At 38.2% G+C, this 57,671-nt stretch carries 44 protein-coding genes, 8 tRNA genes and 1 other RNA gene (2 of these 53 only partly in view); 42 read left to right on the top strand and 11 right to left on the bottom strand.

From position 1 onward, the window contains the following. From J4Q03_RS01890 to J4Q03_RS01860, 7 genes are all read left to right on the top strand, one after another. Positions 1-769: the 3' portion of a TlpA family protein disulfide reductase gene (locus tag J4Q03_RS01890; protein WP_426046531.1), read on the top strand. The gene continues 752 nt to the left of window position 1, outside the view; only the last 769 of its 1,521 coding nucleotides appear in the window; its start codon lies beyond the left edge, outside the window; the stop codon is at positions 767-769. Positions 770-933: 164 nt separating this feature from the next. Continuing rightward, positions 934-2,340 carry a 23S rRNA (uracil(1939)-C(5))-methyltransferase RlmD gene (gene rlmD / locus J4Q03_RS01885; protein ID WP_426046530.1) on the top strand — a complete coding sequence of 469 codons (1,407 nt, stop codon included), beginning with the start codon at positions 934-936 and terminating at the stop codon, positions 2,338-2,340. A gap of 31 nt (positions 2,341-2,371) precedes the next feature. Then, on the top strand, positions 2,372-2,848 hold the full coding sequence (locus J4Q03_RS01880) for a DUF6452 family protein (protein ID WP_426046529.1): 477 nt from the start codon (positions 2,372-2,374) through the stop codon (positions 2,846-2,848). Then, on the top strand, positions 2,814-3,482 hold the full coding sequence (locus J4Q03_RS01875; RefSeq protein WP_426046528.1) for a DUF6048 family protein: 669 nt from the start codon (positions 2,814-2,816) through the stop codon (positions 3,480-3,482). The genes J4Q03_RS01880 and J4Q03_RS01875 overlap by 35 nt, the downstream gene beginning before the upstream one ends. A 173-nt stretch (positions 3,483-3,655) precedes the next feature. Next, entirely contained in the window at positions 3,656-6,583 is a 2,928-nt protein-coding gene (locus J4Q03_RS01870; protein ID WP_426046527.1) for a reprolysin-like metallopeptidase, read from the top strand. 165 nt (positions 6,584-6,748) lie between these two features. Further along, positions 6,749-11,176, top strand: coding sequence for a GEVED domain-containing protein (locus J4Q03_RS01865; RefSeq protein WP_426046526.1), 4,428 nt, complete (start codon positions 6,749-6,751; stop codon positions 11,174-11,176). Positions 11,177-11,586: 410 nt separating this feature from the next. Beyond that, positions 11,587-14,004: a fibronectin type III domain-containing protein gene (locus J4Q03_RS01860; protein WP_426046525.1), complete on the top strand. Its 2,418-nt coding sequence runs from the start codon at positions 11,587-11,589 to the stop codon at positions 14,002-14,004. A 129-nt stretch (positions 14,005-14,133) separates the two neighbouring features. Here J4Q03_RS01860 and coaE read toward each other — a convergent pair whose 3' ends face one another. Genes coaE through ruvB form a run of 4 tightly spaced genes read right to left on the bottom strand, consistent with a single transcriptional unit; the run spans position 14,134 to position 17,294 of the window. Then, complete coding sequence (gene coaE / locus J4Q03_RS01855; RefSeq protein WP_426046524.1) at positions 14,134-14,763, bottom strand: dephospho-CoA kinase; 630 nt, start codon at positions 14,761-14,763, stop codon at positions 14,134-14,136. Positions 14,764-14,771: 8 nt separating this feature from the next. Next, positions 14,772-15,638 (bottom strand): MBL fold metallo-hydrolase, encoded by an 867-nt coding sequence (locus tag J4Q03_RS01850; RefSeq protein ID WP_223560327.1) that lies wholly within the window; start codon positions 15,636-15,638, stop codon positions 14,772-14,774. A 15-nt stretch (positions 15,639-15,653) separates the two neighbouring features. Continuing rightward, positions 15,654-16,265, bottom strand: a complete 612-nt coding sequence (locus J4Q03_RS01845; protein ID WP_426046523.1) for an FMN-binding negative transcriptional regulator — start codon at positions 16,263-16,265, stop codon at positions 15,654-15,656. Between the two features lie 6 nt (positions 16,266-16,271). Next, entirely contained in the window at positions 16,272-17,294 is a 1,023-nt protein-coding gene (gene ruvB, locus J4Q03_RS01840) for a Holliday junction branch migration DNA helicase RuvB (protein ID WP_426046522.1), read from the bottom strand. A 215-nt stretch (positions 17,295-17,509) separates the two neighbouring features. Between ruvB and hutI the strand changes: the two genes are divergently transcribed. The 5 genes from hutI to J4Q03_RS01815 all read left to right on the top strand — a co-directional run bounded on the left by hutI (position 17,510) and on the right by J4Q03_RS01815 (position 24,831). Beyond that, on the top strand, positions 17,510-18,736 hold the full coding sequence (hutI, locus tag J4Q03_RS01835; protein WP_426046521.1) for an imidazolonepropionase: 1,227 nt from the start codon (positions 17,510-17,512) through the stop codon (positions 18,734-18,736). 3 nt (positions 18,737-18,739) lie between these two features. Then, on the top strand, positions 18,740-19,837 hold the full coding sequence (locus tag J4Q03_RS01830; RefSeq protein ID WP_426046520.1) for a DUF695 domain-containing protein: 1,098 nt from the start codon (positions 18,740-18,742) through the stop codon (positions 19,835-19,837). A 237-nt stretch (positions 19,838-20,074) separates the two neighbouring features. Then, a complete protein-coding gene (locus J4Q03_RS01825; protein ID WP_426046519.1) occupies positions 20,075-22,087 on the top strand; it encodes a BCCT family transporter in 2,013 nt (670 codons plus the stop codon). 137 nt (positions 22,088-22,224) lie between these two features. Then, positions 22,225-23,148 carry a formimidoylglutamase gene (hutG, locus tag J4Q03_RS01820; RefSeq protein ID WP_426046518.1) on the top strand — a complete coding sequence of 308 codons (924 nt, stop codon included), beginning with the start codon at positions 22,225-22,227 and terminating at the stop codon, positions 23,146-23,148. A 390-nt stretch (positions 23,149-23,538) separates the two neighbouring features. After that, positions 23,539-24,831: an aldehyde dehydrogenase family protein gene (locus J4Q03_RS01815; protein ID WP_426046517.1), complete on the top strand. Its 1,293-nt coding sequence runs from the start codon at positions 23,539-23,541 to the stop codon at positions 24,829-24,831. Between the two features lie 152 nt (positions 24,832-24,983). On the opposite strand, the gene pyk is transcribed toward J4Q03_RS01815, so the two are convergent. Genes pyk through J4Q03_RS01790 form a run of 5 tightly spaced genes read right to left on the bottom strand, consistent with a single transcriptional unit; the run spans position 24,984 to position 29,162 of the window. Next, positions 24,984-26,429, bottom strand: coding sequence for a pyruvate kinase (gene pyk / locus J4Q03_RS01810; RefSeq protein ID WP_426046516.1), 1,446 nt, complete (start codon positions 26,427-26,429; stop codon positions 24,984-24,986). Continuing rightward, the gene (locus J4Q03_RS01805; RefSeq protein ID WP_426046515.1) at positions 26,422-26,895 is read right to left on the bottom strand and encodes an IPExxxVDY family protein; all 474 of its coding nucleotides are present in this window, start codon (positions 26,893-26,895) and stop codon (positions 26,422-26,424) included. Before J4Q03_RS01805 ends, pyk begins: the two co-directional genes overlap by 8 nt. Next, positions 26,873-27,634, bottom strand: coding sequence for a ribonuclease III (gene rnc, locus J4Q03_RS01800; protein ID WP_426046514.1), 762 nt, complete (start codon positions 27,632-27,634; stop codon positions 26,873-26,875). The genes J4Q03_RS01805 and rnc overlap by 23 nt, the downstream gene beginning before the upstream one ends. Before the next feature lie 9 nt (positions 27,635-27,643). Next, positions 27,644-28,888, bottom strand: coding sequence for a beta-ketoacyl-ACP synthase II (gene fabF / locus J4Q03_RS01795; protein ID WP_116012296.1), 1,245 nt, complete (start codon positions 28,886-28,888; stop codon positions 27,644-27,646). 34 nt (positions 28,889-28,922) lie between these two features. Continuing rightward, positions 28,923-29,162: an acyl carrier protein gene (locus tag J4Q03_RS01790; RefSeq protein WP_002976354.1), complete on the bottom strand. Its 240-nt coding sequence runs from the start codon at positions 29,160-29,162 to the stop codon at positions 28,923-28,925. Between the two features lie 436 nt (positions 29,163-29,598). On the opposite strand from J4Q03_RS01790, the gene J4Q03_RS01785 reads away from it, so the two are divergent. The 3 genes from J4Q03_RS01785 (at position 29,599) to J4Q03_RS01775 (ending at position 31,481) form a co-directional block, all read left to right on the top strand. Beyond that, on the top strand, positions 29,599-29,781 hold the full coding sequence (locus J4Q03_RS01785; protein ID WP_426046649.1) for a helix-turn-helix domain-containing protein: 183 nt from the start codon (positions 29,599-29,601) through the stop codon (positions 29,779-29,781). Between the two features lie 155 nt (positions 29,782-29,936). Continuing rightward, positions 29,937-30,896, top strand: coding sequence for a collagen-like triple helix repeat-containing protein (locus tag J4Q03_RS01780; protein ID WP_426046513.1), 960 nt, complete (start codon positions 29,937-29,939; stop codon positions 30,894-30,896). Between the two features lie 393 nt (positions 30,897-31,289). Further along, positions 31,290-31,481, top strand: a complete 192-nt coding sequence (locus J4Q03_RS01775) for a cold-shock protein (RefSeq protein ID WP_048502705.1) — start codon at positions 31,290-31,292, stop codon at positions 31,479-31,481. Positions 31,482-31,641: 160 nt separating this feature from the next. Here J4Q03_RS01775 and ssrA read toward each other — a convergent pair. Next, positions 31,642-32,040: a transfer-messenger RNA gene (ssrA, locus tag J4Q03_RS01770) on the bottom strand. A gap of 241 nt (positions 32,041-32,281) precedes the next feature. Here ssrA and rpsU point away from each other — a divergent pair. The 15 genes from rpsU to J4Q03_RS01695 all read left to right on the top strand — a co-directional run bounded on the left by rpsU (position 32,282) and on the right by J4Q03_RS01695 (position 43,366). Then, a complete protein-coding gene (gene rpsU, locus J4Q03_RS01765) occupies positions 32,282-32,479 on the top strand; it encodes a 30S ribosomal protein S21 (protein ID WP_034702010.1) in 198 nt (65 codons plus the stop codon). A gap of 80 nt (positions 32,480-32,559) precedes the next feature. Next, on the top strand, positions 32,560-33,447 hold the full coding sequence (locus J4Q03_RS01760) for a tyrosine-type recombinase/integrase (protein WP_426046512.1): 888 nt from the start codon (positions 32,560-32,562) through the stop codon (positions 33,445-33,447). After that, positions 33,444-33,734 (top strand): HPF/RaiA family ribosome-associated protein, encoded by a 291-nt coding sequence (locus J4Q03_RS01755; RefSeq protein WP_111955378.1) that lies wholly within the window; start codon positions 33,444-33,446, stop codon positions 33,732-33,734. The genes J4Q03_RS01760 and J4Q03_RS01755 overlap by 4 nt, the downstream gene beginning before the upstream one ends. Before the next feature lie 109 nt (positions 33,735-33,843). Beyond that, positions 33,844-33,917 (top strand) — tRNA-Thr (locus J4Q03_RS01750). A gap of 19 nt (positions 33,918-33,936) precedes the next feature. After that, positions 33,937-34,017: transfer RNA gene (locus tag J4Q03_RS01745), tRNA-Tyr, on the top strand. A gap of 85 nt (positions 34,018-34,102) precedes the next feature. Continuing rightward, positions 34,103-34,175: transfer RNA gene (locus tag J4Q03_RS01740), tRNA-Gly, on the top strand. Positions 34,176-34,272: 97 nt separating this feature from the next. Next, positions 34,273-34,346 (top strand) — tRNA-Thr (locus J4Q03_RS01735). Between the two features lie 19 nt (positions 34,347-34,365). Continuing rightward, positions 34,366-34,446: transfer RNA gene (locus tag J4Q03_RS01730), tRNA-Tyr, on the top strand. An 86-nt stretch (positions 34,447-34,532) separates the two neighbouring features. Then, positions 34,533-34,605 (top strand) — tRNA-Gly (locus tag J4Q03_RS01725). Between the two features lie 42 nt (positions 34,606-34,647). Further along, positions 34,648-34,719 (top strand) — tRNA-Thr (locus J4Q03_RS01720). A gap of 221 nt (positions 34,720-34,940) precedes the next feature. Beyond that, positions 34,941-35,621, top strand: a complete 681-nt coding sequence (locus J4Q03_RS01715) for a response regulator transcription factor (RefSeq protein ID WP_426046511.1) — start codon at positions 34,941-34,943, stop codon at positions 35,619-35,621. Next, complete coding sequence (locus J4Q03_RS01710; protein ID WP_426046510.1) at positions 35,622-36,992, top strand: ATP-binding protein; 1,371 nt, start codon at positions 35,622-35,624, stop codon at positions 36,990-36,992. Positions 36,993-37,771: 779 nt separating this feature from the next. Then, positions 37,772-39,013: a TolC family protein gene (locus J4Q03_RS01705; RefSeq protein WP_426046509.1), complete on the top strand. Its 1,242-nt coding sequence runs from the start codon at positions 37,772-37,774 to the stop codon at positions 39,011-39,013. A gap of 2 nt (positions 39,014-39,015) precedes the next feature. Continuing rightward, positions 39,016-40,101 (top strand): efflux RND transporter periplasmic adaptor subunit, encoded by a 1,086-nt coding sequence (locus J4Q03_RS01700; protein ID WP_426046508.1) that lies wholly within the window; start codon positions 39,016-39,018, stop codon positions 40,099-40,101. A gap of 166 nt (positions 40,102-40,267) precedes the next feature. Beyond that, positions 40,268-43,366 (top strand): efflux RND transporter permease subunit, encoded by a 3,099-nt coding sequence (locus tag J4Q03_RS01695; RefSeq protein WP_426046507.1) that lies wholly within the window; start codon positions 40,268-40,270, stop codon positions 43,364-43,366. Positions 43,367-43,452: 86 nt separating this feature from the next. Here the strand turns inward: J4Q03_RS01695 and J4Q03_RS01690 are convergent, their stop codons facing one another. Continuing rightward, positions 43,453-44,952, bottom strand: a complete 1,500-nt coding sequence (locus J4Q03_RS01690; protein WP_426046506.1) for a DUF4394 domain-containing protein — start codon at positions 44,950-44,952, stop codon at positions 43,453-43,455. 332 nt (positions 44,953-45,284) lie between these two features. Between J4Q03_RS01690 and tuf the strand changes: the two genes are divergently transcribed. From tuf to rpoB, 12 genes are all read left to right on the top strand, one after another. Continuing rightward, positions 45,285-46,496 (top strand): elongation factor Tu, encoded by a 1,212-nt coding sequence (gene tuf, locus J4Q03_RS01685; protein ID WP_034749673.1) that lies wholly within the window; start codon positions 45,285-45,287, stop codon positions 46,494-46,496. Between the two features lie 54 nt (positions 46,497-46,550). After that, positions 46,551-46,621: transfer RNA gene (locus J4Q03_RS01680), tRNA-Trp, on the top strand. A gap of 12 nt (positions 46,622-46,633) precedes the next feature. Continuing rightward, positions 46,634-46,840, top strand: a complete 207-nt coding sequence (gene secE / locus J4Q03_RS01675) for a preprotein translocase subunit SecE (RefSeq protein ID WP_034702507.1) — start codon at positions 46,634-46,636, stop codon at positions 46,838-46,840. 17 nt (positions 46,841-46,857) lie between these two features. Further along, positions 46,858-47,400 carry a transcription termination/antitermination protein NusG gene (nusG, locus tag J4Q03_RS01670; protein ID WP_426046505.1) on the top strand — a complete coding sequence of 181 codons (543 nt, stop codon included), beginning with the start codon at positions 46,858-46,860 and terminating at the stop codon, positions 47,398-47,400. A 446-nt stretch (positions 47,401-47,846) separates the two neighbouring features. After that, the gene (rplK, locus tag J4Q03_RS01665) at positions 47,847-48,293 is read left to right on the top strand and encodes a 50S ribosomal protein L11 (protein WP_062650142.1); all 447 of its coding nucleotides are present in this window, start codon (positions 47,847-47,849) and stop codon (positions 48,291-48,293) included. 11 nt (positions 48,294-48,304) lie between these two features. Next, positions 48,305-48,997, top strand: coding sequence for a 50S ribosomal protein L1 (gene rplA, locus J4Q03_RS01660; RefSeq protein ID WP_111955369.1), 693 nt, complete (start codon positions 48,305-48,307; stop codon positions 48,995-48,997). A 17-nt stretch (positions 48,998-49,014) separates the two neighbouring features. After that, a complete protein-coding gene (rplJ, locus tag J4Q03_RS01655; RefSeq protein ID WP_116012308.1) occupies positions 49,015-49,611 on the top strand; it encodes a 50S ribosomal protein L10 in 597 nt (198 codons plus the stop codon). Between the two features lie 46 nt (positions 49,612-49,657). Next, complete coding sequence (rplL, locus tag J4Q03_RS01650) at positions 49,658-50,026, top strand: 50S ribosomal protein L7/L12 (protein ID WP_034723387.1); 369 nt, start codon at positions 49,658-49,660, stop codon at positions 50,024-50,026. A gap of 229 nt (positions 50,027-50,255) precedes the next feature. Then, the gene (locus tag J4Q03_RS01645) at positions 50,256-50,657 is read left to right on the top strand and encodes a hypothetical protein (RefSeq protein ID WP_426046504.1); all 402 of its coding nucleotides are present in this window, start codon (positions 50,256-50,258) and stop codon (positions 50,655-50,657) included. 187 nt (positions 50,658-50,844) lie between these two features. Then, positions 50,845-52,023, top strand: a complete 1,179-nt coding sequence (locus J4Q03_RS01640) for a hypothetical protein (RefSeq protein ID WP_426046503.1) — start codon at positions 50,845-50,847, stop codon at positions 52,021-52,023. Positions 52,024-52,070: 47 nt separating this feature from the next. After that, entirely contained in the window at positions 52,071-54,671 is a 2,601-nt protein-coding gene (locus J4Q03_RS01635; protein ID WP_426046502.1) for a T9SS type A sorting domain-containing protein, read from the top strand. Positions 54,672-55,116: 445 nt separating this feature from the next. Further along, positions 55,117-57,671, top strand: the 5' portion of a protein-coding gene (rpoB, locus tag J4Q03_RS01630; RefSeq protein ID WP_426046501.1) for a DNA-directed RNA polymerase subunit beta. Its footprint extends 1,267 nt past the window's final position; 2,555 of the gene's 3,822 nt are visible here — the first part of the coding sequence; its start codon is at positions 55,117-55,119; its stop codon lies off the right edge, out of view.

The following is a 57,671-nucleotide window of genomic DNA, read 5'->3' as shown; positions in this document are numbered from 1 at the left end:
GAAAGGTAAAACAGATGTTATCACTTCTGAAATTTTTGCACAGTTCCTGAAAGACAGAAAAGAAATTTCACAGACTGCCAAGGATTATCTGTTGGCATTTGTAGTAGCTCAGGATATTCATCCGGGTGCCCCTGCAAAAAATACGGAGAAAGTTAAAAAAATCATCGATACAGATATTACGGATGCTGGCATCAAAGCAGATCTGGTTAAAATGCAGGTAGCAATCAATGGAGTTAAAGTAGGTGAAGCTGCGCCGGAAGCAGCATTAGTGAAAGCAGACGGTAAATCTTATCAGCTTTCTGAAAATAAAGGAAAACCATACATGCTGTTCTTTTACGCATCCTGGAATCCTTACATAAGTGAAGCTACAGTTCCGGTACTAAAAGAAGTAGTAAATTTCTATAAGTCTAAAATGAACTTTGTTTTTGTAAACGTAGATGATACTAAAGATCAGTTTGTAAAAACCAGCAGTGCATTACTGAAGGGAATTCCGGGAACAAATGTTTACGGAGAAAAAGGTTTAGAATCAGAGATCGCTAAAAAATACGGAGTTTACGGATTTAAACTGCCTTGCTTTGTGATTGTGGACAAAGATGGCAAAATTGCAAGCAGATCTTTTGTAAATCTTGGCGAACAGGAAGTCGTAACGGTTTTGGATAAACTTACAGGTCTTTCTGCGCCGAAAGTACAGCCAAATATTCAAATGCAGCCGGGAGCGATGGATCCTTCAGCACAGCCTGTGAATCCTCAGCCTGCCCCAACAAAATAATAAACTTTAACATAGATGGAAACCTTATCTTCGGATAAGGTTTTTTTTATTGTATTTTTGCGGAATCAAACCGGAAGATTCTTTCGGCTGTGTTAGAAAATAGAAATAGAGTTTAGGATGAGCTGGAGAGCTCCTCCGACCATTAAAAGAAATTGAGTTTAGGGATGAGAAAGAAGAAAGATATAATTCTTGAAAACATTAAACTGTTTGGTGCCGGTGCAAAAGGCGTTGCAATAGGAAAAACCGAAGAAGGAAAGACCGTACTTATTTCCGGAGCCGTTCCCGGGGATATAGTCAATGCCAGAGTGAAAAAATCCAAATCTAAATACTATGAGGCAGAAACCACAGAAATTGTGGAGAAGTCGCCATTCAGAGTAGATCCCAAATGTATTCATTTCGGAACATGCGGTGGATGCAAGTGGCAGAACATGAGCTACGAAAAACAGCTTGATTTCAAACAGGAAGAAGTATATAATAATATTAAAAGAATCGGCGGAATTGACAATTTTGAAACCGTTCCCATCTTAGGTGCCGAAGAACAGTATTTCTACAGAAATAAGATGGAGTTTTCCTTTTCCAATGCGAGATGGCTTACCCAATACGAAATAAGCTCTGAAGAGAATTTCGGAAGCAAAGATGCTTTAGGTTTCCATATTCCCGGAATGTGGAGTAAGATCCTGGACCTGAAAGAATGTTTCCTGCAGGAAGAGCCCTCCAATGCTATACGTTTAGCGGTAAAAAACTATGGTGTAAACAATGGGTTGGATTTCTTTGATGTCAGAAATCAGGAAGGTTTTTTGAGAACCTTAATGATGAGGCAGAACTCTAAAGGCGAATGGATGGTTTTATTCCAGCTTTACAGAGAAGAAAAAGAAAACAGAGAAAAGCTTTTCCAGTTCTTGCTGGAGAAATTTCCACAGATTAAAACACTGGTTTACGCCATCAATCCGAAGCAGAACGATTCTATTTACGATCTGGATATCAATATCTATTTTGGAGAAGGTTTCCTGATGGAAGAAATGGATGGACTGAAGTTTAAGATTGGACCAAAATCATTCTTTCAGACCAATTACAAACAGGCTTTGGAGCTTTACAGAAAAACATTAGAGTTTGCTGATTTGAAAGGTCATGAAGTAGTATATGATCTGTATACAGGAACAGGAACTATTGCCCAGTATGTTGCCAGAAATGCAAAACAGGTGATAGGTATAGAATCTGTTCAGGAAGCCATAGATGCAGCCATTGAACATGCTGAATTAAATGGTCTTACCAATACAACATTCTATTGTGGAGATATGAAAAATGTCTTTAACGATGAGTTTTTAGAAAATCATCCGAAAGCAGATGTTTTAATTACCGATCCGCCAAGAGATGGAATGCATCAGAAAGTGGTGGAGCAGATATTGAAACTTGCTCCGGAAAAAGTAGTCTATGTAAGTTGCAATTCAGCAACACAGGCAAGAGATCTTGCCTTGATGAAAGAACATTATACTTTGGTGAAAATTCTTCCGGTAGATATGTTTCCGCAAACCCATCACGTGGAAAATATAGCATTGCTGATTAAAAAATAAATTTATTTAAATTTGAATTTCAAATCTTAATATGAAGTATTTTAAATTTCTCGTGATAATCTGTTTTGTAGGAATGCTTTTTTCCTGTGGAGGAGATGACGATATCTGCGAAAGCGGTGAAGGGACGCCCAGAATGAAAGTGGCATTCAAGTCTTTGGCATCAGGAAAAGCAACTACTCTGGATTCATTATATGTAGCCGTAGATTACGGCTCTGGTAAAGTACAGCTGGGAAAAGCTGAGAAAATCGATTCAAGGCTTATTCCTTTACGAGTGGATGATTCACCTTATACGGATGTTTATTTCAGACTTGAAGATAAAGGGGTAGAATCTCACGTTCGCGTTAATTATACAACAAAAAACGCCTATGTTTCTCCGGGATGCGGGATCAAAAAAACGTACGAGAATTTAACCTCAGAATTAATACAATCAAATCCTGTCCTGAAAGTGGAAGCAGGACAAAACCAAATTGAGAATGAAGACAAGACTAATCTTTTCCTTCTTTTTTAGCATAATAGGAATAGCCGGGTTCGCCCAGGAAAAAAAAGAAACTCAGGAAGCCAAGAAAGTCCAGGAGAAATACAAACCGAATTTTATGGTAGGTTTTGATATTCTTAATACGGGTGTTTCTTTTTTTTCGGATAGAATGCTTTACCAGGGTTTTATTTCATCAAAAGTGAAAGGAAATATTCATGCTATTGCAGAAGCCGGTTTTGAGAAAAACGTATATCAAAAGAACGGCTATGATGCAAAAGCAAGCGGCCCTTTTGTAAAGCTGGGTGCTTTTTATATGCTGGCAAAAGATCCTGAAAATGAATTCAACGGTTTTTATGCAGGAGGTAAGATAGGAGGTGCATTCTACAATCAGGAGTATATGGCAGTCCCGGTCCGCGGATTTGGGGGCAGCACTTCCTCTGTGGCATTTCCTTCCTCATCACAAACCTCTGCCTGGGTAGAAGGAACTTTGGGAGGAAGAGTACAGCTGTTTGAATCCAACTTTTATATAGATATCAATCTTCAGCCGAAGTATTTGGTATACACCACCAAACAGGATGAGATTACACCAATGATCGTTCCCGGATTTGGTAAAAGCTCAACGAAATTCAATATGGGCTTTGCCTGGAATATTGCCTATAAATTTTAAAATAAAATCATTTTTATAATAATGAATCCTCAGATATGTCTGGGGATTTTTGTTGCTGTGGTAAGTTTTTAACTAAATGAATTTATGTTTATTATTTATTATTCTTTGTTATTTGATAACTTTATTTTAATAGAAATGTTATATTTGTGAAATTAATCTAATATTTAAGAATTATGAAGAAAATTTTTACTTCAGTATTTTCTCTCTGTATGTTTGCTGCTGCTACCGCACAGTGGACCCCGTCTACAGGACGGTCCGGAGAAGTAATACAGCGGTCGGATATCAAAGAATACTACTCTCTGGATATTTCTTTATTGAGAACACAGCTTGCGGGAGCGCAGGAAATGGGGCAGAATGCAAAGCCTGTTGCTGTTTCACTTCCTACTTTAGATGGTAAAATTGAAAGATTCAATGTTTACAGCTTTCCTGTTATTGCTAAAGATCTTGCAGATCAATACCAGCTGGGTTCATATGTAGGTGTTGGTGTTGACGACCCTTCAAAATATTTGAGGTTTTCACTGGCTCCGAACGATTTTCAGTCTATGATTATTAAAGATGGAGTGTATCAATTTATCGAACCCCAGAATACTTCCAAAACCATTTATGGTGTACACGGGAAAACAAAAGGTACAGGATCACAAGGTTTCCTGTGCTCTATGGATGAAGATATCCTTTCTAAAAGTGAAATTGCAAAACTTTACAATACTCATAAATCTTTTGCTAATAATAACTCGGATTTTTCTAAATCTTCAGACAAAAAGTACAGGACTCTGAGACTTGCACTTTCTGTAACCGGAGAATATACTGCCTTTTTCGGTGGAACCCTGGCAGGAGCTCTTATAGGAATGAATGCAACACTTTCAAGAGTGAATGGTGTTTTTGAAAAAGATATGGGAATACACCTTAATATGGTGAACTATCCTACATTGGTCTATATGGATGCTGCTACCGATCCTTATTCTCCCGCTTCTCAGATGAATAACTGGAACGTTCAGCTTCAGCAGACGCTTACCAGTGTAGTAGGAAATGAAAATTATGACATCGGACACTTATTCGGAAGAAGCGGAGGTGGAGGAAATGCAGGATGTATCGGGTGTATCTGCGTAAACCCTGCCACTCCTACCACTAAGGCAAAAGGGTCCGGATTTACTTCGCCAGCCAATGCTATTCCACAGGGGGATACATTTGATATTGATTACGTAGCTCATGAAATTGGACACCAGTTAGGAGCTAATCATACCTTTTCTCATGCCCTTGAAGGTTCAGGTGTTAATATGGAACCGGGATCAGGATCCACTATTATGGGATATGCAGGTATTACAGGAGCTAACGTTCAGTTGAATTCCGATCCTTACTTTCATGTTGTAAGTATTCTTCAGGTTCAGAATAATATGGTTGCTAAAACCTGTGATGTTGAAACTTCTGTTACCAACAATCCGCCGGTGATCTCTCCTTTAAATGCCTATTCAATTCCTAAAGGTACGGCATTCGCACTTACGGGAAATGCCATTGATCCTGAAGGTAATCCTATGACTTATACCTGGGAGCAGTTTGATAATGCTGCGGCTACGGTTACTTCTGTGAATGGTAATACAGGCGCAGGTCCATTATTCAGATCCATATTACCGTCTACTTCAGCTACAAGATATTTTCCAAAGCTAAGTACTGTTTTGGCAGGGAACCTTTCTTCTGCAACAGATTGGGAAACCGTATCAAACAGAGCGAGGTCAACAAGTTTTGTGTTTACGGCAAGAGATAACAGCCCGATTGTCACTCAACAGCAGACCAATTCTGAGCTTCAGAATATTAACGTAGCCAATGACGGACCTTTTAAAGTTACCTCAACTACAGTTTATAACAATGCTGCAAGCGCTATAACCTGGGATGTTGTCAATACCAATGGCAGTTTATATAATACACAAAACGTTAAGATAGATTATACTGCAGATAACGGAATTACATGGGTTGTACTTTCACCTTCTACACCGAACGACGGAGCGGAGGCATTTACATTCTCTCCCCTTGCTACAGGTGCCAATATAAAAATCAGAGTAAGTGCCATAGGAAATGTTTTCTATGCCATAGGAAATGCGACAGTATCTGCTTCAATGGCGGCGTGTTCTTCAACGGCTACCGCTGGAGTTGCTGCTTCAGGGCTAACGATTTCTTCAGCGAATATTAGCTGGACACCGGTTCAGGGAGCTACCTATTCTTTAAGATACAGAAAAACGGGAACTTCCAACTGGATTACAGTAAGCGTTCCAACGAATTCTTATTATATTACCGGTCTTGAAGATACCACTCAGTATGAAGTGCAGGTAGCGAATATATGTGGAACTACTACAGGCAGCTATTCTGCAAGTACAAACTTTAGCACCCTGGCTTATGCATACTGTACCAATGCGACAGGAAGTTCTGATGATGAATATATTTCAAATGTTTCTGTAACTCCGGTTGGAATGGCAGCTGTCTCCAATACCAGTACAGCTTCTACTTATACAGATTATACAGCTGATCCTTCAAAGGTGATTACCCTTACACAGGGTAGCTCGGGTAATGCAATCAGTGTTACAAAAGCATGGACAGCTACCCAATATGATGAAGGAGTAACTGCCTGGATAGATTTCAATAGGGATGGTAACTTTACAGATTCTGAAATGATTTTTACCAGTGCTTCAAATACAACAACACCTGTTTCAGGAACATTTTCAGTCCCTGCAAATGCATATACAGACAAAAAAGTTATAATGAGAGTCGTTTTGGCTTACGAAGATCAGCCTGTAAATGGATGTAACGGTTTTGCCTATGGTGAAATTGAAGATTATCCTGTTCAGATTCAGGTTGCTTTGAGTACAAGCGATGTTAGTAATCCAAATAACGATATCCAGATTTATCCTAACCCGGTAAGCGATATTCTGAATGTAACTAAAGTTTCAGATAAAGCTGCCTATAAAATTTACAATACTGCCGGTCAGCTGGTAGGAAATGGAAATATTAATGACGGAAAGATCAATGTTTCAACTTTGGTGAAGGGCGGATACGTCATCACAATTGATGAAAAAGGAAGAGATCAGTTCAGATCCAAATTTATCAAGAAATAACAGGAATTAATAATAATATAAAATCCTCAGGCTCTCCTGAGGATTTTGTGTTTTAATGCATAGAATGAGTTATTGTTGTTATTTTAAGTAAAAAATATTTGAATTAATACATTAATAGTGAAAAAATTATTAGATTTGTGTAATTAATATAATAATGAGAACATTATGAAGAAACTCTTTACTTCTTTAATACTCTTTCTGTGTTTAGTAAATATAGGCTTTGTTTCCAAAGTCTATGGTCAAACGGGGCAGATTGGGGCGGGAACTACCTCCATGGTTCAACTTCCTATATATTCATATTATGGATATAATTATTCTCAGCAGATCTATACTGCTGCTGAAGTTTCGGCTGCTGTCGGAACGGCAAATTATATTACAGCTATAAAATTTTACGTTGATTCAGCTGTATTGCCACAAACCAATTATAGTGATTGGGTAGTATATATGGGACATACAACCCAAGCCAATTTTGCTACTACAACCAGTTGGGTGCCTGCAACTTCATTAACACAAGTTTTCTCAGGAACATTACCTGCTATAACAAGTGGAAACTGGGTGACCCTTCAGTTATCAACTCCATTCCTGTGGAACGGAACCGATAATATTGTTGTAGGGGTTGATGAGAATACTCCAGGGTATTCAGGATCCCCGGGAACAGGTTGGGGAAATTATAATGCAGGAACCAACAGAGGTATTCTTTATTATAATGATACTACAGATCCTAACCCTACAGCACCTCCCACTGCATCATCAAGATATGATAACATCCCAAGATTACAGTTGGTAAGTGTAAGTTTACAGCCTTGTACAACTGCACCTCCTGCTGGTATTGCAGTAGGGAGTATAACACCGACTTCAGCTAATGTTTCATGGACGCCATCTACTGGAGCAAGTTATGTGGTAAGATACAGACAAGCGCCTGCCGGTGCATGGATCACTCTTCCTACCACTGCTGTATTAGCAAGTTACCAGCTTATTTCAGGTTTAACAGAACAAACTCAGTATGAAGTCCAGGTAGCTTCCATTTGTGGAGGTACACAGAGTGCATTTTCAGCGAGTTCAACTTTTACAACTCCAGCTATCAGCTATTGTTCTGCCGCTTCTACAAGTGCAACAATAGATGGTTATATTGGTCAGGTTGCTGTTAATGCAACAGCGGCTCCTTCTATGGTAAGTACCTCTGGATTCAGTAATTATACTGATTACAGTACAGATCCAGCAAGATTAGTTACTTTTGTAAGAGGTAGTGCAAATAATACAGTTACTGTTACGAAAAATTGGCCGGGTTATCAATATGGCTTTAGCACAGGAGTTTGGATCGATTTTAACAGAAATGGTATTTTCGAAGCAAACGAACGTGTGCTAACATCAGGAAGTAATACAACTACTCCATTGACTGCTACCTTTGCGGTACCTTCCGGTACAGCTGTTTATGGTGGGAATCTTACGACTCGTATGAGAGTAGGTTTAGCAGAAAGCTCTTCAGTTTCAGCTTGTGGAACATTTATATGGGGTGAAGTAGAAGATTATGCCGTAAAACTTATTGATCTGCAGGCTTGTAGTAATACTCCTCCAACTAACATTGGAGTAAATAACTTAACACCTACTTCAGCCAACGTTACATGGGCGGCAGCTACAGGAGCAAGCTATGTGGTAAGATACAGACAAGCGCCTGCCGGTGCATGGATCACTCTTCCTACCACTGCTGTATTAGCAAGTAACCAGCTTATTACAGGCTTAACAGAACAAACTCAGTATGAAGTTCAGATAGCTACAATTTGTGGCGGAACACAAGGAGCATTCTCAACAGGAGTATTCTTTACTACACCTGCAATTAGCTACTGTACATCAACATCAACCAGCACTACAATTGATGGGTTTATTAGTAAAGTCACAGTGACACCTACTAACTCAACCGTAATGGTTAGTAGTTCAGATTTTAGCAACTATACAGATTATAGTACGGATCCTGCCAGATTAATTACACTAGTAAGAGGATCTGCGGGTAATTCAATTTCTATTGCTAAAAGCTGGCCAGGCACTCAGTATTCTTTTGGAACTGGTGTTTGGATAGATTTTAACAGAAATGGTGTATTTGAAACGAGTGAACAAGTTTTAACATCAGGAAGTAATACAACCACTCCGGTAACAGCTACATTTGCGGTGCCTTCCGGTACTGCTGTTTACGGAGGTACGCTTAATACCCGTATGCGTGTAGCCTTAAGAGAATCTGCTACTGCTGCTGCATGTGGAAATTTCAATTGGGGTGAGGTAGAAGATTATGCTGTGAAATTAATAGATCAGCCGGCATGTACTACAGCACCACCTGCGAGTCTTACGCTTACCAATCTTACGTCTACCACAGTAAACGTATCTTGGATTGGAGCAATAAATGCTACGTACACCATAAGATGGAGAGTTGCTCCTTCAGGAGCTTGGCAGACGCAAACTTTAGCTGCCGGTGTAAGTACATACACGATTACCGGTCTTACAGAACAGACTACCTATAACGTACAGGTTGCTACACAATGTGGAACCGGAGCATTAGGAGCATATAGTCCTTCATCAACATTTACGACACCACCATTATCATACTGTCCAATGACAGGTACAGGAACTAACGACCACATAGCAAATGTAACCGTTACATCTTCTAACCCTGGAGTTCCGGTGATGAGCAATACCACTGTACAGACTAACTATACAAGCTACTCAACACCTCAAACATTAATCACTCTTGATGCAGGTTCTTTTAATAATAAAATCTCTGTAGCAAAAGGATGGACAGGTGCAACAAGCAATGATGCAGTGTCAGCGTGGATAGATTACAACAGAAACGGAGTTTTTGAAACCTCAGAACAGATTATAAGCTCAACACCGAGTACTACAACTCCTGTTACTGCAACATTTGATGTTCCGGGAACAGCTTATACAGGTCTTCTTACAACTACAATGAGAGTGGTGCTTAAGCGAAGCAGTGCTCCTGTATTATGCCAGAATGCAGTAAATGGGGAGGTTGAAGATTATGCAGTAAAAATCAGACCTTGCAGCAATGCAACACCAAACCAACCTACCATCACCCCGACTCATAATTCTGCCACACTTACATTAACAGGTTCGGCAACCAATGTAACTTATTTTGTAAGATACAGAGTTCAGGCAACGCCTCCGGGAGCATGGACAGAAGTATACGCTTCAGCATTGTTAAATAACCTTCCACTTGTATTGAACGGTTTAACGCCGGCTACAATCTATGAAGTTCAGGTGGCTGCTGTTTGTGGAGACGTTATCGGTACATTCACACCTGTAAAAACATTTGTAACAAGATGTGATCCTACGCCTCCGAATGTTACAGTAAGTAATATTACCACAAACTCTGCACTGATTACTTGGGCACCGCTTGCAGCGAGCTCTACCTATACACTGGAATGGAGAAAAGTAGGAGCTCCTACCTGGACTCAGGTTCCTAACATTGCTCCTCCTACCAATACTTATTTATTAGGAGGTTTGGATCCGTATACAAAATATGAAGTGAGAGTTGCCAATAAATGTGTTGGAGAAAGTGCTCTTAACCCATATTCAAATCCGAAAGTATTTACTACGGAAAGAACATGTGAGCTTCCTCCTCCGGGATTAACTATCACTCAGCTTACTCCTACATCGGCTGAAGTTATATGGGACGGTTTCCCTGGAGCAACTTATGTCCTGAGATACAGAAAAGTAGGTATTCCGAGCTGGACCAATGTTCCTTTAACAACGAATACTTACACCATAACAGGATTATTGGAAGAGACGAAATATGAAATGCAGGTTGTGAACATCTGTAACGGTACGCCGGGTGCATACACTCCTCCATACTATTTCACGACACCTACAGTGATCTACTGCCAGATGGGATCTCAAAATGCAGTTAACGAACATATTTCCAAAGTTACGGTAGTTCCAAACGGAAGACCTAAAATGGAAAATGCTTCTGGACCTTCAAGCTATACGAATTATACAGGAGTACCTGATACCTTCATAGAATTGGTTCAGGGATCTACCGGAAATCAGATTACGATCGAGAAAAAATGGAACGGAACTAACCATCCTGAAGGGATCGCCGTATGGATCGATTTCAACAGAAACGGATACTTTGATCTTGATGAAAGAGTATTTACATCACCTCCAAACACTACAAGTCCTGTTACAGGAACATTCAACGTACCTGTAGATGCTTACATAAGCATGACCAACTACAAGTATGTAGTAATGAGAGTGGCTATGATGAGAGACGGAGTTCCGGTGAACTGTACTAATTTTGACAATGGGGAAGTAGAGGATTACTCAGTAAGAATTGCTAAACCGGGAGTACCAAACTCTGTGAACCAGACAGAAATTCTGATTTACCCTAACCCGGTAAGCTCAGTATTGTATGTGAAGAATATCAGCAAAAGAGCTAAATATAAGATCTACAATTCTACAGGACAGATCATCAGTGACGGTATACTGCTTAACAACCAGATTAACGTTGGCAAACTGATCAACGGTATTTATGTAATTGATATCGAAGACAACGGTATAACAGTTCAAAAGAAGTTTATTAAAGAATAATATTAAATATCAAATACAGAAAGCCCTCAGAAATGAGGGCTTTTTTTATGAATGTATTTCGCATGATTTTTTTACGTTATAATCTCCATGTGGTGAATTTTTTTTACTTATAATATGCTTTTAGATTTGTTTTTAATATTTTCTCTCTTTTATTGTTTTGTGTTTGTTAATTTATTTGGTTTGTTATACATTTGTTAAATTACTTATTAAAATAATAGGATTAATGTAAATTTATTAGTCTGAAGGATTTTTTGTTTCACAATCTGGCTAATGTTTATTAATTTGATTGTATAGTTAGGGATGGGAATACCTTTAAAAATATTTTATGACCTATGGATAAGTAATTTGTCCATACCCATAAATCAAAAAAGAACTAGATAGGTGATGCAAAATTAAATACAGAAAAAGCTATGATTAAAAATTATTCTTTATTAACAACGTTATTGTACCTTGTCCTTATTGCTTTTATAACAAATGCATGTACTCCAACAATTTCGACTTTTCCATATAGCGAGAACTTTGACACCAATGGCAATTTTACTTTTGTAAACAGCTCACAAGCCAATAAATGGGTTTATGGCGCTGCCTCGGGAAATCCACCTAAGGCTATTTATATATCTAACACGATAGCAGCTGCAAATAATTATAATATAGCTGCCGCCAGTGTTGTTCATGCCCATAAGGATATTAGTATTCCTGCGGGAACTACAGTTTGCAGTGTGTCTTTCCATTGGCGAGCTGCAGGTGAGAATGTTCAGGATTACCTAAGAATCTGGCTCGTTCCTACCAGTTATACTCCTGTAGCGGGAGTACAAATTACTCCAGCAGCAGGAAGAATAAAAGTAGGAGCTGATTATAATGGACAGGGCACCTGGCAGGCTTATATTAATAACAATGTGAATTTAAGTACGTTTGCAGGAGCTAATATGCGTTTAGTGTTTGAATGGACCAATAATGCCAGTGTTGGTACCCAGCCACCGGCTACTGTAGATAATATTTTAATTAACGCTTGTTTTCATCCAACTGGGCTATCCGTAACAGCAGTTACACCTACCACTGCAAGCTTAAGCTGGACAGCACCTGCTCAGGCCCCTGCTAACGGGTACGAATATTATATTTCAGCCGTAAATAATACTCCCAACAATGGAACAGTTGCAACAGGAACTTCAAATAATGTTTCAGCTAATTTATCACAGTTATCGGTAAACACTTCCTACTTTTGGTGGGTACGTTCCGTATGCGGTCTTTCAAATAAAAGTGCCTGGGTGCAGGGTCCTGGCTTTACTACAGAAATATGCAGCACAAATATACCCATAGTATCAATCAATGGCGTTACTCATAATTCAGCTTCTATAACCTGGCCCTTGGATAATGGAGCAGATTCTTATCAGATCAGATACAGAGCCGTGGGTACAGCGACATGGAGTACCGTAAATCAACCGATAGCATTTCCTCCGGCTACTGCAAACACTATTAATTTAACAAACTTATTACCGGATACTTTATACGAAATAGAAATAGCTGTATTGTGTAATGGTGTAACAGGAACTTATTCTCATAATGAATTTACAACAAAATGTAATCCGGTACCTCCGAATGTAACTGTAAGTAATATTACAGCCAATTCAGCTTCAATAGCGTGGTCACCGGTGGCTGCAAACCTGACGTATAAAATGAGATGGAGAGAAGTGGGGGCCATCCCATGGAATCTTGTCAATTTACCGGTACCTCCTGCAAATACCTTTATGCTTTCAGGTCTTACTGCCGGCAAAACATATGAAATTCAGGTAGCAAGCCAGTGTCCCCCTGAAACATTCTCAAATTCAAAAGTATTTACTACGGAAAGAACCTGCGAAATGCCACCTTCAGGGCTTACGATTCTGCAGCTTCTGCCTGCATCAGCACAAATCACATGGGATACTTTCTCTGGAGCCACTTATGTTTTGAGGTATAGGAAAGTAGGGATTCCGAACTGGACAGAAATTCAGACACCTAATAACATTTATACATTAACAGGTTTAACAGAGCTTACTAAATATGAACTTCAGGTTGCCAACATCTGTAATGGTACATATGGCAGCTTTACACCTCTCTACTTTTTTACCACTCCTACAGTAATTTACTGTGGTATGGCCTCAGGAAGCTCAACTGGAGAGCACATTGCAAAAGTTATCGTTAAACCTACGGGCAGGCCTGTGATGGAGAATACATCAGCTGCATCAGTCTATACAGACTATACAGGAATTCCGGAAACATTGATTGAATTGGTTCAGGGCTCTACCGGTAATGAGATTACAATCGAGAAAAAGTGGACAGGTATAAATTATAATGAAGGAATTGCAGTATGGATAGATTTCAACAGGGATGGAGAATTTGGAATTGATGAAAGAGTATGGGTTTCAGGTCCCAACACGGTAACCCCTGTTAAAGGAATATTTAGTGTGCCGGCAAATGCATTTGTAAGTACGACTCATGATAAATATGTGGTCATGAGGGTTGCGATGAGAAGAAATGATATTCCAGTGATATGTACGAATTTTCCGGAAGGAGAAGTGGAAGATTATAAAGTAAATATCTTTAAAAACAGGGTATTTAACACGGTAAATCAAAGTGATTTCCTCTTTTATCCAAATCCGGCAAGCAGTGTTCTGAATGTCAGGAATATCAGTAAAAAAGCTAATTATAAACTCTATCAGGCAGGTAAGCTGGTGGCAAGCGGAATATTGTTAAATAATAAACTTGACGTGAGCCAGTTAGTCAGTGGTGTATATGTAATTGATATCCAGGATCAGGGGAATTCTATTCAGGGAAAATTTATTAAAAGATAAATCTTAAATTGTAATAACGAAAAGACTGCTCTTATGAACAGTCTTTTCGTTTATTATGAGATGTAAATCTCTGATTGCTTTCCGAAAGTGATTAACAGTCTCGTCAGAATTGTTTCCGACCAGGTTCTTTTATTCAATACTGAAGATGACCCTTTCGGTCTGTTCTTTAAGATCCTCCAGGTTGGTGTTATTGTAAATAATACAGTCTGCCAGTTTTATCTTATCCTTTTCAGGCATCTGCTTTTCCATGATAGATTCTACTTCGCGGTAGGTTTTTCCGTCCCTGTCCATTACTCTTTTTGCCCTGATATTATCTTCAGCAGTGACCAAAAGTGATTTGTAACATTGCCTGTTCAGCTTTAATTCGAATAATAAGGCTGTTTCTTTGAACACCAGATATTTAGTCTGTTTTTTAAGCCATTCTTCAAAATCAATACGTACGGCAGGATGAATAATTTCATTTAATTCATGAAGCTGTTCCTTATTATTGAAAACCTTTTCTGCGACAAATTTTCTGTCATACAGTCCGTTTGCATCGTAAGCTTCATCGCCCAGTAAATCTTTTATTTTTACCTTTAAATCCTCACTCTCATTGACAATGGTTTTCGCTCTGTCATCGGAATAATAAACAGGAAATCCAAAGTCTTCAATAAAACGGGCTACAGTAGTTTTTCCTGAGCCTATACCACCGGTAAGTCCAATTATCTTGGGTGCCGGTTCCGGTTCGGCTTTCTGTGTTTCTGAATGTAAATCTTCCATAATCAAAATTAATATCCAAAAACATCATTAAAACTGTGAATCTCGTCTAATCTTACCCCTTTTTCAGTCATTTTAAGGCTTGCCAGTTCGTTATGGGCATCATGTTCAAAGAACAGAAGATATTCATTGTCTACACACTGTTTCAGGAACTTTCCTTTCTCTTCCAATGTCAGAAGAGGTCTTGTGTCATATCCCATTACATATACCTGATTGATGTGTCCTGCAGTAGGGATAAGATCCGCCGCAAAAACAATCGTTTTTTCCTGATATTGAATCACTGGAAGCATCTGCTTTTCCGTATGTCCGTCTACAAAGATCACATCCATTTTCAGGTCAGGCGCAAAACCGTAATTTCCCGTTGTAGGAAGAGGTAAAAAGTTAAGCTGTCCGCTTTCCTGCATCGGAAGGATATTCTCTTTCAGAAAGCTTGCTTTTTCTCTTGCATTCGGTTCTGTAGCCCACTGCCAGTGGTTTTCATTGGTCCAGAACTGAGCATTTTTAAAAGCCGGTCTGTATCCTGTTCTGTCATCATTCCATTCAATAGCGCCTCCGCAATGGTCAAAGTGAAGGTGGGTAAGGAATACATCCGTAATATCCTCTTTTACAAAACCGAATTTCTTTAAATTCTTATCAAGATTATCATCTCCCCAGAGCGAATAATGCCCGAAGAATTTATCATCTTGTTTATTGCCGAGACCGCAGTCCACAAGAATAAGCTTCTTGCCGTCTTCTATAAGCAGGGATCTCGTTCCCAGTTCAATCAGGTTTCTTTCGTCTGCAGGATTGGTTTTTTCCCACAGACTCTTTGGGACGACTCCAAACATGGCACCGCCGTCCAGTTTAAATTTTCCACATTGTATTGGATATAGCTTCATATATATTTTTGATTATTATTTCTTTATTAATTTCATTTTTTCAGCAATTTTTCGTCCATTCTCATCCGAATGTTCAAGCTCAGAGATAATATTCTGATAATCATGATCCTTTCTGTTCTGAGAAAGCTTTTGCTTGATGAATATTTCTGTAGGAATTATTTTCAGTCCGAAAGCACCTTTCATTTCCTTTTCCACAAACTCCCTTCCCATATCTTGTACCATTACAGGACACTTCTGGAAACTTTCATACTTGGAAGTTAATTTTTCCAGATGCTGGTAAAGTTCGTCATGCTTCATAAGCTGTACTTTTCCATACACCTGAACAGCTTCATAATTCCAGGTTGAAACATTAATATGGTCATACCAGCTGCTTGAAATATAAGTATGAGCTCCCAGAAAATCGCAAAGAACTTCATCTCCGTCTTTTACTGTTTTCGCCTGAGGATTGGCTTTTGAGATATGAGTTTCCACATATACATTCTCAGGATCATTCTCATTAAGCATCATCATGGCATGTGTGGCTCTTATTTTCTCAGAGGAAGAAATAAGTAAGGCAAACGCATTATCTCTAATGATTTCCCTCATCAGATCAAGATCTTCACTTCTGTATAATTTTGGAATAAACATAGATGGTTAAAATAATTCTCCAGGATTTCTCGGTATGGCTATATTTAAATGCTTATAAGCTTTATCGGTCACTTCTCTTCCTCTTGGTGTTCTGATGATAAATCCTTCCTGAATCAGAAAAGGTTCATAAACCTCTTCCAGAGTTTCAGGATTTTCAGCAATTGAGGTAGCTAGCGCAGAAATTCCTACAGGTTTTCCTTTAAAGTTTTCTATCATGACACGCATGATTTTATTATCCATTTCATCCAGGCCGAACTCATCCACATTAAGAGAATTCAATGCATATTTGGTAATGTTGATCTCAATTTCTCCGTTTCCCTTGATTTCAGCAAAATCGCGTACCCTTCTTAACAAAGCATTTGCAATCCTTGGTGTTCCGCGGCTTCTTCTGGCAATTTCTATCGCTGCATCTTCATAGATCTTACTTCCCAACACCCTTGAACTCCGCTGAATGATCATCGATAAAAGCTCAACAGAATAATATTCAAGCCTGCTCTGGATCCCGAACCTTGCCAGCATCGGCTTTGTCAGCATTCCGCTTCTTGTAGTGGCCCCTACCAAAGTAAAAGGATTCAGACCGATCTGTACACTCCTTGCATTAGGACCGGTTTCCAGCATAATATCGATCTTATAATCCTCCATGGCAGAATACAGATATTCTTCCACAATAGGAGACAAACGGTGGATCTCATCAATAAAAAGAACATCATTTTCTTCCAGATTGGTAAGTAAGCCGGCTAAACTTCCCGGCTTATCCAAAACAGGACCGGAAGTCACTTTGCAGCTTACACCAAGCTCATTAGCGATAATATTGGCCAAAGTTGTCTTGCCCAGACCCGGCGGACCATGCAGAAGAACATGATCAAGAGCACCACCACGTCTTTTGGCAGCACTTACAAAAACTTCCAGGTTTTCCAAAGTTTTTCTCTGTCCGGCAAAGTCTTTAAAACTCTGCGGACGGATCTGCTCCTCCTGCATAAGCTCTTCATGTGAGTAGTTTTCCTTATCTGGATGTAAAAAATCTGGCATTAATTCATTTCATTTACCTCAAAGATAGGAAATTTAGACTAAGGTTAAAGATTAGATTTAGAAAATTCAGGGATTCAAAAAAGGATGATTGCAAGGCTAAAGCAAAGACAACAGGTGAGGTTAAAGGTCATTTTGATTTAGTACATTGATATATTTTAAGTATTTTTGAGATGAAAATTTAATTGTAAACAAGCTGTAGCTTTAATCTTAAACAAATGAAATTAATAGGACCTTTCAAGCAGATCATTACGTTGGCAGATCTTCCGTTAAGAGGAAAAATATCCGATGAGCAAATTGATATTATTACAGACGGAGGAATTCTGGTTGATAATGGCTTGATTCAGAGCGTTGGAAACTTTAAGATGCTGAAGACTGAAAACCCAGATACAGAAACGGAACTTATCGAAGGAGGACAGATTGTTCTTCCCGGATTTGTAGATTCACATACCCATATATGTTTTGGAGGGAACCGTGCCAATGATTTTGCCATGCGTAATGCGGGGAAAACCTACCTTGAAATAGCAGAAAGCGGCGGCGGGATCTGGAGTTCTGTACAGCACACGAGAAATGCTTCAGAAGAAGAATTATTAAAAACATTGGTAGAAAGGATCAGCTTCCTGGTTTCATTAGGAATTACAACGATTGAAATAAAAAGTGGCTACGGATTAGATGTGGAGAATGAGCTTAAAATGCTCAGAATCATTAAAAAAGCGCAGGATCAGACAAAAGCCAGGCTGGTTCCCACATGCCTTTCCGCCCACCTCAAACCAAGAGACTTTGACGGAACGAATCAGGAATATCTGGAATATATTCTTACAGAGATTTTACCGAAAGTAAAAGAAGAAGGATTGGCACAGCGTGTAGATATATTTATAGAAAAATCTGCATTTCAGCCTGAAGAAAGCAGGGATTTCCTGCTTAAAACTAAAGATTTAGGTTTTGACATTACCGTTCATGCAGATCAGTTTACGCCGGGAAGTTCCCGGATCGCAGTGGAAGTGGGTGCAAAATCCGCAGATCATCTGGAAGCTACTGCTGACGAAGATATTGAGTTTTTAGCACAATCAGATACAGTGGCTACCGCATTGCCGGGAGCAAGTTTAGGATTGGGTGAAAAATTTACACCAGCCAGAAAATTACTGGATGCCGGAGCTATTTTGGCCATTGCCAGCGACTGGAATCCGGGATCTGCACCGATGGGAAATTTAATTACCCAGGCTTCTATTCTGGCAACATTTGAAAAACTAACAACAGCTGAGGTATTGGCGGGAATAACATTCCGTGCTGCTTATGCACTAGGTCTTGAAGACACAGGAAAACTGGAAACCGGTAAAAAAGCAGATTTTGTAACGTTTAAAACCGATAATTTCCAGAACGTCCTTTACAACCAGGGGAGCCTTAATGCAGAACATGTGTATATCAGTGGAATTCAAATTCATTAGAATATGGGTATTTTCGATAAGATTTTAGGCAAAAAGAAGCCGGAAAAAGAGGCCCGGACCTATAAGGATTTCTGGGACTGGTTTTTAACAAAAGAAAAGACTTTTTTTGAAGTTGTAAAAGGCAGAGAACATATTGAAGAACAGTTTTTTGATATGATATCTCCTGAACTGAGCAAGATAAACGACGGTTACTACTTCCTTTCAGGAATGTGTGATGATGATACAGCCGAACTCATCATTACGGTAGAAGGGGATGTGAAAAAAATAATTTTCGCTGAAGAGCTTATTGCCGCCGCCCCCAAGATTGATCATTGGAAGTTGACTGCACTCAAGCCTGAAACGGATATTGAAAACATAGGATTGAAAATGGGCGGTTTAGAGTTTACAAAAAATAATATCTATTTTTATTCCAATGAAATAGAAGGTTATCCGGATGAGATTGATCTGGCTTTTGTATATGATGGTTTAAATGAAGAAAACAGAGAATCTGCTACGACGGGGATCTGTATTTTCCTGGATAATTTCCTGGGTGAATTGAATTTTGCCACGCAAATTGATACCTTCAGCATCATAGGTAAAAATGAAGCGGCGCAGGAACTTATTCCCATAGAAAAATTAAAAGAATTTCTTCTTTGGAGAGAAAGAGAATTTACAGAAAAGTATAAAGATCTGCAGGTTTTGGAAATTGAAGATCAGTTTTCACTTCTTGAAGCGACCCTGGAAAACGGAATGCCGCTTATGGCCACAGTGAATGCGTCTTTATTAAAATATGATGCAAAAGCTTCTTATCCATGGATCTCGGTTCTGAAAATTCTTTACGATGGAAGGAACAATAACGGTTTTCCGGAAGAAGCAGATTACAATACGATGAATATCATTGAAGACTATGCAGTAGAGCTTCTCAGTCCAAAAGACGGCCATCTGTATATCGGCAGAGAAACGGCAGATAATTCCAAAAGCATTTACTTCGTAAGCAAGGATTTCAGGCAGCCGTCTAAAGTTTTTGATCAGATCATAAAAGAAAATTCTCAATATAATATTTCACTGGAAATTTATAAAGATAAGTACTGGCAGAGCTTTGAACACTACAATGTAAATTAAACAAAATTTCACTTTTTATGCAAGGCAGATGAGACGGAATACAGCCTTAGATTTTTATTTTTTATTTAAGTTTTCTTATATTGTGACCCCATTACTGTTAATTCATTGTATAAAACAGTAATTTTCTATAGTTCTTAAGTACATCCTGATAAGGAAAATAACGCAGTCATATTATTCTTTGAGTACTTCTGCCGGGGCTATGCCTGTCTGTCAATATTAATACAAAAAATAAATCTGATGAAGTTTAAAAATGTACAATCTACCTTCAACAAAGGAGTTACCATCCCAAGTCTGATTTTTATTATCGGAACATGCTTTCTTTCTGCCCTATATCCAAAGCCGACAGAAAGTATCCTGAGTGAAATCAAACAGTTCATATTCATTAATCTGAACTGGGTGTATGTCTGGGCCGTTACTCTGTTTGTGATCTTTTTGGTTTACCTGCTGTTCAGCAAATATGCGAATATAAAGCTGGGAGCTAACGACAGTAAGCCGGAATATTCCTTTTTTTCATGGATTTCGATGCTGTTCGCAGCAGGAATGGGAATAGGACTGATTTATTTTAGTGTGGCAGAACCTATGCAGCACTATTCTTCCGAAGTTTTTGCCGATAATCATTATGTAAGCAGAGCAAAGCAGGCACAGTTGTATACCTTTTTCCACTGGGGAATCCATGCCTGGGCCATTTATGGAGTTGTAGGGCTTTCATTATCTTACTTTGCATACCGGTACAGACTGCCGCTTTCCTTACGAAGCTGCTTTTATCCATTACTGAAAGATAAGATTAATGGTAAATGGGGAAATGCAATTGATGTTTTTGCATTATGCTGTACTTTCTTTGGATTGACTACGACTTTGGGATTTGGAGTGGTACAGATCAGTTCAGGATTGAATATACTCCACATCACTGCGGAAAACAGTTATACCAATCAGGTGATTATTGTGATCAGCCTTATTTCCCTTTCTGTATTTTCAGCGATTAGCGGAGTGGATAAAGGCGTAAAGATTTTAAGCAATATCAATGTAATGAGTGTGATTGTACTCTTACTTTTTGTACTGATATTGGGACCAACGGTATATCTGATAGGAAGCTTTACCGAAGGACTGGGAAACTATATCAATAATTTTTTTAATCTTACTTTCAATACCCATGTTTACGAAAAAAATGCATTGCCCTGGTTCTATGACTGGACTATTTTATACTGGGCATGGTGGATTTCGTGGTCACCCTATGTAGGATTATTTATTGCACGAATTTCTAAAGGACGTACCATCAGGGAATTTATTCTCGCTGTTTTAGTACTTCCTACATTATTCAATTTTATCTGGATGTCCGTATTTGGGAACAGTGCCATCTGGTTCGACCTGAATGTGGCCAACGGAAAATTAAGCGAGCTGGCATCCGATCCTGATGCATTGATGTTCCGCTTTTTAGAATATATGCCCTTATCAACCGTGACGGGATTTTTTGTTATTGCCATCATTATTATTTTCTTTGTGACCTCTGCCGATTCGGGAATATTTGTGATGAACAGTATCGCCACCAAAAATGCTAAAAAATCTCCCAAATGGCAGATTGTATTCTGGGGTATTTTACTGGCTGTACTTTCTCTTTTATTATTAAATGCAGGGGGATTAAAGGCCCTTCAAAGCATGACTTTAATTACGGCATTGCCCTTTTCAATCATAGTCCTTCTGTTTATCGTAAGTTTGGTAAAAGGGCTAATCATTGATCAGAAATATTACGATACCAACTTTTCTGTGTCTACCGTTCCATGGTCAGGCGAGTTTTGGAAAGAACGTTTAAAAAACATCGTTTCCTTTAAAGATAATTCTTCAGTAGATCATTTTATTCAGGTCAAAACAAAAGAAGCCTTTACAGATCTGCAGCAGGAATTTGCAGCCAACGGAATTGATGCAAAGATAAATCAATATGAAAGTCCTGCCAGAATAGAAATAGAGATTCACCAGGGAGTCGTCAATAATTTTATTTATGGAGTTGAAAATAAAGTGAAGACCGTTTCGGAATACATGATCAATGAAGAGAACCTTCCTGATCTGGAGGACAATAAAACCCACTATCCGAGATCCTATTTCGGAGATGGAAGGGAAGGGTACGATGTGCAGTACTTTACAAAAAATGAACTGATCTCTGATGTGCTCAAACATTATGAACGATTCCTGGAAATTGTTTCAGAAGAACGCAATGAAATGTTCATAAGCAGTAATGCCAATCAGAAAAAAGAATGATTTAAGATGAACATATCACAGGAATGACGGATGTCATGCAGCCGTTTTGAAATTGAACAGAGGAGCGTTTTAATATCTAAACAATATTATTTAGATTTACTGGATAAAACGCAGTAATTAAAATTTAATTTAGATCTATGTTTCAGGACACTTGGCAAGGCAGATTGGATGGAGAAGAACTTCTTTTCCACAGAATATTTCAGAGAGTTAAAGAAGAACATAATTACGACAATATTAAGGCAGATGATTTTGTTCTGCATGGTTTTGCCGTAGATGAAGGCGTGAGAAGAAATAAAGGACGGCAGGGTGCCAAAGATGCCCCGGATATCATCCGAAAGAATATGTCCAATTTTCCGGTAATCCGCCCGGACTTTTCCCTTCTCGATTTCGGAAACCTTACCTGTGAAGATGGTGATCTTGAAAGCACCCAGAACAGCCTTGCGAAAAATGTTTCAAAAGTTTTGCTGAAAGGAGGAAAGTCACTTGTTTTAGGTGGAGGGCATGAAGTAACCTATGCCCACTATTTAGGCGTAAAAACAGCTTTTCCGGAACAGAAGATCGGGATTATCAATATAGATGCGCATTTTGATAACAGACAGCCGGAAAAAGGAGTAGGAGCAAGCTCCGGAACAGGATTCTGGCAAATTGCACAGGAAGGGCAGATCAATTCACTCCATATCGGGATCCAGAGAAATTCAAATACTCTCAAGCTTTTTGATACAGCCCATCAGTACGGAATGAAATATATCCTTGCCGATGAGCTTTTTTTTGAAAACCTTCCCTCCATCTACCAACGGATCGATGAGCTGACGGAGACTGTGGATTTTGTTTATCTTACCATCTGTATGGATGTTTTCAATGCATCAATTGCCCCGGGAGTTTCCGCTTCCGCATATAATGGTATCTTTGCAGATATGCCTTTTATGCATTTTTACAGGCATATTTTAAAAAGTAAAAAACTCATAGCACTGGATGCAGCAGAAGTCAATCCTTCCCTGGATATTCAGGACAGAACAGCCAGGCTGGCCGCATGTCTTGTGAATGAATGGTTTATGATCTAGGTAGAAATCATATTAATCCATCAGCATTTTGAATTCTGGTATTTCGAAAATAAGTGAAACGCCCTTGTTTATCTTAGTTTAAAGAAACCAGAATCAATATTGTCTTTCTTTGCGTTTAATAATTGCAAGGTAAAACAAAGGCTTTTGAAAATGAAACAATTTTAATAAAGATAAACAAAGGCATTTCATTTAAAAGAGTAAACAAAAAGATACTGTTAATTATCAGATATTTAAAATTACTTTCAAAATATACAGGAGGTTATATTATTTCGATAGAGAAAAATCATGGCTTTACCGGGCCTTAAGGAATAGAATTTGTTACTTTCACACTGCTTTTAGAATAAAGGCATTAATAAATTCATTTTGTGAATTTAAAACAGAAATTATATTATGGAACAGTTAATTGAAAATAAGCTTATTAAAGCAGATAAGACATTTTCAGAATGGAGAAAAGTACCGTTTGAAGAAAAGCAGAAGCTGATCGCAAAAGCGGCAGACATATTAAAGAACAATTCAGAGAAATTCGGCAGGATTATCACGACTGAAATGAATAAGCCTATTTCAGAGTCGATTGCTGAGGTTGAAAAATGTGCTTTAATGATGAATTATTATGCAGATGCTGAAAATATTTTAAAACCTGAAAAAGTTGAATCTGAATTTTCTTATTCTGAGGTTCATTATGTTCCGAAAGGTGTGATTTTAGGAGTAATGCCCTGGAATTTTCCCTTTTGGCAGGTATTGAGATTTGCTGTTCCTGCAATTTTGGCTGGAAATACAGTAGTTCTGAAACATGCTTCCATTTGTTTCGGAAGTGGAAATGCAATTGTGGAGGTTCTTTTAGAGGCCGGTTTTCCGGAAGGTGTTTTCCAGAACCTGGAAGTGGGACATAAAGCGGTAAAAGAAATTCTTGAGCATGATGCTGTAAAAGGAGTAAGTCTTACAGGCAGTGGAAAAGCTGGTGGAGAAGTAGCTTCAATCGCCGGTTTAAATATCAAAAAATCTTTATTGGAATTAGGAGGAAGTGATGCTTTCATTATTTTCGACGATGCAGATCTAGATGAAGCGGCAAAAGCAGGAGTGAAATCCAGACTTCAAAATTGCGGACAAACCTGTACAGCCGCTAAAAGATTTATTATTGATGAAAAAGTGGAAGATGATTTTTTACTGAAATTCATTGAAGAATATAAAACGTATGAAGTTGGAGATCCTTTAGATAAGGAAACTAAATTAGCGGGAATGGCAAGGCCGGATCTGGCCGATGAGCTGGAAGCCCAATTCAACCGCGCATTGGAAAATGGGGCTGAAATTATTATTCCTTTGGAGAGAATTTCTGAAAATGAATTCAAACCCGGTTTAATTCGTGTTCAGGAAGGAAATCCTATTTTAAAAGAAGAGCTTTTTGGACCTCTAGGGATGATAATGATCGCCAAAAGTGATGAAGAAGCTTTACATATGGCTAATGATATTCCTTTTGGACTTTCAAATTCTGTATGGACAGCAAATAAAGAACGTCAGTTGTTTTTTATCGAAAACTTGGAATCAGGCACGGTTAATATCAATAGAATGACGAGCTCTGACCCGCGTTTTCCCTTTGGTGGAAGCAAAGCTTCAGGTTATGGAACGGAGTTGTCTTTATTGGCTTTAAAAGAGTTTGTTACAGCAAGAACAATCGTGGGAAATTGATTTGTATGGTGTGAAATGTACAAAGTATAATGTAGCCTACGTAATAAATAAAATCCCCGGAAATATCTATTTCCGGGGATTTTTATATGGTCATCAAAAAGTAATTTTGCTTATTGCTTATTGCTTATTGCTTATTGCTTATTGCTTATTGCTTATACTGTCGTCAGTCTCAATGTATTCGTCTTACCTCCTTCATAAGATGGAGTCGCATTGATGTTGATTACAAAGTCTCCACTTTCAATATAGCCGTGGTTGTGCGTCAGCATATTGACCTGAATGATGGTCTCATCAGTAGATTTTTTCATGTCATAATAATAGGCATGAACTCCCCAAAGAAGGTTCAGCATAGTGATCACTCTTCGGTTTCCGCTGTATACGATGATATGGGAATTCGGTCTGTGTGCTGCAAGCTGGAATGCTGTATATCCTGAATGTGTCAGGGTAACAATAGCAGAAACATTGGTAGTTTTAGCAATTCTTACCGCCGCAAGACATACCCTGTTGGTAATGAATCTTTCGTCTATACAGTTATAATCTTTTTCAATTGGTTCATTTTTATGCTGATAAAAATGAGTCTTTTCGATATTCTGTACAATTTTTGACATGTTTTCAACTACCTGAACCGGATATCTTCCTACAGAAGTTTCTCCGGAAAGCATTACCGCATCCGCCCCGTCCAATACAGAGTTGGCAACGTCATTTACCTCCGCTCTCGTCGGGGTAAGGCTGTTGATCATTGTTTCCATCATCTGCGTGGCAATGATTACCGGTTTTGAGTAGAATCTAGCTTTCTCTACCAGATTTTTCTGGATGGCAGGAACTTCCTCCATTGGAACTTCCACACCAAGGTCACCACGGGCAACCATCAGTCCGTCACATTCCAATAAGATTTCGTCGATATTTTTTACACCTTCAGGCTTTTCGATCTTAGCAATAATCGGTGTTTTGAATTTCCCGTTTGGATGGCTGTCGATCAGCTTTTTCAGGTCGATAATGTCCTGTGCGTGACGTACGAAAGAAAGGGCAATCCAGTCAACCTCCATGTCAAGCATGAAATTGGCATCCTGAACGTCTTTTTCCGTGAGGGCAGGAAGGGATACATTGGTGTTCGGCAGGTTTACTCCTTTTTTAGAGCTCAAAGGCCCCCCTTGAATAGTTTTTGCTTTTACCGTGTCTATTTCGTTGGTTTCAATAACCTCCAACATGAGCTTTCCGTCATCAATAAGGATTCTTTCCCCTACTTTTACGTCCTGAGGAAACTGCTGATACGTCATGTAAACCTTGGTAGAGTCACCTTCTATTTTCTCATTCGTAAATGTAAGGATATCTCCGGGGTTCAGGTAAGAACCCTCCTTTACAACACCTACTCTTAGTTTCGGACCTTGAAGGTCTCCCAGAATACCTACGGAAAAACCATATTCCTGATTAAGTTCTCTGATAATTTCAATATTACTTCGAACTAGTTCGTAATCTGCATGTGAAAAATTTATTCTGAAAATATCAACACCCGCTTTCATCAGTCCTAACATAACCTCCTTCGACGATGAAGCAGGCCCTAGTGTTGCAATAATTTTTGTCTTCTTTAAATACTTATTCATAATACTGGATAATTTGATAAAGTTCTTCTTCAGAACCTAATATATAGTCTTGTATCGGAAATACAAGATTTTCCGGGAGCAAAATTACGGAAAAATCAGGAATTTGTTCCGAAGAATGCAGAATATATTCCACATCTACCTGATTATTTAATAAAAACTTAATGTTTTCTTCTTCTGTGAAGAGCTCGGTCTGCAGTTTTTTTTGCTTACTTTCCGAAGACCGGTTTGAAATAAATGTAAAACATGTCTTTGTAAACTTGTGATAAGCCTCAAATCTCGGAAAATAATAATCATAATAAGCCCCGTGAATGATCACATCTTTCTTTCTGGAAAAAGTAAGGCCGTTGATTTTATTTATTTTGTAGAAAAACTCATGAGCAGGTATATCTTTTGCTAATCTTACCAATCCTATGGTAATATCTTCAAATTCTATATCATCTATATCATAAAGTTTTTGAATTTCCAAGTATGTTTTCTTTTTTGTTTAAAATATAAAATGCTCTTTGTGCTGCCTTTTCTTCGGCTTTCTTTTTGGAAGTTTCCGTTGCATTAGCGATCTTTTCTACTCCCAGCCAGACATGACACCTGAATACCACTGCTTTATTGGCCTGCACTTCTTCGCAGGTCTCATATTTTATATTTACTTTTTTCTTTTGGCTCCATTCAAGAAGGAGGCCTTTGTAGCTTACAATTTTATTCTCAAGCTTGTTAATTTCAGAGGGGGTCAATAATCTTTCCAGGATGATCCTTTTACAGGCTTCATAATGAAAATCCAGATAAACAGCACCAATAAGCGCCTCAAATAAATTTCCTGAAATGTTTTCTCCCAATGCTGCGGATCCCTGCTTCTGCAAAAGATCGATAAGCTTGAGGTCTTCCCCTAATTTATTAAGATTCTTCCTATTAACAATTTTAGATTTCATCTGGGTCAGATATCCTTCATTAGCCTGAGGATAAGTCTGGAACAGATGACAGGAAATAATTGTACCCAAAACAGAATCTCCCAAAAATTCAAGTCTTTCATAATTGCTGTCTTGATTTTTAGAAGAACTTTTTAAAGAAAAAGCTTCCCGGTAAAGAGCAATATTCTGAACCTCTGCACCCAGCATTTTTTTTAGCTCGGTACTAAGGAAATAGTCTCTCTCCGTTAATTTTCTTTTTCTTTTTTTGAGAAGGAATTTAGAAAAGTATTTCTGTAACTCCATTCATTGAATTTAGATTTTCTTAAATAGAACGCAAGCGTTGTGCCCGCCAAATCCAAAAGTATTGCTCATGGCTACTTTTACATCTTTTTTAACAGCATTATTGAATGTGAAATTCAGTCTGCTGTCAATATTTTCATCATCAGTAAAATGGTTGATGGTAGGCGGAACAATACCATGAATAATAGTTCCTAATGCAGCGATAGCTTCAATGACTCCGGCAGCTCCCAAAAGGTGACCGGTCATTGATTTTGTAGAATTAATCTGAATATCAAAGGCGTGCTCGCCCAGTAATTTTGAAATTGCGTTGGATTCTGCAATATCTCCTAATGGAGTAGAGGTACCATGCATGTTGATATGGTCTACTTCATCAGCAGTTAAGCCTGCGTCTTCCAAACAGTTTTTCATTACCAGATAAGCTCCTAATCCTTCAGGATGCGGGGCAGTCATGTGATGTGCATCTGCACTCATACCACCACCTTGTAATTCTGCATAAATTGTAGCACCACGTTTTACGGCGTGCTCATATTCTTCAAGGATGATACATCCTGCTCCTTCGCCTAACACAAAGCCATCACGGTCTTTATCAAACGGTCTTGAAGCTGTTTTAGGATCATCATTTCTTGTAGAAAGTGCCATCATCGCATTGAATCCACCGACACCACTTGCTGTTACGGCTGCTTCAGAGCCTCCGCATACAATAACATCTGCTTTTCCAAGCTGGATAATCATTTTGGAGTCAATAAGAGCGTTGGCTGAAGATGCACAGGCAGACACCGTAGTATAATTCGGCCCGTGAAAGCCATACTCTATTGAAATATGTCCAGGAGTGATATCCGCGATCATTTTAGGAATAAAGAATGGGTTGAATCTTGGTATTTCAGTATTAGCCCATCCTAAAACCTCAGTTTCGAAAGTTTCTAAACCTCCTATTCCTGAACCCCAGATTACACCGACTCTGTTTTTATCCACATTGTCTTCCATAATCCTGGAGTGTGCTACCGCTTCTCTTGCGGCTACCAGCCCAAGCTGAGTGTTCCGGTCCATTTTTTTAGCCTCTTTCTTGTCAAAATGCTGTAATGGATCGAAGCCTTTCACCTCGCAAGCGAATTTAGTTTTAAAGTTTGTGGCATCAAAAAGAGTAATCGGAGCAGCACCGCTCTCACCTTTAAGAAGATTTTCCCAGTATTCTTTTGCATTATTTCCAATCGGTGTTATTGCGCCAAAACCGGTTACAACTACTCTTTTTAATTCCATAAACTTTTAAAATTTTCTTTTTTGTTGAAGAATATTATTTATTTACTACTTCTTCGATGTAAGCAATAGCGTGCCCTACAGTAGTAATTTTTTCAGCCTGATCATCAGGGATTTGAATATTGAATTCTTTTTCAAATTCCATGATTAACTCAACTGTATCCAATGAGTCAGCTCCTAAATCGTTAGTGAAGCTAGCTTCAGGAGTTACTTCTGTTTCTTCAACGTCAAGCTTATCAGCGATGATAGCTTTTACTCTTGATGCAATGTCTGACATAGTAAATTATTTTTTTAATTGTTAGATGGTGCAAATATATAAAATTCTTCACGATAAAACATTTTTTTAGTCTTTTTTGTGGGTAGACTATACTTATTTTATAGACAAAAGTTTTAGTGTTTTCGTTTTCAGGTATTTATGTTTACTATGTAATTCATAAGTAAAATTATTATTATTCCGGATACGAACCAGGCGGAAAGGCTTAAGGCAGATGGCTGCTTCGGTATATATAATCCCGATAATGAATACATGATGAGGGTAAGAAATTTATTTATTTTCTAAGGGAACAGTTGATGAAGGGGTATTTTTTATTTTAATTGAAACAGCTTGCGTTAATTTTGTCTGAAATTCTGAGTTTTTTAACAAAGTTTAATTGAGCTTTTTAACAAAGTGCTTCCTTTGGAATTGTAGGAACTTTGTCCTGTAATTAAATTAAATATTTGGCACCACACCTGGAAAATGGCTGCTTGAAAAAAGACTTCAGGAAGCCCATTATCTTCTGGAAAAAGGAAGAAAGGCAACAGATATTTATCTGGACCTTGGTTTTGAAGACCTTTCCCACTTTTCATTTGCTTTTAAAAAACAGTATGGCTTGCCGCCGAGCAGGCTTTTCTTGTAGTGCTGCTCTTTATAATAAATAAGACCTTCAAGGATATGATAGCTGGAGGGGTTGTAATAGAAACGGTGATGAAAAACTACACAAAGGTGTTATTTTTCAGAACAATAGAGTCCGTTACCTTTGAATGTAATAAATATAATTAAAATTTTTATATCATGAACATTCAAGAATTAGTATTTAACAGCCTTAATGAAGCATTACCGGAAGATGTAATGAACTTAATTAACGATACGGCGGTGATTGAAAATGTATTTCCTGTAAATCACGGGGAAATTTTTAACGGACAGATCTTAAAAGCGGATGAAATTATTTGCCAGCCAGATGCAACATTGACTTTGAGCAACGCAAATCTGCCGTTTTGGGTCATCTATTGTAATAAGCTGAAGTTAAAGAATAACAGTTTCCCAATAAAAATAGAGATTGATCCGACTATTAATGGAAAAAATGGGGGTAATGGAGTAAGAGGTATAGATGGAGCTAATGGAATAGGAGAGGTAGACAGAGAAGGACAGCCGGGATCAGCCGGTCAGGTTGGTTTAGCGGGTGAAGATGGAGAGTTCTTAAAGAATCCTGATTTGTACATTATTGCCAAAGAAATTATATGTATAGATACCCTTCAGAATATTGAAGACTCAAAGTTTGTTTTGGATTTTGATGGTATCGGTGGAGGAGACGGCGGTAATGGTGGCAATGGTGGCAATGGCGGTAACGGGTCTAATGGTAAAGAAGGAGCGACATCTGCATTTGATTGCAAAACAGGTCCCGGCCGGGGCGGGAATGGTGCTGGATCCGGAAAAGGCGGACAAGGCGGACGAGGTGGAAACGGCAGCAACGCTTCTGATATTTATTTTGTTTCAACAGTAGTATTTACGGAAGTATTTGTTAATGCATCAAAATTTTATATAAGAGGTGGTAACGGAGGGGTAGGTGGTAATGGAGGCAAAGCAGGAAAGCCGGGATACGGAGGTAATGGGGGCTCTGGAAACGGATGGTGCGGACGTGGTTCAGATGGTTCAGATGGGATTTACCCGGAGCCAAGAACACTGGGAGATGGTCAGGATGGAGAAGATGGCAACAAAGGAAATGTCTTTAAAGTTACACTTAGTCACTTCTAATTTATATAATGCTTGAGGCTTCTAGTGTAATTTGAGATTGATTAAACTAATGCTAATTATGTGTTGATTAACATGTGAAAAAATAAATAAAATTAAAAAGTGCTTGTTTTCAATAAATTAAGTGTATATTTGTAAAATAATCAGGCTCCTGCCGACGCTTCTTCTGAAACTTTTGAGTTTACTCTTTCTTCTCAGTCTTCGCTTTTACAGCCGCTAATTTTTGTCATCAATATAACAGGTGCAGTACCTTTTTTAAACTTGAATATTTCAGGCTTCTAAAAATAACAACATCATTTTTTTGTTCACAAATCGATTTATTATTGCTTTGGTAATTTATCAATGCAGTAATGGCGAAAGCCAAACAATAAATACAATAATTTTTAATACATTACAATGCAACAAGGAACAGTAAAATTCTTTAACGATGCTAAAGGATTTGGTTTTATTACACCATCAAATGGTGGTCAGGATGTTTTCGTACATACATCAGGTTTAATTAATGATATTCGTGAAAACGATGTCGTAACATTCGATTTAGAAAACGGAAAAAAGGGCGTTAACGCAGTTAACGTGCGAGTAGCATAATTTAAAAAAAGGTTAACCCTTTCTTTAATTAAAAGCAGCAGATAGCATTTATGTTATCTGCTTTTTTTTGCTTGAATAATTATTTTTTTGCTGTAGGTTGTGTTTTGTCATTATTAGTGTGTAACTCAAAAGAAAAAAACCACCTAGTATAGGCGGTTTTTAGTGGAGTTGGAGGGATTCGAACCCTCGTCCAAACAAGCAATACATAAGATTTCTACATGCTTATTCTACCATTGATTTTCGACTGGAGGCAGAGGGCAGACACCCAACTTCCAGCTTATCTTCTAAAGTTTTCGAGTTTCAGCCGAAGCATCTGAAACCTTATTCCTGCATTCCTATATCCCAGAATCAAACGCCGCAGAACAGAGCATTTGTGAGATATCTTGCTTCCTTACTATCTTCAGGAAAACGCTTGATCTACTATACTTCGATATTAAGCTGCAAGAGCGAACTCTTCGTTGCCAGTTAAAGTTGTGTAGCAAGGGATTAAAGAGATCGCGCTACGGTTCTCTGCATGCTTACTTACCCATTGATCTTGCTGTCGAAACCAGTCAACCCCATGAATAAAGTAAGTGCAAAGATAGGGATTTTTGTTTACATATAGTTCATAATATGACATACTTTTCAGATAATCCCAATATGGTTAGAGGGGATTCAAGATTAAGAAGACGGTATACTTATCCACATTATTGCACCTGATTGTGGATAACTTTATAATGTGTTTTTTTTAGAAAGTGAAGTTAAATTTTGCAGTTTAATAAAAAATGTCTAGTTTTGCAATCCAAAATGAGATGTAATATATGTTAATAATTCCAGTAAAAGATGGTGAATCCATCGACAGAGCATTAAAAAAATATAAAAGAAAATTTGATAAAACGGGTACAGTTCGTCAATTGAGATCTAGACAAGCGTTTATTAAGCCTTCTGTAACTTTAAGACAAGCTAGACTAAAGGCCGCTTACAAACAAAGAGGACTTAGCAAGGAAGAGCAGGCTTAAGATTTTTCTTAACCACATACTAATTCACTTCTTAAATACGTATATTTGAGAGGTGAATTTTTGTTTTTATACCTTACGTGATGTTAGATAAGTATTTAGAATATTTACAGTTCGAAAAGAGGTATTCGCCTCATACAATTACAAGCTACAGAAAAGATCTTGAAGACTTTTCCCATTTCTATCTTAAAACAGAAGCTTCCGATGATATTTCCAAAGCTGATAAAAAAGTAATCCGGAATTTTATCGTCGAATTAAGTGAAAATAATATTTCTAAAAGAAGCATCAATAGAAAATTATCATCCCTCAGAAGCTTTTATTTATTTCTTTTAAAGATGGGTGAGATTAAAGTTTCTCCTACGGAAAGTATATCTTCCCTGAAGTTTTATGCTGAAAAACAAATCCCTATCTCACAGGATGAAATGCAGGTGCTCAATGACAGTGTTCTTGCGGACCCGTGTGGTATCCTGGAAAAATGCATCATTGAAGTATTATATCAGACCGGAATGCGTAAAGCCGAGCTTTGTGGCCTGATGTTTGAGCATGTTAATATAGAAGGAAATGAGCTCAAGGTAATAGGAAAAGGAAATAAAGAACGTTTTATTCCCATTTCCGGAGACCTATCAGATCTGCTTAAAAGTTATTTGGAAATAAGGAAACATGATACCGAACATAAAGCCTATTTTTTCATAAATAAAAAGGGTAAAAAACTCAATGAAAAATTTGTTTATGTGGTAGTTAATAAGTACCTTAGTCTTGTAACTACGAAAGAAAAAAGAAGTCCTCACATCCTTCGGCATAGCTTTGCTACACACGTTTTGGATAATGGGGCGGAGATCTCCAAAGTAAAAAAAATATTAGGGCATTCCAGTCTTGCAAGTACTCAAGTCTATACGAATGCCAATATTGAACAATTGAAAAAAGTGTTTAATCAGGCTCATCCTCGAGCATCTAAAAAAGAAGAATTATGAAGATCACAGTTCAATCAATTGGTTTAACTCCACACGAACCATTAGAATCACACATTGACAAAAAAGTAAGCAAACTGGAAACCTTTTATGACAAAATTCATGAGTGTAAGGTGTTCCTAAAAGTTGAAAATAACTCTGATAGAAACAACAAAACTGCTGAACTTATTTTAGCCGTTCCGGGCGATGATATCGTTGTAAAAAAGACGTCTGAAACTTTTGAAGAAAGTTTAGACCTATGTGTTGATACTGCTAAAAAGCTATTAATCAAGAAAAAAGAAATGGCGTAGTAAAAAAAGTTTAAAAAAGTTATAGAAAAGTTTGAGAATTCAAAAAATCCGTTCTATATTTGCACTCGCAAAAAGGGAACAGCGATCTTTTGAATTCTTTTTTTATATTGCCTCCATAGCTCAGCTGGCCAGAGCACGTGATTTGTAATCTCGGGGTCGTGGGTTCGAATCCCTCTGGAGGCTCTTTTTAATATAAACATGAGGGGAGATTCCAGAGTGGCTAAATGGGACTGACTGTAACTCAGTTGCTTCGGCTTCGTAGGTTCGAATCCTGCTCTCCCCACATTTTATATTAGATAAAAACTTGTGTATCTAAAGGATTTTTCCTAAGTTTGCACAGCGTTACCAATAATTTTGGAAACAAAATTGCGGAAGTAGCTCAGTTGGTAGAGCGTCAGCCTTCCAAGCTGAATGTCGCGGGTTCGACCCCCGTCTTCCGCTCAAAATAATATCACTCTGCTAGAGGGTGATTTTTTTTTAACTGCTGAAAAGCGTAGAGTAGATTCTCTCTAAAGCATTCAGTTTACATTTTAAAATTGCCTCCATAGCTCAGTTGGCCAGAGCACGTGATTTGTAATCTCGGGGTCGTGGGTTCGAATCCCTCTGGAGGCTCAATTTTAATATAACATGAGGGGAGATTCCAGAGTGGCTAAATGGGACTGACTGTAACTCAGTTGCTTCGGCTTCGCAGGTTCGAATCCTGCTCTCCCCACATTTATATTAATAAAAAATTGTTGCAGATTTAAGAGGATTTTCCTAAGTTTGCACAGCGTTACCAATAATTTTGGAAACAAAATTGCGGAAGTAGCTCAGTTGGTAGAGCGTCAGCCTTCCAAGCTGAATGTCGCGGGTTCGACCCCCGTCTTCCGCTCAAAGAAAATCACGCTAATTAGTGTGATTTTTTTGCTTCAATGCCGACTTAGCTCAGCGGTAGAGTGCTTCCTTGGTAAGGAAGAGGTCACGGGTTCAAGTCCCGTAGTTGGCTCTCCATATTTCCCGAATCTCTTTCGGGATTTTTTTTTGGCTAAATTTAAATTTAAGGCTGTTTATCCTGCATTTGCCAGATCTTTTTTAACAATAAAAAAATAATATTGCTCCCTTTTTGGTGAAATTTTAGCTTAAAATTTAATTAAATCTGTCTGTCAGCCTTCGATGGATAATACGGGAACATAAAAATTTCATTAAATTCGTATAAAATAAACTTTGATGAATATTCTTTTATTGGAAGACGACCTCATTCTTTCAGCAGAACTCTGCAGGTTTCTGGAGTCAAACAGCTTTACCTGTGATAAAATTTATGATGGTGAAACCTTTCTCCGTCAGATCAAGAACAATACCTATGACCTGTATCTGCTCGATATCAATGTTCCCAAGATAAACGGGCTTGATGTTTGCCAGACGATCCGTTCTTTTGATAAGAATACACCCATCATCATTATTTCGGCTTACGGAGATATTTCCGATAAAAAAGATGCGTTTACAAGACTTGCAGATGATTATCTGGTGAAGCCTTTCCAGTTTGAAGAGCTTCTCTTGAGGATCAATTCGCTGCTAAGAAGAAAAGCTCCGTCCGATGCCGGAGATCAGGATATCATAAGAATAGACGATCTTATCATTAATAAAACAGAACAAAAAGTTTATAGGGCAGGTAATGAAATTGCTCTTACCCTTAAAGAATTTCAGCTGCTGGTCTATCTTGCCGAAGCACAGGGAAGAACCGTTTCCAAACAACAGATCACAGAGCATGTATGGGAACATAATTTCAATACTAATACCAATACGGTGGAAGTTTACATCAATTTTCTGAGAAAAAAGATTGATAAGGATTTTAAACTTAAACTTATCCACACCCGTTCCGGTTTCGGATATTATCTAAACCCATTGTAAATGTCTTTAAAAAGAAAGATAGCATTAACGATCAGTATCGCTTTTTCCCTGCTTTTTGCAATGGTGATGGCGGTGATCTACCTTTCTTTTAATGATTTCAGAAGAGATGAATTCAAAGAAAGATTCAGGCAGCGTCTTGAATTTACTTCACATTTTATTTCAAAATCTAAAGATTTCGAAGAAGAAGCACCTGTTTTTTTTAATGAAAACTCAGATAATATCCTTCTCAATGAAACGATCTTAATTTTTAATGCGGATAAAGAACTGGTTTACAGTACAATTAAAGACCGGAATGTAACCTGGGATAATGCGCTTCTCAAAGAACTGGATGAAAAGAAGATCATCTATACCGAAAAAACAGTTCCGGAGATCTATGCCGCATTGAGAAACATCAATGGGGAAAATTATTACATCCTTACCAGTGCTTTTGATACCAACGGGAAATCGAAACTGGAATTCCTTAAATATCTCCTGATTACAGCCTATGTGATGAGCACCCTTCTGATTGGTTTTTTCAGCTACTATTTCATGGGACGCTTCCTTCGTCCGCTAGAAGATCTGAATACCAAAATTTCCGAGGTCACAGCCCATAAGCTTACAACGCAGATCCCGGTCCAGGAATCCAATGATGAGATTAATGTTTTAGCAAAATCTTTTAATACTATGATTGCAAGGCTGGATGATGTCTTTCAGTCACAGAAAGATTTTACGGCAAGTGCATCCCATGAAATCAGAACACCTATTACAAGAATGGCGTTCCAACTCGAAAACCTGATCAAATTTGAAAAGCATTCTCCTGAAACCCTTTCTTCTTTACAACAGATTCAGCGGGATGTGTATCAATTGTCAGATCTTACCAATTCCCTTTTACTGCTTACAAAATTCGACAAAGAGAATATCCAGAGTATTTATGAAGAAGTAAGAATTGACGAAGTTATTTTTGAAGCCTTTGAAGCGGTAGAAAAAAGTTATCCTGCCCTGAAAATGGATTTCCTGATTTCTGAAGATACTTCGGAAAACGGACTGCTTACCATCAGTGGCATCCATTCCCTGTTGGTCATTGTCTTTATCAATCTCTTTAAAAACGCAGCGGTATATTCTGATAATGAAGAAGTAGATGTTTTGATAAAGGAAACCAATGATCAGCTTACAGTTGATGTTATTTCTCATGGAGATACTATTCCTGAAGAAGAGCAGACGAAGCTATTTGAAGCTTTTATGAGAGGTAATAACTCTCAAAATATTTCCGGTTCAGGTCTTGGACTCCGAATTGCCAAGAGAATTCTTGAATACCACGGTGCCAAAATCAAATATTCTTCTCCGGCTGAAAAAGTCAATACCTTCAGTATCATATTCAATAAACAATTGTAGTTTTCTCTACATTACCCCATCATTGTATTTCAACTTTAAAGCAGCGGCTTTGTTTATCCTAAAGCGTCCTGATTAGAAAACCTTTGTTTATTTTGCGTTATTTATTAATCTCCGAGAGGAAGCAATTTCTCTACATTACCCAGCATTGTATTTCAACTTTAAGCATAGCGGCTTTGTTTATCTTAAAGCGTTCCCAGGAAGAAAAATCTTTGTTTCCCCTTTCGTTATTTATTAATCTCGGATAGGAAGCAATTTCTCTACATTACCCAACATTGTATTCCAACTTTAAGCGCAGCGGCTTTGTTTATCTTAAAGCACTCTGATTAGAAAAACCTTTGTTTATCCTGCGTTATTTATTAATCTCCGAGAGGAAGCAATTTCTCTACATTACCCTAGCATTGTATTTCAACTTTAAGGCAGTGGTTTGTTTATCTTCAAGCACTATGATTAGAAAACCCTTTGTTTATCCTTGCGTTATTTATTAATCTCCGATAGGAAGCAATTTCTGTACATTCCCCAACATTGTATTTCAACTTTAAGCGTAGCGGCTTTGTTTATCTTTTAAAGCATTCTGATTAGAAAAACCCTTTGCTTATCCTTGCGTTTCTTTATTAATCTTAATGGGGAATATTTTAAATATATTACAAATAACAGGGTCAAAAATTTGAAGTTCTAATTATGTAAAAACTAAACATAAAACCAGATTTAATTTTTTTTTAAGGCTTCTTTAAGGTCCCTTTAATCATGTAAGGGCAATTTTGTGCCATAAAAAAGATAGAATGAACAAAATTGCAGGGCTGTTTATTGCCATTTCCTCATTCATGGCAGGGCAGCAGCAGATGTCACTTTTGGACTGTGAAGAGGCTTTTCAGAAAAACAATCTTCAGCTTCTTGCAGAACAATATAACATCAATATGGCCGATGCAGACATTCTGCAGGCTAAGATTTGGGAACTTCCCCAGCTGAGCGGTCAGATCAACGCCTACAATCCAGAAGGGAAAAAAGCTTTTGATATTGGCCGTGCCAAAGGAGCGGAAATCACTCAGTTGATTTATATGGGTGGAAAAAAGAAAAATGAAATTGCCTTTGCCAAATCAAACAAAGAGCTCGCCCAGCTTCAGTTTTCGCAGCTTTTGGTGAACCTTAAAGCCCAGCTACGTGCAGCTTATTTCAATTTGTATTATGAGAAACAGAAGCTCGGTAATACCAATAAACAGCTGGGGTATATGAATGATCTGCTAAAGGCTTACCGCGTACAGTCTGCCAAAGGCAATGTTTCCCTTAAAGACGAAGTAAGGCTGCAGAGCCTGGTGATCCAGCTTAATAATGATAAACTGGGAATTAATAAAAACATCCTTGAATTTGAACAGAATCTAAAAGTACTCACAGGAATTTCAGCTGAGATAGAGCCTCAGCTTTCTGATGCCGATGCAAAAGAAATTCTTGCAGTACAGCCCTTCGGCGACGAAGATGAGCTAAAGAGAAAAGCACTGGAAAATAATTCTGACTATCAATACTTCCTGAAATTAATTGACAACAGCAAATTATATGCACAGTGGCAGAAGTCTCTGAATGTTCCGGACCTTAATCTGGGAGCAGGATGGGACCAGAATGGGGGAACCTTTAAAAACGAGGTCAATCTTATGATCGGGATTCCATTGCCATTATGGAAATCCAATCAGGGGAATGTGGAAAAAGCCCATTATGCCATTCAGCAGAACCAGAAAAATGCAGATTACCAGAAACTGAATCTTGAAACTAAAGTTCAGGCTGCATATAAAACATGGAAAAATCAGTACGACCAGTTTGCAGAAATCAAAACCACAGACCTTAGCAATATGGAACTGGTATATGACGGAATGCTGAAAAATTTCAGAAAAGGAAACATCAGCCTTATAGAATTTACAGATTTCATGGACAGTTACAGAGAAACAGCTCTCCAGATCTTCGATATGAAGAATGAAATTATACAGTCGGCGGAACAGCTTAATCAATTAGTACAAACGAAAATCTTCTATTAAACATGAAAAAATATATAACCCTAACAATGGCGGCATTGTTTATTCTGTCTTGTTCAAAAAAAGAGGAAGAAGCAAAACCACAGGCAAAAAAAGGTTTTGAACTGAGCAACACCATGCTGAAGTCTGTTTCTTTAGCAAAAGTTGAGAAAAAAAATATAGAAGACGATTATAATTTTTACGGAAAAATATCGGCAGATAAAAATAGCTATATCGATGTTTATCCGCTGGTTGGAGGAAATGTTTTAAGTGTAAATGTAGAGTTGGGAGACCATGTGACGAAAGGGCAGGTTTTGGCGACCATCAGAAGTACAGAGTTGGCGGAAGTTCAGAAAGATGTAAGCGATGCGAAAACGGATTTGATTGTTGCCCAAAACAATCTTCGCGTTGCCAGGGAAATGTATGAAGGAAAACTGAACACCGAAAGAGATGTATTGGAAGCCAAAAGCCAATTGCAGAAGGCACAAGACCAAATGCAGAGAGCAGGTGCGGTGAGTACGGTTTATAATGTGAAGAAAGGAAATATTTACAGTGTTGTGGCTCCGATCAGCGGTTACATCGTTCAGAAGAATATCAATAAAGATATGCAGTTGAGAAGTGACAGAAGTGATAATATTTTTGATGTTGCGAATCTGACGAATGTTTGGGCAATCATGAATGTTAATGAATCAGATATCGAAAAAATCAGCCTTGGAATGAAAGCTCAGGTTTCCACATTATCTTATCCGGATAAAGTGTTTGATGGGAAAATTGATAAAATATTTAAAATTATTGATCCGCAAACCAATGCAATGCAGGCAAGAGTTGTTTTAGATAACGCAAACGGATTATTAATTCCTGAAAGTAAAGCAACCATAAAAATTTCAAGCTCAGAAAATAATACGGCATTAACGGTTCCTTCCAAAGCTGTCATTTTTGATGATAACAGAAGTTTTGTGGTGATGTATAAGTCAAGAACAGATGTTAAGGTCAAAGAAATAAAAGTTTTAAAGCAAGTTGGAGATATCACTTATGTTTCCGAAGGTTTATCTGAAGGAGAAGAAGTCATCACAAATAACCAACTTTTAATTTACCGCTCTTTGAATAATTAAAATGACTTTACACCATTAAGATTAAAACTTAGCGAACTTATTTAAGTGAAACGCTTTTGCGAACTTAAAAACATATAGTTTGTCAAAAAATCTGCGCCCTTTGCGTTTAAAATAAGAAGAATTAAAATGCCCTTTCAATGGCTTTTTAGGTTACAAAAAATTCATCATGAATAAATTCATTAAAAATATAATTGCCTTTTCGTTAAAAAATAAAGCATTTACCTTTATCTGGGTTGCTGTTTTGGCCATTGCGGGTTTTATCAGTTTCAAAAATATGCCCATTGAAGCTTTCCCGGATGTTACCAATACCCAGATTGTCATTATAACCCAATGGAATGGACGAAGTGCTGAAGAAGTAGAACGTTTCGTGACTACGCCCATCGAATTGGCTATGAGCCCGGTCCAGAAGAAAACAAGTGTGAGAAGTACCACCATGTTTGGTCTCTCTATTGTTAAAATTCTTTTCGACGATGGGGTGGATGATACTTTCGCCAGAAATCAGGTCAATAACCAATTAAGAACCGTAAGCCTTCCTGATGAGGTGGATCCGGAAGTTCAGCCACCCTACGGGCCCACCGGGGAGATTTTCAGATATACCCTGGAAAGTAAAACAAAAGATTCCAGAGAACTGCTGACCCTGCAGAACTGGGTGGTCGACCGCGCGCTGAGAGGTGTTCCCGGAGTTGCAGACATCAATGTTTTTGGAGGCCAGGACAAGGTTTTTGAATTAAGTATTGATCCGAGAGCTCTGGATAAATACAATCTGACACCACTGCAGGTATATGATGCCGTTACCAAAAGCAATTTAAATGTCGGAGGTGATGTCATTGAAAAAAACGGACAGGCTTATGTAGTAAGAGGAATAGGTTTGGTTAAATCCATTAATGATATCGGAAATATTACCATTCAGAATGACAGCGGAAATCCTGTTTTGGTTAAAAATGTAGCTGAAGTTCACGAAAGTTCAATGCCGAGAGTAGGACAAGCCGGACTGAATAGTCATGAAGACACCGTGGAAGGAATTGTCGTAATGAGGAAAGGAGAGAACCCAAGAGAAGTGCTGGTTGGAGTGAAAGCCAAAATCAAAGAACTTAATGAAAAGGTTCTTCCGAAGGATGTTAAAATGGTAACATTCTACGACCGTGACCATTTGATGGATTTCACAACACACACGGTCATGCACAACCTGATCGAAGGAATCATTCTTGTTACGGTGATCGTTCTGATCTTTATGGCAGACTGGAGAACGACCTTCATTGTTTCCATTATTATCCCGCTGTCCCTGTTGTTTGCATTTTTATGCTTAAAGCTTGCAGGAATGAGTGCCAACCTGCTTTCGCTGGGTGCGGTAGATTTCGGAATCATTATTGACGGAGCCGTCGTCATGGTGGAAGGGCTTTTTGTCATGCTCGATCATAAAGCGCTTAAATATGGAACAGAAAAATTTAATAAGCTATCAAAAGGAGGCTGGATCAAGCAGACCGGAACTGGTTTGGGGAAAGCCATCTTCTTTTCAAAGCTAATCATTATTACATCATTAATCCCCATTTTCTCATTCCAGAAAGTGGAAGGGAAGATGTTTTCACCTTTAGCATTTACCTTAGGATTTGCATTGATAGGAGCATTGATATTCACACTTACATTGGTTCCCGTTCTTTCCCATATCCTATTAAATAAGAATGTGAAAGAAAAAAACAATCCGTTTGTGAACTTCTGGGACAGAATGGTAGTAAAAGGATTCAGCTATACCTTTAAACATAAAAGAATGAGTTTAATTGTTGCCATATCTTTCATGGCAGTGACCTTATTCTCAGGGAAATTTTTGGGAACGGAATTCCTGCCGCAGCTGAATGAAGGTTCACTTTGGATCACCGCAGAAATGCCGATGAGCTCATCATTAAAAGAATCCCTGAAAACCGCAGACTTTTTAAAGAAAGACATTATGAGCTTTCCTGAAGTCACTGATGTTCTGGCTCAAACCGGGCGGAGCAACGACGGAACGGATCCGAACGGATTCGGATTTGTGCAGTTTGCCGTGAATCTTAAGCCTAAAGATGAATGGAAACGCAAAATAAGCTATGAAGAACTGATTGAGGAAATAGATAAAAAACTCAGAAGCTACCAGGGAATTACCTTTAATTATTCCCAGCCTATCTCAGATAATGTGGCAGAAGCCGTAGCCGGTTTCAAAGCAGAAAACGGAATCAAAATTTATGGTGATAATCTGGAAACCTTAGATAAATTGGCTGATGAGGTTTTAAAAAAAATCAAAGGCGTAGACGGAGTAAAAGATCCCGGGATTATTAAAAATATCGGTCAGCCGGAAGTGAGTGTAGTTCTGGACAGAGATAAAATGGCGGCTTACGGAGTAATGCCGGACGATGCACAGTCTGTGTTGGAAATGGCTTTTGGAGGGAAAACCGCTTCGGAAATGTTTGACGGTGAAAGAAAATTCCCGATCCGTCTGCGGTATTCCCAGGAATACAGAAAAGATGAAAATGATATTGCTTCCCTGATGGTTCCTACACAGGATGGTGCAAAGATTCCGCTGAAAGAGATCAGTACCATTGTAAAAGACAACGGAGCAGCATTTATTTACAGAGATGATATTAAAAGATACATCGGGGTGAAATTCTCGATCCGTGACCGGGATTTAGGAAGTACCATTGCTGACGCCCAGAAAAAAGTGGCCAATATTGACCTTCCGGACGGATATTCCATTGGCTGGACAGGGCAGTTCGAAAACCAGCAGAGAGCCTCACACAGACTGGCTCAGGTGGTTCCGATCAGTATTTTGGGGATTTTCTTCTTATTGTTCATCCTTTTTGGAAACATGAAAGACTCACTGCTGGTATTGGCAAATGTACCTTTTGCTTTGATAGGAGGAATTATAGCCCTTCATCTGACCAGAATGAATTTTGGAATCTCGGCAGGAGTCGGAATGATTGCTTTGCTTGGGATCTGCATTCAGAACGGAGTTATTCTTATCACGGAGTTCCATCAGAATGTCAAGAACGGATTGAACTTAGATCATGCGATACTCAGTGGAGTGAAATCAAGAACACGTCCCGTTATCATGACTGCATTGATGGCTTCCATAGGATTAATGCCTGCCGCATTATCTACAGGGATTGGTTCGGAATCTCAGAAACCTTTGGCGATTGTAATTATTGGAGGACTGATCACGGCGACCATATTAACATTGTTAATCTTCCCGATTATTTTCTGGATTTTTAACAGGGCGAAAAAGCCCCGACAGATTTAATTTCTTCTATCTATATATATTAATTGAAGCGCAGAAAACAAAGTTTTCTGCGCTTCTTGGTATCGAAATAATTATTATGAGTCTCTTTAAAATCCTAATCCTACTGCAAAAGCTTTTACAGCATTAGGGTAATCAGAAACAGCTGTTGCTGCTCCTGAAGAAATATTGACAGTATACAGTTTCGTTGAGGTTCCCACTGTTGACATTAAATACGCTTTTTGGCTTGCGCTTCCGATATCAAAACCGTTGGCATTGGTAATATTAATCCCTAAGGAACCTGCTTCCACTAAAGTTCCATTGTTTGGGGGAGTTTGCTGATATAATTTATCTGTACTATGATCGATCACGACTAGAGTAGTAGTGGTAGTTCCTGCAAAATTATTGGTATAGGCTGCTCCACTGATCATAGCTGTAACAGGAGTGACGGTGTTATCTACAGCAGCAATACTTCCGGTTACAGGATCCAGACGAAGATTTTGCCCGGTGTTACTTACCACTCTTATTTTGTCAACTGCAGGGTTAAAATCAAATCCAAAATCAGTTCCTACAAGTAAAGTGGTAAAAGGTGAGCTTCCTACTGCTGTAGCTGCACCTGTTCCTAAATTAATGGTATAAATTCTGCTCGAACTTCCCAAAGCATACAACTGCCCATTCAAAGGGCGGAAATCTATGCCTAAAATATTTTCTCCAGATTGTAATCCTGCGACTGTTTTAGAAACAGGCATCGGGCTGTTCGGATTGAATATCTGAAGGTTATTCGAGTAATCAATAGCATATGCTACGGCTTCTGTAGGAATTGCAAGATCAATAACAGCCTGTTGAAGAGATCCTATAAAAGTTGTTTTACCGCTGTTCAGATCCAAAATATGAAGTTTATCACTTAAAGCGACTAATGCTGTACTGTTATCATGTTTAATATCAAAAGCGGCCTGCCCGGAGAACGTTGTTCCCAGATTTCCGACTTCCACCAAGGTTCCGTTATTTGGAGGATCTTGCTTGAATAATTTTCCGGAAACAGGATCAATATCATATAAAACAGTAGAGGAAGCTCCTGCTTTACTGTTGGTGTAAGCCACTCCTGTAATGGCAGGGGTTCCTGTACCCATTATATTGGTATCGGTAGCTGCCACAGCTCCGGTTTCAGGATGCAGTCTCAAATTTTGTCCGGAATTACTCACCAGACGGATTCTGTCCACCGTCGGGTTGAAATCAATAGAAGCTATGCTTCCGGAAATTGCAGGCGTGAAAGCCGTAGAGCTCACCATTCTCGCAGACGCAGAAGATGTATTGACAATATATAATTTGCTGGCGTTCGATAAAGCGTATAATTCTCCGGTAGCCGGTCTGAAATCTATACTCATCAGCTTTTCACCCGGTACAATTCCTGTGATGGCTGTTTTGCTTCCAAATACTTTGGGATTATTGGCGTTAAAAGAGACCAGTTCATTCATTCCCGTGAGTCCGTAAGCCATAAGATCAGGTCCGGTCGCATTATTTTCTGTCATCACCGGATCATCAGAACTGTCGCAGGCAAAAAAAGCGGTCATGATCATCAGCGTTAAAAAGAGGTGTAATGTTGTTCTCATAATAGTATTTTAAATGGTTTGTAAGAATATACGAGAAAACATTGCGGCCGGTTTTTTATCTTGACAATTGTATGGGATTTTAAAAAAAAATAGGATCTATACTATTCAGAATTAGCCAGATACTTTATCTTGTTAAATAAAAACGTTTATAATGATTTTTTTCAATCCGGAAATTTGTGTAAATTTGCAGTCTCATCCATTGAAATATAAGGTTTGTACTTCTTTGATTTGAATATTGAAACTTTTTTAAATAAAAAGGTTTTGGTATTTAAAAAATCATTATATTTGCACACCGAAAAATTGAAAAATAATAAAATAAATAATTTTAAATCATGGCAAAGGAAACGTTTAATCGTAACAAACCACACTTGAACATTGGTACTATTGGTCACGTTGACCATGGTAAAACTACTCTTACAGCTGCAATTTCTGCTGTACTAGCTAGCAAAGGTCTTGCTGAGAAAAAAGACTTCTCTGCAATTGACTCTGCTCCAGAAGAAAAAGAAAGAGGTATTACTATCAATACTGCTCACATCGAATACGAAACTGAAAAAAGACACTATGCTCACGTTGACTGTCCAGGTCACGCGGATTACGTAAAGAACATGGTAACTGGTGCTGCTCAAATGGACGGAGCTATCGTAGTATGTGCTGCAACTGACGGTCCAATGCCTCAGACTAGAGAACATATCCTACTTTGCCGTCAGGTAAATGTACCTAGAATCGTTGTTTTCATGAACAAAGTTGACATGGTAGATGATGCTGAGTTATTAGAGCTTGTTGAAATGGAGCTTAGAGACTTATTATCTACTTACGATTTTGACGGAGACAACTCTCCAGTAATCCAAGGTTCTGCATTAGGTGCTCTTACAGCAGCTACAGCAGCTACTCCTGATACTGAAGATAAGTGGTTCAAGAGCGTTGAAGAATTAATGGATGCTGTTGATAACTGGATCGAGCAGCCGCCAAGAGATACTGATAAGCCTTTCTTGATGCCAATTGAAGACGTATTCTCTATTACAGGTAGAGGTACTGTTGCAACTGGTAGAATTGAAGCTGGTATTATCAATACAGGTGATCCTGTTGATATCATCGGTATGGGTGAGGAGAAATTAACTTCTACTATTACAGGAGTTGAGATGTTCAGAAAAATCCTAGACAGAGGTGAAGCTGGTGATAACGTAGGTCTATTGTTGAGAGGTATTGAAAAAACTGACATCAAGAGAGGTATGGTAATCGCTAAGAAAGATTCTGTTAAGCCACACAAAAAATTCAAAGCATCAGTTTATATCCTTTCTAAAGAAGAAGGTGGACGTCACACTCCATTCCACAACAAATACCGTCCTCAGTTCTACGTAAGAACTACTGACGTTACAGGTGAGATCTTCTTACCAGAAGGTGTAGAAATGGTAATGCCTGGTGATAACTTAGAGATCACTGTAGAATTGTTACAGCCAATCGCTCTTAACGTAGGTCTTAGATTTGCGATCAGAGAAGGAGGTAGAACAGTTGGTTCAGGTCAGGTTACTGAAATCTTAGACTAATCATCTTAAAATAAATAAAGCTTCCGGAAGGAAACTCTCGGAAGCTTTTTATCTACGGGCATCGTCCAATGGTAGGATACCGGTCTCCAAAACCGTTGATCAGGGTTCGAATCCTTGTGCCCGTGCAAATATTAATTATGAGTTCATTTGTCGATTTTTTAAAAGGTTCTTATAACGAATTCAGACATAAAGTTGAATGGCCAAAGTGGGCTGATCTTCAGTCTTCTACTATTGTGGTAACTATTGCTACAGTGATTTTGGCATTATTTACCTTTGGAGTTGATGAATTGTTTTCGAAAGCAATCAGCAACATAATTGGAATGCTAATTAACGTGTTCAACTAAAAAAGTATTTTCCCATAATGAGCGAATTGAAATGGTATGTGCTGAAAGCAATCAGCGGACAGGAAAATAAAGTGAAAAACTATATTGAGACAGAAATCAAACGTTTAGGGTTTGAGCAGTACGTTACTCAGGTGGTTATTCCTATGGAAAAGGTTATTCAGATCAGAAACGGAAAAAAAGTTCCTAAAGAGAAGCCTTACTATCCTGGATACTTAATGATCGAAGCTGATCTGATGGGAGAAATTCCTCACGCAATTAAAAATATTCCGGGAGTAATATCTTTCTTAAGCTTAACCAAAGGAGGTGATCCTGTTCCTATGAGAAAATCTGAGGTGAACAGAATGCTGGGAAGAATGGATGAGCTATCAGAATTTGCAAGCGATGTTGAGATCCCTTACATTGTAGGTGAAAACGTTAAAGTAATTGACGGACCTTTCAATGGATTTAACGGAACTATTGAGAAGATTCTTGAAGATAAGAAGAAAATTGAAGTTTCTGTATTGATCTTCGGAAGAAAAACTCCAATGGAGCTTAGCTATATGCAAGTGGAAAAAGTATAACCCATACTTTTAAAATATATAAAAGACTGCTGTTTGGCAGTCTTTTTTTGCTTATTATTTCTTTGTTGTTCTTTATTTTGTTCAAAGGGCTGCTATGAAAGATTTGTGAAACATCGAATTCCAAAGAATTTGATGATGTATTATATGTAAGAATTAAGTTTGTATTGCTTAGTTACCCTGTTATAATAAATTCATTTTAGGCAGCAAACCTTAAAAATATAGACAAGAATAAAAAAAGAATAGTTTAATGGAACTTTTGTCTTTATAAATGCAAATAGAAAAAATATTTCATATTCTTTCTAAAAATCAGCGCTTTCCATTTGCTAATTCAAAAATATTTCATAATTTTGCAGTCCGAAAAGTAGATTTACTGTATGTGAGTCGGTAATCTGCTGAATAATAAATGCTTCCAAACTCATTAATTATTCAAACTAAAAAAATTAAAAATGGCTAAGAAAGTCTTTAAAATGGTAAAGCTTCAGGTGAAAGGTGGCGCAGCTAACCCTTCTCCACCAGTAGGTCCAGCATTGGGTTCTGCAGGTGTGAACATCATGGAGTTTTGTAAGCAATTTAACGGGAGAACCCAAGATAAGCCAGGGCAAGTTTTACCTGTAGTAATTACAGTATACGAAGACAAATCTTTTGAATTCGTTATTAAAACTCCACCTGCAGCAATTCAGTTAATGGATGCGGCTAAGATCAAAGGAGGTTCCGGAGAACCAAACAGAAACAAAGTAGGTTCTGTATCTTGGGATCAGGTAAAGAAAATCGCTGAGGATAAAATGACTGACCTTAACTGCTTTACAGTGGATTCTGCAGTTTCTATGGTTGCAGGTACTGCTAGATCTATGGGATTAAGAGTAACAGGAACTAAACCAACTTTTAACGCTTAAAACTAATAGAAATGGCAAAATTAACTAAAAAGCAAAAGGAAGCTTTAAGCAAAGTAGAAAAAGGAAGAATCTATAACCTTGAAGAAGGTTCTGCTCTTGTAAAAGAAGTAAACACTACAAAGTTTGATGCTTCTGTAGATATCGCTGTAAGATTGGGTGTAGATCCAAGAAAAGCAAACCAAATGGTAAGAGGTGTTGTATCTCTTCCTCACGGTACTGGTAAAGATGTTAAAGTATTAGCATTGGTTACACCAGATAAAGAAGCTGAAGCGAAAGAAGCTGGAGCTGATTATGTAGGTCTTGACGAATATTTACAAAAAATAAAGGAAGGTTGGACAGATGTTGACGTTATCGTTACTATGCCAGCTGTTATGGGTAAATTAGGTCCATTAGGTAGAGTATTAGGACCTAGAGGTCTTATGCCTAACCCTAAATCAGGAACTGTAACTATGGAAATTGGTAAAGCAGTAACTGAAGTAAAAGCAGGTAAAATTGATTTCAAAGTAGACAAGTATGGTATCATCCATGCCGGTATTGGTAAAGTATCTTTCGATGCTGTTAAAATCAAAGAAAATGCTCAGGAATTAATTTCTACATTGATCAAAATGAAACCAACTGCTGCTAAAGGTACTTATGTGAAGAGCATTTATTTGTCTTCTACAATGAGCCCTGGTATTGCAATTGATAGTAAATCTGTTAACTAATAATAATCCTTAAGACAATGACAAAAGACCAAAAAGTTGTAGCAATACAAGAGATCAAAGATTTGCTTCAGGATGCGAAAGTAGTTTATGTAGCAGATTTAGACGGTTTGAACGCTGCTAAATCTTCTGATTTCAGAAGACAGGCTTTCAAGCAGAATATCAAAGTGAAAGTGGTAAAAAATACACTTTTACAAAAAGCAATGGAGCAAATTGACGGAGTAGATTTCTCTGAAATGTTCCAGACATTCAAAGGTAACTCTGCATTAATGATTGCTGATACAGCTAACGCTCCGGCAAAATTAATCAAAGACTTCAGAAAAAAAGAAGAGAAGCCGGCATTAAAGTCTGCTTTTGTACAGGAAACTTTCTATGTTGGTGATAACAACCTTGATGCTTTAGTAAGCATTAAGTCTAGAGAAGAAATGATCGGTGAAATCATCGGATTACTTCAGTCTCCAATTCAAAGAGTTGTTTCTGCTCTTCAAAACAAATCTGAAACAGTAGAAGCTACAGCTGAAGAAGCTGCTGCACCTGCTGTAGAAGAAACTCCTGCTGCTGAAGCTCCGGAAGCTCCTGCTGCAGAAAGCACTGACGAAACGCCAGCTGCTGAATAATTACTCTCAAAAAATTAAATAAATAATCAACAAAAACATTACAACAATGTCAGATTTAAAAAATTTAGCTGAAACGCTAGTAAACCTAACAGTAAAAGACGTAAACGAATTAGCTACTATCCTTAAGGATGAGTACGGAATTGAGCCAGCTGCTGCTGCTGTAGTAGTTGCTGCAGGTGGTGCAGGTGAAGCTGCTGAAGAAAAAACAGAATTCGACGTAATTCTTAAGTCTGCAGGTGCTTCTAAATTGGCTATCGTTAAATTGGTAAAAGATTTAACTGGTGCTGGTCTTAAAGAAGCTAAAGATATCGTAGACGGAGCTCCTGCTGCTATCAAGCAAGGAATCTCTAAAGACGAAGCTGAAGCTCTTAAGAAGCAATTAGAAGAAGCTGGTGCTGAAGTAGAATTGAAATAATTCAATTTACTATAAAATAAGAAGCCCGGACAGCAATGTCCGGGCTTTTTTGTTTTTATAACAGTTTAAAAATCAACATAATTCATTTAAATATTGAAATATTATTGATTTTTATATTTAAATATTTAATTATGATTATGTATTTCGTAATTATTAACATAATTAAATATTTATTATACGCCAAATAGTTTATTTTACATTAAAATTTAATATTAAAAAATTGTTTTGATTGAAAATTTACTATATTTGTATCGAAAAAAAACACATACATAATTTGAAAAGAAGTTACTTTATCTTCTATGGCTGTGCCGTAGCATATTGTATCAATATGTTGTTTGCATGGCAGATAGGAAATCTCAGCGCCACATCTTTAGCAGTACAGAATTCTACTGTATCACTATGCTCTTTTTGTCAAACTGGTGAGTTTACAGAATATTCAGAAAAAGATAAGGCTCCTGCTGTTAGTAATGCTTCTGTAGAAATAAAGCTGTATGCTGATATTAGGCATAGGGGCTTGCTGTGTAGACATGCAGAAATTGTACAACAGTATAAGCATATACATTCTGTTGAAGATCCCAGGATTTGGGAAGGTTTTGATTTTATAATTAAGTTTCCGGATAAATTATCTTAATCATACCAAAGGCAGATCTCTTCCAATTACTTTAACGAAAAAAATACCAGTACTCGTGGTTTATCCTGATAGGATTACTTTATAAACGCACAAGTTGGGGTTAGTACGTACTATTTACTATTTGGATGTAGGTTTCTGTATTCTCTAAAAAAACATAAAACATAAAAAAACAACAAATATCAATTTAATGAAAAACAAATTATTAACACTCGCGGTTTTATCCTTTACGGGGTATCTCACGAACGCACAGGTCGGAATTAATACTGGTCTTCCCCAGGCTACATTGGATGTGGTTGGGTTTCCGACAAATGCCAGTAAGCCTGATGGAATTATTGCACCAAGACTTTCATTAAGTCAACTGGCCGCAAAGACCTATGCGGCTGCTCAGACGGGAGCTTTGGTGTATGTTACGTCTGTTAATGCTACTCCTGTCGGCCCAACGATTAATGTAACGACTCCTGGATATTATTATTTTGACGGAGCAGTGTGGCAGAAACAGACCGGTACAGAATGGCAGATTAAAGGAAATGCAGTGGGTGAAATTTCTACTACTGCAGAAGTTTTGGGGGCTGCACCGGCTTCTGCTAATTATCTGGGACCTAAAGGAGCTGCTGATCTCGTCATGATAAGTGCCAATAAAGTGCATGCGGTTCTTGATGCTGCTGGTGGGCTTTCAGGAGGGGGCGAAACTGCCTCACATCTATCCTGGGGGAGTGCAAATATTATTAACAGTACTTCGAATAATATAGCACTGGGAAAAGGAAATACAGCCACTACCACAGGAGTTAATTTTCCGGCAATAGCAATAGGATCATTAAATACAGCCACCGGAGGAGGAAAAGTATTCGGAACATCCAATACTGCGGTATCATCAAGCAATTTCGCGTTTGGTGCTTTTAATACAACAGGCAATTCAATTGCTGTAGCAGTAGGGCATACAAACAATGCCACCAACGGAGGATTTGCTTTTGGGGCTAACAATGTTGTTACCTTAAATAATTTTGCTTTTGGAAGCAATAATAATGTAAGCGGAACTTCAGGAGCTATTGCGATCGGAGTTGGCGGGACTTCAATGGCTAATCAGTCAACCTATGCTAATAATGCACATGTGTTTTCGGGACAGGGAGCTGTAGGTACAGCGCTGACTGATGTGGGAATAAATGTAAGCCCAAATTCAACCAACTACGCAGATTTGGAAGTGAGTAAGGCTGTTCAGATAAAATCTTCCGCAACAAGACCTACATGTGATGCATCTAATGCGGGATCAATAATATATGAAGTGGCCACTGTACTGGGGGTAACATCCGGGAATTTTGTTGGCTGCAGACAAACTGGTAATGCTGCATACGGATGGCAAACACTATAATATTTAAACACAAATTTTTATAAAAATAAAACAAAAAAACAAAAAAAATGGCAAAAAAATTATTCGAGAAATTTGCGGTATTGCTGATGATATTGCTGATGTCAGCGGCAGTTACTGCTCAAAAAGGTTATGAGCCTATCCGAGGGATGGGGGTAGAAGCTAAGCCTGTAAATAATTCAGGTATTTGTCTGGCATGCTATAACGGAAGCATGACGCCGGTTGTAGATGCGAATCTAGACAACAGCGTAAGCATGGGGAACTTTGCTTCTTTGGTAAGCGGTAACGGTATCTCTGTGAAAAATACAAATACTACTTATCCTGCAGGTTATATCACAGGTTTCAATGTAGACCTTGGAACAAGCTTCATTACAATAGATCTGTTGAGTTCATTAAGAATCAGCACCTATAAAAACGGTGTACTTCAGGAATCTACGACAAGCAGTACTTTATTGTCGGTTCCTGCATTTGGAGGTGCTAAAAACAGGATTTTCCTTCACTTTAAGACAACCAGGGAGTTTGATGAAGTAAGATTGTACCAAACTAATGTACTGTCTGTATTCAGTGCAATGAATGTGTATTATGCATTTGCATTTGATCCTGCTAAAGTTCCTGTTGACGCCAATGGGATCTGTGACGATATTATCGCAGGAAGTGGTGTAGATGGAAACGTATCAGGAAGCAGCAGCTTTATTGCTCCACTTTCTTTTGTTCAGAACAGAGAAAGAATAGGAGACGGAGACAAGAACTCTTACGGATCAATTGTATTGCCGGCGGGACTTCTTGGATCTTATTCAGTAGGAGTACTAGATAAAAATCAGGTTTATCCTGCAGGAAACAGAACAGGTTTTGTGATATCTCCGGATGATGAAGGAAAGCTTTTAAGCGCAGAATTTTTGAAAAATATTACTGTAGAAACTTATTTATATGGTCAGCTGCAGGATTCCAGAACATTATCTGACGGCGGAGGACTTATCAATATTAAAGTTTTAGGTTTTGGTTCAGGTAAGCAGAAAGTAACGCTTACAGCTTCTAAGCCTTTTAACGAAGTACGTTTAAAAGTGACACAGACTTTAGGGGTTAATTTAGGATCTTTAAAAGTGTATTATGCCTTTGAGGAGCCCGCATCTTGTGACTGTAATGATAAAATTCAGACCAGTGGTTCTGCAATTCCGGGAAACCTGGTAACAGGAACTAACTGGACTTCCGGTCCTGGGCTTTTTGGTCTTATTCTAGCAAAAATGGTAAACCCGTCAGCGATTGTAGATACCAATACATCTAATTATGCTACGGCAACTATTCCGGTTGCTTCATTTTTAAGTATTTTCTCAGCTTATGCTACAGTAAGTACCAACAGCTTACTTCCTGCTAATACATATGCCGGATTTACATTGGAAAAGGCAGCGAACCTGATCGGTGTAAGTGTTCTTGAAAATATTACAGTGACACTTTATAACAATAATACCCAAACAGATAGCTTCACAAGTACAGGAAGCTTAATCAGCGGGAATTTTTTCACCACAGATTCTAATAAGTTTTACGTAGGAGGTAAGGCAACCAAGCCTTTCAACCGTATTAAAGTTACCTTCTATAGTGGTACGGGAGTACGTATCCCTCAAAACTATTATATCTATAACGCATTTGCAAGCAGAGACGATGATAATGATGGAGTGCCAAACTGCTTCGATCAGTGTCCTAATGGAAATGACAGTATTGATAATAACGGTAATGGTATTCCGGATTGTGCAGAAGGATGTACTGCGGTAAATGACAAGTCTCCTGCTATTGATACAGATGGTGACGGAATTGTAGATGCATGTGATCTTGATTCTGATAATGATGGAATTCCAGATGCTTTAGAAGATCTTGATGGAAACGGTAAATTTGAAGATGATGATACAGAAGGGGTATTTGGACCTGTTCAGGTATTGGGAGATGGAATTTCCAGCTACCAGGATTTAGATTCTGATAATGATGGTATTTTAGATTTATTTGAATCTGGTATTCCGACATCAGTAATCAGCCAGATAGATGCAGATCTTAATGGTGTTATTGATAGCAATGTTGCTGTAGGAAGTAATGGTATTGCTGATATTTTGGAAACGTCTCCGGATTCAGGTGTCATGAAATACCCTCTTAAAAATACAGATGGTGACGATAAGCCGGATTTTGTTGACTTAAATTCAAACGGAGTTGATTATGATCTGTGGGCTATCGGTAAAGATAACCTGGATGACTTTGGAGTAGGGTTTATTTCAAGAATCAATGACCTTGATAAAGACGGTATCCAGGCTGTTGTAGATACAGACCTTGTGAAGAGAGGAGCTCCGAATTCTCCACTGTCTCCTTATGCTGCTCTGTTGAAGAGCGCGTTGAGCTCAGCTGCTAAAGGAGTAACTGGTGCTGATGTTACTTCAACCGCCAATGATATTAATGTGTATCCTAACCCGGTTAAATCAGGTGAAAACTTAAACGTTAAATCCGCAGAAGCTGGAACTTATACCGTGTTCTCTGCTCAGGGACAGCTGATTAAGTCAGATAAATTCTCCGGTAATGCTGAAATCAACACAGCTTCACTGCCGGCAGGTATTTATATTGTAAAGATAGAAACTAAGTCAACAATGAAATCTTATAAGATCATTGTGAAATAATTTTCAAATTGATATAATGAAAGGCTGTTCTTCGGGACAGCCTTTTTTATTTGAGGACTTAATGCTCTCAAAATGAAGTGGTTTTATTTGTCTATATGGATGAAATTTTGTACCTTTGTCCCTCTTTTGGCGCGAATAATTGTTTGTAAATCTATAAAATATTGAAAATCAGCTCTTTCATGGAAAATAATGAAAGGGATTTCTCGTATATAGATACTGCGGCAAGTTCTGCCCCAAAAGTAAGTGAAAATATTTTGCATTACGCTGTGAAAAGATATACCAGCGTTGCAGTTAGGATTAGATTTTAAGAATAAAGAACAAAGAATAAAGACGATTTCTAATAGCGCCAAACATTTGAAGTCTTTTATCTTTTCTCTCTTTTCTTTTTCTTTCCTGATATTTTTTAATGAATCAAAATATTTTTTAACCCTTTCTTAAAAGTTTTATGAGTAAAACAACAGCAACTACAAGGGGGAATCAGAGAATTAACTTCTCATCAGCTAAAGGAAAAATTATCACTCCTGACTTCCTGGATATCCAGTTAGAGTCTTTCAGAGATTTTTTCCAGCTTGATACCCTTCCAGAAGACAGAACAGACGAAGGTTTATACAGAACCTTCCAGGAAAACTTCCCGATCACCGATTCTAGAAATCAGTTCGTATTGGAATTCCTTGATTATCTGGTAGATTCTCCACGTTATTCAATTAACGAGTGTGTGGAAAGAGGATTGACGTATTCAGTTCCTCTTAAAGCAAGACTTAAATTGTATTGTACAGACCCTGAGCACGAGGATTTCCAGACTGTGGTTCAGGATGTGTATTTAGGCCCGGTTCCTTATATGACGCCTAGTGGATCTTTCATCATCAATGGTGCAGAGAGAGTTATTGTTACGCAGCTTCACCGTTCACCTGGTGTATTCTTCGGACAGACTTACCACGCAAACGGAACTAAACTGTACTATTCAAGAATTATCCCTTTCAAAGGATCTTGGATGGAATTTACAACCGATATCAACAGCGTAATGTACGCCTATATCGACCGTAAGAAAAAGTTACCATTAACTACCCTGTTAAGAGCTATCGGTTACGAATCTGATAAGGATATCCTTCAGATCTTCGACCTTGCGGAAGAAGTGAAAGTTTCTAAAGCTGCCCTTAAAAAAGTAGAAGGAAGAACATTGGCTGCGAGAGTATTGAACACATGGTTCGAAGATTTCGTAGACGAAGATACAGGTGAAGTAGTTTCTATCGAAAGAAACGAAATCATCCTGGACAGAGAAACTATTCTTGAAAAAGAACATTTAGATCTTATTCTTGATGCTGGTGTGAAATCTATCCTGATTCACAAAGAAAACAGCAATGAATTCTCTATCATCCAGAATACATTACAGAAAGACCCTACAAACTCTGAAAAAGAAGCTGTAGAGTATATCTACCGTCAGTTAAGAAACGCAGATCCGCCAGATGAGGAAACAGCAAGAGGAATCATTGAAAAACTATTCTTCTCTGAGCAGAGATACTCATTAGGAGAAGTAGGACGTTACAGACTAAACAAAAAGCTAGGTCTAAACATTCCGACTACCACTGAAGTTCTTACAAAAGAAGACATCATTGCTATCGTAAGACACTTAATCGAGCTTGTTAACTCTAAAGCTGAGGTTGATGATATTGACCACTTATCAAACAGAAGAATTAAAACTGTTGGTGAGCAATTGGCAGGACAGTTCGGTGTAGGTCTTTCAAGAATTGCAAGAACGATCAAAGAAAGAATGAACGTTAGAGATAACGAAATCTTTACTCCGCTTGATCTTGTAAATGCTAAAACATTAACATCAGTAATTAACTCATTCTTCGGTACCAACCAGCTTTCTCAGTTCATGGACCAAACCAACCCGCTATCAGAAATTACGCACAAGCGTAGACTTTCTGCCCTGGGACCTGGTGGTTTATCAAGAGAAAGAGCAGGTTTCGAGGTTCGTGACGTTCACCATACCCACTACGGAAGAATTTGTCCGATTGAAACTCCGGAAGGACCAAACATTGGTTTGATTTCTTCTTTAGGTATTTATGCTAAAATCAATACCTTAGGTTTCATTGAAACGCCATACAGAAAAGTAGAAAACAGTAAAGTAGATCTTAATGCTGATCCTATTTATCTGAATGCAGAAGACGAAGAAGATAAAGTAATTGCTCAGGCCAACGTAGAGTTGAACGATGGCGGGGAATTCTTAACAGACAGAATCATCGCAAGATTGGATGGTGACTATCCGGTAGTTGAGCCTTCTCAGGTTAACCTTATCGACGTTGCACCAAACCAGATTTCCGGTATTTCAGCTTCATTAATTCCGTTCCTGGAACATGATGATGCGAACCGTGCATTGATGGGATCCAACATGATGCGTCAGGCCGTTCCTCTATTGAAGCCACAAGCTCCAATCGTTGGTACAGGTCTGGAACAGCAGGTTGCCAAAGATTCAAGAATCTTAATCAATGCTGAAGGTACAGGTCTTGTAGAATATGTAGATGCTGATAAAATCACCATTAAATATGAAAGAAGTGCTGACGAAGATTTAGTACAGTTTGAGTCTGCTACTAAAACATACCACCTTACTAAGTTCAGAAAAACCAACCAGAGTACAACAATTACACTGAGACCAAACGTAAGAGTAGGTGAAACAGTGCATAAAGGACAGGTTCTTTGCGACGGTTATGCTACTGAAAACGGAGAATTAGCTCTTGGTAGAAACTTAGTGGTAGCCTTCATGCCTTGGAAAGGATACAACTTTGAGGATGCTATCGTAATCAACGAAAAAGTGGTACGTGAAGACTGGTTTACTTCAATCCACGTTGATGAATATTCACTTGAAGTTCGTGATACCAAATTAGGTATGGAAGAACTGACAGCAGATATTCCTAACGTTTCTGAAGAAGCTACGAAAGATCTTGATGAGAACGGGATGATCAGAATCGGTGCTGAAGTGAAGCCTGGTGATATTATGAT

Source organism: Chryseobacterium sp. NFX27, from assembly GCF_049887855.1.
Lineage (GTDB): Bacteria > Bacteroidota > Bacteroidia > Flavobacteriales > Weeksellaceae > Chryseobacterium.
This window is presented reverse-complemented; position numbering and strand designations above follow the sequence as displayed.

What these genes read in the sequence shown, in the direction of transcription:
- rnc (WP_426046514.1), bottom strand. Translation starts at nt 27,634, where the DNA reads ATGGAGTTACAGAAATACTTTTCTAAATTCCTTCTCAAAAAAAGAAAA.
- J4Q03_RS01815 (WP_426046517.1), top strand. Translation starts at nt 23,539, where the DNA reads ATGGAACAGTTAATTGAAAATAAGCTTATTAAAGCAGATAAGACATTT.
- J4Q03_RS01755 (WP_111955378.1), top strand. Translation starts at nt 33,444, where the DNA reads ATGAAGATCACAGTTCAATCAATTGGTTTAACTCCACACGAACCATTA.
- J4Q03_RS01640 (WP_426046503.1), top strand. Translation starts at nt 50,845, where the DNA reads ATGAAAAACAAATTATTAACACTCGCGGTTTTATCCTTTACGGGGTAT.
- nusG (WP_426046505.1), top strand. Translation starts at nt 46,858, where the DNA reads ATGAGCGAATTGAAATGGTATGTGCTGAAAGCAATCAGCGGACAGGAA.
- hutI (WP_426046521.1), top strand. Translation starts at nt 17,510, where the DNA reads ATGAAATTAATAGGACCTTTCAAGCAGATCATTACGTTGGCAGATCTT.
- fabF (WP_116012296.1), bottom strand. Translation starts at nt 28,888, where the DNA reads ATGGAATTAAAAAGAGTAGTTGTAACCGGTTTTGGCGCAATAACACCG.
- rplK (WP_062650142.1), top strand. Translation starts at nt 47,847, where the DNA reads ATGGCTAAGAAAGTCTTTAAAATGGTAAAGCTTCAGGTGAAAGGTGGC.
- pyk (WP_426046516.1), bottom strand. Translation starts at nt 26,429, where the DNA reads ATGAATAAGTATTTAAAGAAGACAAAAATTATTGCAACACTAGGGCCT.
- rplA (WP_111955369.1), top strand. Translation starts at nt 48,305, where the DNA reads ATGGCAAAATTAACTAAAAAGCAAAAGGAAGCTTTAAGCAAAGTAGAA.
- J4Q03_RS01825 (WP_426046519.1), top strand. Translation starts at nt 20,075, where the DNA reads ATGAAGTTTAAAAATGTACAATCTACCTTCAACAAAGGAGTTACCATC.
- J4Q03_RS01845 (WP_426046523.1), bottom strand. Translation starts at nt 16,265, where the DNA reads ATGTTTATTCCAAAATTATACAGAAGTGAAGATCTTGATCTGATGAGG.
- J4Q03_RS01760 (WP_426046512.1), top strand. Translation starts at nt 32,560, where the DNA reads ATGTTAGATAAGTATTTAGAATATTTACAGTTCGAAAAGAGGTATTCG.
- secE (WP_034702507.1), top strand. Translation starts at nt 46,634, where the DNA reads ATGAGTTCATTTGTCGATTTTTTAAAAGGTTCTTATAACGAATTCAGA.
- J4Q03_RS01715 (WP_426046511.1), top strand. Translation starts at nt 34,941, where the DNA reads ATGAATATTCTTTTATTGGAAGACGACCTCATTCTTTCAGCAGAACTC.
- J4Q03_RS01700 (WP_426046508.1), top strand. Translation starts at nt 39,016, where the DNA reads ATGAAAAAATATATAACCCTAACAATGGCGGCATTGTTTATTCTGTCT.
- J4Q03_RS01690 (WP_426046506.1), bottom strand. Translation starts at nt 44,952, where the DNA reads ATGAGAACAACATTACACCTCTTTTTAACGCTGATGATCATGACCGCT.
- rlmD (WP_426046530.1), top strand. Translation starts at nt 934, where the DNA reads ATGAGAAAGAAGAAAGATATAATTCTTGAAAACATTAAACTGTTTGGT.
- ruvB (WP_426046522.1), bottom strand. Translation starts at nt 17,294, where the DNA reads ATGCCAGATTTTTTACATCCAGATAAGGAAAACTACTCACATGAAGAG.
- rpsU (WP_034702010.1), top strand. Translation starts at nt 32,282, where the DNA reads ATGTTAATAATTCCAGTAAAAGATGGTGAATCCATCGACAGAGCATTA.
- J4Q03_RS01865 (WP_426046526.1), top strand. Translation starts at nt 6,749, where the DNA reads ATGAAGAAACTCTTTACTTCTTTAATACTCTTTCTGTGTTTAGTAAAT.
- J4Q03_RS01870 (WP_426046527.1), top strand. Translation starts at nt 3,656, where the DNA reads ATGAAGAAAATTTTTACTTCAGTATTTTCTCTCTGTATGTTTGCTGCT.
- J4Q03_RS01790 (WP_002976354.1), bottom strand. Translation starts at nt 29,162, where the DNA reads ATGTCAGACATTGCATCAAGAGTAAAAGCTATCATCGCTGATAAGCTT.
- coaE (WP_426046524.1), bottom strand. Translation starts at nt 14,763, where the DNA reads ATGGAAGATTTACATTCAGAAACACAGAAAGCCGAACCGGAACCGGCA.
- rplJ (WP_116012308.1), top strand. Translation starts at nt 49,015, where the DNA reads ATGACAAAAGACCAAAAAGTTGTAGCAATACAAGAGATCAAAGATTTG.
- J4Q03_RS01850 (WP_223560327.1), bottom strand. Translation starts at nt 15,638, where the DNA reads ATGAAGCTATATCCAATACAATGTGGAAAATTTAAACTGGACGGCGGT.
- J4Q03_RS01695 (WP_426046507.1), top strand. Translation starts at nt 40,268, where the DNA reads ATGAATAAATTCATTAAAAATATAATTGCCTTTTCGTTAAAAAATAAA.
- J4Q03_RS01875 (WP_426046528.1), top strand. Translation starts at nt 2,814, where the DNA reads ATGAAGACAAGACTAATCTTTTCCTTCTTTTTTAGCATAATAGGAATA.
- J4Q03_RS01775 (WP_048502705.1), top strand. Translation starts at nt 31,290, where the DNA reads ATGCAACAAGGAACAGTAAAATTCTTTAACGATGCTAAAGGATTTGGT.
- J4Q03_RS01880 (WP_426046529.1), top strand. Translation starts at nt 2,372, where the DNA reads ATGAAGTATTTTAAATTTCTCGTGATAATCTGTTTTGTAGGAATGCTT.
- J4Q03_RS01830 (WP_426046520.1), top strand. Translation starts at nt 18,740, where the DNA reads ATGGGTATTTTCGATAAGATTTTAGGCAAAAAGAAGCCGGAAAAAGAG.
- rplL (WP_034723387.1), top strand. Translation starts at nt 49,658, where the DNA reads ATGTCAGATTTAAAAAATTTAGCTGAAACGCTAGTAAACCTAACAGTA.
- tuf (WP_034749673.1), top strand. Translation starts at nt 45,285, where the DNA reads ATGGCAAAGGAAACGTTTAATCGTAACAAACCACACTTGAACATTGGT.
- J4Q03_RS01635 (WP_426046502.1), top strand. Translation starts at nt 52,071, where the DNA reads ATGGCAAAAAAATTATTCGAGAAATTTGCGGTATTGCTGATGATATTG.
- J4Q03_RS01860 (WP_426046525.1), top strand. Translation starts at nt 11,587, where the DNA reads ATGATTAAAAATTATTCTTTATTAACAACGTTATTGTACCTTGTCCTT.
- J4Q03_RS01705 (WP_426046509.1), top strand. Translation starts at nt 37,772, where the DNA reads ATGAACAAAATTGCAGGGCTGTTTATTGCCATTTCCTCATTCATGGCA.
- J4Q03_RS01780 (WP_426046513.1), top strand. Translation starts at nt 29,937, where the DNA reads ATGAACATTCAAGAATTAGTATTTAACAGCCTTAATGAAGCATTACCG.
- hutG (WP_426046518.1), top strand. Translation starts at nt 22,225, where the DNA reads ATGTTTCAGGACACTTGGCAAGGCAGATTGGATGGAGAAGAACTTCTT.
- J4Q03_RS01710 (WP_426046510.1), top strand. Translation starts at nt 35,622, where the DNA reads ATGTCTTTAAAAAGAAAGATAGCATTAACGATCAGTATCGCTTTTTCC.